Origin of the sequence: Acinetobacter sp. ACZLY 512 (assembly GCF_023614015.1) — a bacterium.
Taxonomy (GTDB): domain Bacteria; phylum Pseudomonadota; class Gammaproteobacteria; order Pseudomonadales; family Moraxellaceae; genus Acinetobacter; species Acinetobacter soli.
The window spans coordinates 1-57,671 of record NZ_JAKIVI010000010.1 but is presented as its reverse complement, the minus strand read 5'-3'; the positions used below and the strand labels follow the sequence as shown (position 1 = coordinate 57,671).

Here is a 57,671-nt window from a genome sequence, read left to right as displayed (position 1 = left end):
CCAGGGCTTTGAGGTGCAACCATGACAAAAACATTTCAATATCAACCATGGTTGCAGGCTGTCCTGACCATTGCACGTCATTATCGAATTGAATCTTCTGAAGAACGTATTCGGTTGCAACTCGATTGGAATCAAAACCACAATCCTGAAGAGGTATTGTCGTTGATGTGCAGACAAATGGGGTTGAGCTTACGTGTTGCCAAGTTTGATTTAGACTTGATCAATCCATGGCGTTTACCCGTGATTGCCGAATTTAAAGATGGCCAGATTGGTGTAATTGACAAGGCGGATGCGCAGGGTAATGTGAGCATTCAGCTCAGTGGTGATCATGGTCTATCACAAAGTTTTGCAATAGAAAGCCTAAAAGGACTGGTCAAAAATATCTATATATTACGACCAGAAGCATCGATTGCCGATGCGCGTGTTGATGAATACATTAAACCTTATGAGGCGAGCTGGTTCTGGTCAATTGTACTCAAAGACTGGAAGCGCTATATCGACATTATGTTTGCATCCTTAATTGCAAATATTTTGGCGCTTGCAACGGTTGTATTTTCGATGCAGGTGTACGATCGCGTCGTGCCTTCCCAGTCGATCCCAACACTTTGGGTGCTGGCTGGCGGTGTATTTATTGCTGCAATCTTTGAGTTTATTTTACGCGTCAGTCGTATCTACTTGTCGGATATTATTGGAAAGCGTGCAGATCTTAAAATTTCTGATCGTGTATTTGGTCATGCACTGCGTATTAAAAATAATGAACGCTCTAAATCGACAGGCACCTTTATTTCGCAAATTCGTGAATTAGAAGGTGTTCGAGAGCTAGTGACATCGACGACCATTACAGCGATTGCTGATTTACCGTTTTTTATCCTGTTTTTGGTGATCATGTGGATCATTGGCGGTCATGTTTTTTGGGTGGTTGTGGTTATTGTGCCGCTCATGATTTTGCCGGGTATTTTGGCACAAAAGCAGCTCGCTAAACTGGCTAAAGAAGGTATGCGAGAATCTGCGATTCGTAATGCTATTTTGGTTGAAGCCGTACAAGGCATTGAAGATATCAAACTGCTCCGTGCAGAATCACGCTTTCAAAATCAGTGGAACCACATGAACGAACTGTCTGCAGATTACAGTATGCAGCAGCGTAAAATTGTAGGTGTGCTATCTGCTTGGACACAAAAGCTACAAGGGCTGACTTACGCCTTGGTGATTTTGGTGGGTTGTTTTGCGGTCATGGATGGTGATATGACCACAGGTGCGCTAGTTGCGTGTTCGATTCTATCTTCGCGTATGCTGGGGCCTATTTCGAATATTACTGGAGTTTTAGGTCGTTTACAGCAAGCCAAAGTAGCCAAAAGCAGCCTTGATGAGCTTATGAAAAAATCCGTGGATCAACCAGATCGTGCTCATTTGGTGCATAAGCCAGTGATTCATGGCGATTATGAGTTGAGCAATGTGGTGTTTCAATATGATCCAGAAGACAACAAACCGAACCTTACGATTTCAAGACTAAAAATTAAGGCAGGTGAAAAAGTTGCCATTTTAGGCCGTAATGGCGCAGGTAAATCGACCTTGCTACAGCTTTTGTCTGGTATGCAATTTCCGGTCAATGGAAAAATTACCTTGGATGATCTTGAACTTTCAATGATTGATCCGGCAGATGTGCGTCGTGATATGGGGCTTTTAAACCAAAATGCCAACTTGTTTTACGGCACGATACGTGAAAACTTGACGCTAGGTGCTCCTTTGGCCAACGATGAAGATATCATCAAGGCATTACGTGTAACAGGTGCTTTGGCCTTTGTAGAAGAGAAAAAAGAAGGTCTCGATCATCTTATCTTAGAGGGTGGAATTGGTTTTTCGGGTGGTCAGCGTCAGGCATTGTTACTTTCACGTTTGCTCATTCGTCAACCCAACATTTTACTACTAGACGAGCCAACGGCTGCCATTGATGATGTTTCAGAAAAACAACTCATCGATCATCTAAAAGTATGGTTGGCGCATCGTACATTGGTGGTGGCAACTCACCGTAGAGCAGTACTTGAACTTGTTGACCGAATTATTGTGATTAACGATGGCAAGATCGTGATGGATGGTCCACGTGATCAAATCTTAAATCAATCAACTCAGGCTAAAGCAGTTGCGCCAGCACAGGGGATTAAATCATGAGCGATCAACAACAAGCAAAATCCCGCTCATTAAATGTTTCATATAAAGAGCCACCTTTACCTCGTGCCAGCTTCGTTATCTGGATTGTGGGGATTGCCTTACTGATTCTAATTGTCTGGGCGTGGTTGTTTAAGCTTGAAGAAGTATCAACGGGTACAGGAAAAGTTATTCCGTCATCGAAAGAGCAAGTCATTCAATCTCTAGACGGTGGTATCTTGACGAAGTTGGATGTCAAAGAAGGCGATATTGTTGAGAAAGGTCAGATACTTGCACTCCTAGATCCAACACGTTTTGAATCCAATGTTGGCGAGTCGCAATCACTTTTGGTTGCCGCTCAAGCCACTTCGGCACGTTTGCGTGCTGAGGTGAATGGAACACCGTTATCTTTTCCTGAGCAGGTGCTAAAGGAGCCAAAACTGGTCCAAGAGGAAACTGCACTTTATAACTCGCGTCGTTCGAATTTAGAAGAAACGGTTTCGGGTTTGCAACAAGCCTTGCGTTTAGTTCAACAAGAACTGGTGATGACCGAGCCATTAGTGGCTAAAGGTGCAGCCAGTGAGGTTGAGGTACTGCGTTTAAAGCGTGAAGCAAATGATTTACAAAATAAAATCAATGATGCGCGTAGCAGTTATTATGTAAAGGCACGTGAAGAGCTTTCAAAATCGAATACCGATGTTCAAACCCAGCAACAGGTGATTAAAGGGCGTACCGATACTTTATCTCGTACCGTATTTAAAGCACCGGTTCGCGGTGTAGTCAAAGAAATTTCAGTGACCACTTTGGGCGGTGTTATCCCTCAAAACGGTAAACTGATGACCATTGTGCCATTGGATGAAAAATTACTAATTGAAGCGCGTATCTTACCGCGTGATATCGCTTTTATTCGTCCGGGGCAAGAAGCATTGGTTAAAATTACCGCTTATGACTATTCGATTTACGGTGGTATGCAAGGCAAGGTGACGTTTATTTCACCAGATACGATTCGTGATGAAGTCAAGCAGGATCAGTTCTACTATCGTGTTTATATTCGTACCGATTCTGATAAACTTTACAATAAATCTGGTAAGGCATTTGGAATTACGCCAGGTATGGTGGCCACGGTTGATATCAAAACCGGACAAAAAACCATTATGGACTACTTGTTAAAACCATTTAACAAAGCGAAAGAAGCGCTGCGAGAGCGTTAAGTAAAAAAGCCCCGACACTGATCGGGGCTTTTTTCTATCGAAATTATATCTAGAAATTGCGTATAATTTCGGTCTTGTACAGTGTGTGATGGGTAATATGGCGTTTACGATTAGCGAAGTTGTTTCATATGAAGAGGAAATAAAAAAAAGTCGCTTTCAGGCAATCGCTATTCCTGTAGAGACCGAGCATCAGATCAAAGCATACTTGGATCAATATTACGATCACTCGACGGCACATCAATGCTGGGCATGGAAGATCGGTAATCAATTACGTTTTAATGATGACGGAGAACCTTCCGGTACGGCAGGTCGTCCGATTCTGGCGACAATTGAAGGAAATGAGCTGACGAATATTCTGGTAATCGTCAACCGTTGGTTTGGTGGCATCAAGCTCGGTACAGGTGGGCTGGTACGTGCTTATGGTGGCTGTGCGGGGCAATGCCTGTCACGTGCAGAGAAAAAACCGCTTATCCATAAAGAATCTATTCACTTTAATTGCCATTTCAATGAATGGTCGATTCTTGAATATGAACTAAAACAACATCAAACCGTGTATACCAGCTACTTTACAGCTGAGGGTGTAATCGTAGAGGCTGATGTCGAAATTGATCAGATTGAGCCATTATCGCTCAAGATTAATCATGTCACTCGGGGGCGAGAGAAATTAAAGAGAATACAACCGCAAGATGAACAATGATCCTTTACTCAAATATCGAGAGCAGCACAAACATCGTTTGAATTACATGCCATGGCTGTACTGGACTTTAAAACCCAAACATCGGGAATGGGCTGATGAATGGCAACGTGACTATCAGGCTTATCTGATGGATATGGAAACGGTTGAAATTGGTCAAAACTGCTTTATATCGCCTCTTGCACATATTTTTGCCGAGCCGGGCCGAAAAATTATCATCGGCGATAACAGTTTTATTGCAGCCGATTGTGTATTGCATGGTCCATTGCATATTGGATCTGAAGTTGCCATTAACCATCATTGCATATTAGATGGTGGAAGGGTCGGCATTACCTTGGGTGATCAAGTGCGTCTTGCGGCGTATTGTCATTTATATGCCTTTGATCATGGTATGAGTTTTGATCAACCCATTTATCAACAGCCAGTAAGATCACAGGGCATTTGTATTGAAAAGGATGTCTGGCTTGGAGCGCATGTAGGGGTGAAAGATGGCGTGACAATTGGTGCGCATGCAGTTGTAGGTATGAACAGTATGGTGACTAAAAATATCGACTCGCAGCATGTTGTTGCAGGAAATCCTGCTCGATTTATTCGATTACGACAATAAAAAAGACCCTATGAACTAGGGCCTTTTTTTCTCATGTAAAATTTAAGTTATTAAACAGGAGAAAGAGTGCTGTTAATCAATTCGTCAAGTGCATTAAAGCCTTGTAAGCCTGTGCCTACAGATGCAACTGTACCTGAAACTAAATCTACTGCATCAGTTACAGTTTCAACTACTGCACCCAATACTGGTGTTGAAGCAGTAGAAGCAACCAATGGGTTAAGGTCGTCAGCAAGATCGGCAACAACACCCGCAACATCAACAACAACTGTGCCTAGTGTTTCCGCTGGTGCATTAAGAAGATCGCTGACCAATTGAACTGGATCAACGTCAGCAACATACTGGCCCACGTCACCAACGGTATCTACAACGTTGTCTACAGAATCTAGAACACCCGCAATTACACCCCCAAGTACAGGCACTTGAGTCACGTAGTTTGTAACAACGTCAGTGCTGTCAAGAACATCACCTACAGTTGTAGATACGTCAGTTACCAGATTACCCGCTACAGACGTTGTATCAGAAAGTAAATCGGTTACAGCACCCAGTAAATCACCTTCAACAAGGTTGCCATACAGATTTTCAGCAGTTGTAGAAACATTTTCTAAAGTTGAAGTCACAAGATTAGAAACAGATTCAACCACTTCACCGACTACAGGAATGTCTTGAGCAGCATCGACCAGTGTTGTTGAAATTGAATCAAGCGTAGAAGCTGTGTCAGTCACTAAGTTAGTCACTAAACCAGTGGTGTCTGTAACAAGATCGCCAACAGTTTCAGCAAGATCGCCAGAAGTAATGTTTGCAGCGGTATTATGAAGTGTATCGAATAAATTATCAGTTGTAGATGTAACAAGGCCAGTGACTGAACCTACAACATCACCCAAAACAGGAACATGGTCTAAAACGTCAACCACAGGTGTAACGACTGAGTCGACCACAACATCAGTAATTGTTTCAGCTGCTGTTACAACAGCATCAACAATTTTGCCCACAGCTTGAGTCAGTCCTTGAAATACAGTTGTTAAAACACTGCTAAGTTTCCCAGTAAATAATGAAAACATGATAACCCTCTTTTTTATTTAGCATAAGAATAATTTGCATAACCTTTTTAATGAAAAAAGTGATAAATCTCAATAAATAAATTAAAAATGTCGGCTATTTTATGATTGTAAATTCTGCTTAAATTCTTATTTTTGATAGCTTTTCTATATTTTAGTTAAATTATGTGAATCTTATCACAAACATACCTTGATGGGCTTAAAGTAATATTAAAAGGATTATATATTCTAGACATCTAAAAAAATAACTGAAATAAATCCTATTCTGAAATAAATATGATAAGTTAAAAACATGTCAAAAAATCTCTAGGCACAAAGACCTTAAAGAAGAGAGGCAAGTATGAGTCGCGTAATCGCATGTATTGATTCTTCACCTTGCATCAATGCAATTGCAGAAGCAGCTGCGTGGGTAGCAAGAGAAACCAAACGGGAATTGGTGCTTTTACAAGTATTAGATTATTATCCTGCAAGCTACCATTTAGGTGAAATTAGTGGCGTCATCGGATTTGAAAGTAACGCGATGTTGCTCAAAGAGCTTGCAGAACTTGAACAAAAACAAAGTGAATTAGCAATCGATTATAGTAATAACCTACTCAAACATATCTCGGAAATGATTCTAGATAAGTATGGGTTGGAAAGTACAAAGATTCAGGAGAAAGGTGATTTCTTAGAGCAAAGTTTTAGTGTGCTCAGAGAAACAGACTTTGTCGTGATTGGTAAAGTCGGTGAGCGTGCCGCTGAAAAAAATAAGCCTATAGGAAGTAATGTAGAGAATTTTATTCGTGGAGCGAACTGTACCGTAATGACGGTGGGTGAGAACTTTAAAATTCCGACTCGGTTTATCTTTGCCTACGAGTATTCACCAACATGCTTAAATATCATGCAACGAATCTCCCAAAGTGATTTACTCAAAACTTTACAATGCCATTTATTGTATGTAGGGGATCATCCCGAAGTACTCAAAGACCCCGAAGAGTACCTTCGAACAGCAGGACTTGATGTGGTAACCGTGTACCGTTATGGCGATGTGGCTGAAAATATTCTTGAGTATCAGCAAGAGCTTGGTATTCAGATGATTGTACTGGGTGCATTTAGTCACAGTAAATTACATCAGTTCTTTTTGGGAAGTATTGCCACTTCAATTTTCAGAAATGCAAGTGTGCCGTTGCTGGTTGCCAAATAATGTAACAATAGTTATCCGCAAATGTTGTGGATAACTATATGGAAAAACATAAATATTGTATTTAAATATTTGATTTAAATACAGAAAATACTTAAGTCTGTTTTTTGATCGCTATTTGACAATCGCGATTGCGAAACCATCATGTCCTTTCGAACCCACAGTTTGAAGCGCTGTAGACGACAAAAGTCGCGGATGATTCTGCATGAGTTCAAAAGTAGAGCGGATACCTTCGATACTTGGACGCTGGTTTTCAGCATCGATAAGTGCGCCAGCGCGAATCACATTGTCTAAAACAATCACCGTGCCCGAATGCGACAAGTTAAGGCTTAACTCTAAATATTCAGGATAACTTTGTTTATCTGCATCTATAAAAATAAAATCGAAAGGTTCGAAAGTGCTGGCGTCTATTGCCGCTAAAATTTCTGCTGCACGGCCCACCTTTAACTCAATTGGTACGGCTAGATTCGCCTGATCAATATTTTGCTGTGCCAGTGCAGCGTGATTGTCTCGCCCTTCAATAGTCATGAGATAACCGTCTTCTGGAAGCACCCGTGCCAACCATAAAGTACTATACGCTGCAAATGTGCCAAGTTCCAAAACGCGTTTGCATTTATTCATCTGAATGAGCATTTGCAATAACATGCCTTGATTGGGAGCAACAGCCAAGTGATCTGGAAAACCCTGAGCTGAGGTATTGTTCAGGGCAAATTTAAGATTTGCATCTTCTGGAATTAATTTTGATTCAATATAGTGATCAATGTCGTTCCACTGCTGTTGCATTGCAAGTATACCTTTAGTCCTAAGAGAGGGAAGTGTATTTAAAAACCTGACAATTCTATGAGATTTGGCAAGGAAATCAAAAAATAAAATAAAAAAAGAGATCAAATCGATCTCTATTGGGTGCCACTCGTATCAATCAATTAAAAATTACACATCGAACTGTTTCTGCTGTGGTCAGGCCCCCATGTACGATAGCCTTGCGTATCGATATGAATTTGTCCAGTACTGTACAAGCCTAGCCCCATATTCAAGCTTTGCCCGTGTTGTGACCAAAATTGACAGAGTTTAAATTTGGTATTTTCGATAAAAGCATAATCTTGCGGCTGAGGAATTTCCGGCCCAATTCTAAAATCAATTGCTGAATTGAATAGATGGCGAGAGGAATTTGCGCCACCTGCACACTGATTAAGTGGTAAATCGCGGTAAACCGATGTGACTTCAAAGTCTGTCAAAATTTTGGCAGCCACCAGATATTTCAAGACACGAAGTGTAGGAAGGGCGTTATTCCATAATTCACGATTAGGTACGGCATATTCTGAGCGACCGCATTTTTGCCAGTCACGTGCTGTACGGAGTAATTCGTAATTTGGCACAATATTGGCAACATCGTTGCGAGTTAAAAACGCCTGATAATCTTGAACTTGCGCACGATTTGTCGGGTTTTCGAGCCAGTATAAGTATGAACTTGGGGTTATTTTAGGACGAACAGGGCGTTCAATTGAAATTGTTTCTTGAGGAATGTGTATACGATGACCACGAGGAATGTCATGAATTGTCGCTTTTTTTTGAGAGGTTGTGGTACAACCAACCATCATGACCGGAATCAGGCTGAATGCAAACAAACCTTTCAAAACCTTAGACATAACAAAATCAACAACTTATTTTAAAGTCGTTATTTTAATCTAAAATGGTCTTAGAATTATGAAATTTTTGCAATCAAATGTTGATTTGAGGTATAAAAAAGGATCAGACAGTGCTGATCCTTAATTGATTATTTCTCTAAATATTGAAGCTTATCTGCTTTGCCATTCCATTCTTCGCGATCTGCAGGCTGATCACCAATTTGGGTAATGTTTGGCCATTTTTGTGCTAATTCTGCATTAAGTTCAATAAAGACTTCCTGACCTTCAGGTAATTCATCTTCAGAGAAAATAGCGTTTGCAGGACATTCTGGCTCGCAAAGCGCACAGTCGATACACTCATCTGGATTGATGACAAGAAAGTTTGGACCTTCATAGAAACAGTCAACTGGGCAGACTTCTACGCAATCTTGATATTTACATTTAATACAGTTTTCAGTGACAACAAAGGTCATGGCGACAGCTACCTAAAATATGGTTTTCGTTAAAACTTGCCTATTTTAGGCAAAAAACTCGCAATCGAACAATTCCTTTTATTGATATTTGTTATTTAAATCCATGAAATGGATTTAAATAACTGATTTATAGTATTTTATTGCTTGTTTTGTTGCACACTTTTTATTAGCTGTACTCCTATTTATACCTGTAAAAACAAATATTTAAATGATATCGATTCTTAATCAAGCTTTGTCGGTCAGTTGTTTGTCCTGATTTATTTTTTAGCTCCGGTTTAGCGTTGCCTTTGGTCAACTCAATCTGAATAGCCTTGCTGTGGATAATGCAGGATATCCTGATGAAGTTCTTCAGACAATAACTGAATGAAAGGTTCTGTGGTGTGATGTGTTAAAAGGTAAGGATTAAACTCATCAATATGGTGCTGTTCAAAAAAGGCCTTCATTTTTTTATTAATCGGCGCAAATTTCATGCTCCAGCGTTGAAATAGTGAATGATCGATATATTTCGACGCTAAAATTTCACAGTTTTGATGACGTGGATCTTTGATAATTTTGGTGTAGAAAATATCATGTACTGTCTTTTCTTCGCCTTCAAGGCACTGCACAAAATAACCATTACCATAATACAGCACACCCGTAATACCATTGCGTGAATTGTATTGAACAGCCTCAGTTAAAATTTCCATCAGGTCATTTTTGATTTGATGATGTTCACTATTGGTTTTGCTCACGTATAGTAGCTGAATTGCTGGCATAGTCTCACCTTAATGATTTTTAGAATTGTTGCCGCTTTTATAATTGATTGCCAAAATAACTATAACAGATTATGACGTACTTGTATGGTTGTGAGCTTATACACTCACGTTTTTTAACATTTGTATAGGCTCATTTTACAAGCAGAGATAAAAAAGGGCATCCATAGCAGACACCCTGATTGGCTCACATTATAACGATGAGTGATCTAACTGTTCTTTCAAATGATAGAGAGCTTCTAAAGCCTGTCGAGGTGTTAAGCTATCCACATCGAGCTGCTGAAGATGTTCGAGCACAGGAGATGGTTTTTTAACCTCGATCATCTGTTCATCGGCTACAGTATGTTCAACCGCAGCAAATAAATCAGTTTGAACCGCTGTTTGTGCGTGATCAAGCTGCTGTTTTTCTAAAATTTTAAGGCGCTTTTGTGCTTCTTTAATTACACTTGCAGGAATACCCGCCAGTTTTGCAACTTGTAGACCATGACTTTGACTCGCTGGGCCGTGCTGAACCTTATGCAGTAAAATCAGATTTCCATTAATTTCCTTTGCTGTTACATGATAGTTATCAATACCATGTTCATGGCCTAGCTCGGTGAGTTCAAAGTAATGCGTTGCAAATAAACATAAACATTTAATGCGTTTGGTTAGATCGAGCACACATGCCCAAGCCAAGGATAAGCCATCATAGGTACTGGTACCACGCCCAACTTCATCCATGAGTACCAAAGATTGATGGGTGGCATGATGCAAAATTTGCGAGGTTTCGGTCATTTCGACCATAAAAGTAGATTTACCTGTCGATAAGTCATCGGCTGAACCAATTCGGGTAAAAATACGATCAATTGGGCCAAGTTTTGCAGTCTGTGCTGGCACGAAACTACCACAGTAAGCCAGTAAACTAATCAACGCTGTCTGACGCATAAATGTGGATTTACCGCCCATATTGGGGCCAGTAATAATCGCCATGCGATGCTGCGTATCTAAAAAGGTATCGTTAGGGGTGTATGGACTCTTATTGAGTGCTTCCACCACCGGATGGCGACCAGCCGTAATTTTAATGCCGGTTTCTGGCCCAAAACTTGGGCGGTTCCAATGCAGTAAACGTGCCTGATGGGCAAAGTTGCTTAACACATCGATTTGCGCAATTGCGGCACTCATCATCTGTAAATTGGCAATGTTATGACGCAGTGTGTCTAGGAGTTGTTCGAATAAAAGTTTTTCTCGTGCCAGCGCACGCGATTCACTCGATAGCACTTTATCTTCAAAACTTTTTAGCTCAGGCGTGATGTAGCGCTCTGCATTTTTTAAAGTCTGACGACGGATATAATGACTTGGCGCTTGTTCTGCTTGCGCTCTTGTCAATTCAATGTAGTAACCACTTACCCGGTTGTAGCCAATTTTAAGGGTAGGTATACCGCTCAATTCACGTTCTTTAATTTCAAGATCAATCAGGAATTGTCCAGCGTGATCTCGAATTTGACGCAACTCATCGAGTTCTGCGTCGTAACCTTCTGCAATGACATTTCCATCACGCAACAAGACTGGTGGATTTTCTACAATCGCGGCATTAAGTAATTGATGCAGTGCTTTGAAATCACCTAACTGTTGGTCAAGATCATGCAACAATGCCGATTTTTGTTGTTGAAAAACTGGCTGTAAAGCATGTCTTAGAAAAGGAATTTGACCACAGGCTTGGCGTAACTGTACCAAATCGCGAGGGCGGGCACTGCCTAGCGCGACACGGCTAAGGACGCGTTCAATGTCTCCAATTTCTTTAAGCACCAGTTGAAGTGGTGTTTCATGATAACCATTAAGCAGATGTTGAATGGCGTCGAGCCGTGCATCAAGAATAGCAGTATCACGAATGGGTTGCATGAGCGTGCGGCTGAGTAGACGTCCGCCCATTGCGGTTTGACAGTCATTGATAAGCTGAAAAAGTGATGTCCCATGTTCAAACAACGGATCGACAATTTCTAGGTTACGGCGAGTAATGGGATCTAGCGCAATAAAGTCGGTGCTTTGTTCGAGCTGGATCGAACGAATATGAGGCAACGCCGTTTTTTGTGTTTCTTTGGCATAATGAATCAGCGCTGCTGCTGATGCTTTTGCAAGTGGTAAATGATCGAGTCCAAATCCAGCGAGCGTGCCAACAGCGAGTTGATCGCACAGGGTTTTTTCGGCGTTATTTAAATTGAAATCAACATTTGGGCGTTTGGTGATTGGGCATTCAATTTGCTTTTTAATTTGTTCAAGGATATTTTGATCGACCAAATCCTCATCAACTACAATTTCACTTGGCATCAAGCGAGCAAGCTCAATGGCCAGTTGTTCAGCTTGAAACGCGTGTTCTTGTACCTTAAAAATCCCTGCACTTAAGTCCAGAAGTGCCAAACCGATCTTATTTTGATGAATGCAAACCGAGACCAGATTTGAAGATTGATAACTTCCGAGCAATGCGTCGTCGGTAATGGTTCCTGGTGTGATGATACGAACTACTTTTCGTTCAACCGGGCCTTTACCTGTGACTTCACCAACTTGTTCGCAGATTGCCACCGTTTGGCCAGCTTTAACCAACCGCGCCAAGTAGCCTTCAGCAGCATGGTAGGGCACACCCGCCATTGGAATCGGTTCGCCGTTGCTTTTTCCACGATGGGTCAGGGTAATGCCGAGCAGTTTTGCAGCTTTACGGGCATCTTCAAAAAAGAGTTCATAAAAGTCACCCATGCGATAAAACAACAGCGCATGTTGATGTTCCATCTTCACCTTAAAGTATTGTTGCATCATCGGTGTTAGTGTGGAGAGGTCAGGTGTTGAACTGTCTAATTTCAATTGTGTAAAGCCTTTTATTTCAGGTTTTTAAATCGGTTGGGGGATGCCATCATTAGGTTAAAGCCAAATACAGATAAAACCTTTGAGCCACGCGCATAAGATTTGTCTTGATATCTTGTTTACTGGCCAAATTTTAGCAAATCTACAGTCAGCATCTTAACAAATTGAGAAGAATTAACAAAAAGGAATACCGGAATGAATGGTGAAATAAAGACCAAAAACATAAGAGTGCTATAAACCTATGCCTTTTTTTATTGAGAAAAGATTTCGATTCTATTTTTACTTTTTAAGCTTTTGGGGTGAATGAATTCAATTGTGTAAACGCCAGCATGTCATATCACATCATGCTGGCAATTTAGTCGGGTTCGCTTATTTGTTAAATCCAAATCCTTGCTTGATCAAGTTAGGGAGTACATCGGGAAAATAAATGTGCTTGTAATAACCACTTACACTAGCGCTCCATGTATCACCATCGGTACGACCAGTATCTTTCCAATGCTCGACTATTTCTTGGTTGTACTTCGAGATTTTTTCTTCTAGACCATCTGTCTTATAGGTTTCGTCATGACGGAAGGTTTCTAATGGAAGACGTGGTTTGTGATGTGACGGAACATCTACATGACCAATCACTACACCCGCGACAGGATAGGTATATTTGGGTAGCTTTAACAGCTTGATCATGGCATCGGAATCACGACGAATCCCACCAATAGGCACAATTCCAAGGCCTTCCGAGCGTGCAGCAGCCATCACAGAGCCTAATGCAATTCCTACATCAGTCGCGCCAGCGACAACACTTTCCACGCTTTCATGTGCAATTTGCTGATCTCCGATTAATTCCAATCCGACATGACTCTTATACATATCTAGCACAAAGACCAGAAACACGGGTGCTTGGGCAATCCAAGGTTGCCCACCTGCAATCTTAGAGATTTCAGCACGTCTTGCTTCGTCGCGAATCACCACTATGGAAACTTGCTGTGAGTTGACTGATGTTGGTGCACGATAAGCCGTGCTAATGATCCGTTCTAGAGTTGCATCATCAATTGCCTCATCTGTAAAACTACGTTCACTCTTATGATCATTCAACAAATCAATCACGTTACTCATGAGATCTCCTGTATTTGGGAAATAATAGTCATCTAAAACTGACAATAATTTAAGCTAACAATATGTGAAATAAAGACATTTTGTAGCTTGGTATAGCCAAAATTTTACCATAGCGCAATATGATGTATGTTTCAGTGGAGTTTCATATACGGGATTGAAACTTTATACAAAAACAACTCACCATCTAACTCAGCGGTTTCAATTAGAGATACCTACAGATATAAATCATACAAATTTCAAAATCTTGATTAAATTTTTTTGATTTTTAAATTCATTTGAAAGAAAAAACTTGCTCCGGTAGAACGATTGTTCTACCATGATTTTATGAACACAAAAAACACCAATACCCGGGAGAAGATCCTGGAAACTGCCGAGCAGCTGATTTATCAAAAGGGTATTCATGCCACGGGTATGGACCTTTTGGTTAAAACCTCAGGCGTGGCAAGAAAAAGTATTTATCGTTATTTCGCGACCAAAGATGACGTAGCTGCGGCAGCCTTAAATGCGCGTGATGAACGCTGGATGTATTGGTTTCGAACCGAATGTGACAAAGGGGAAACTCCCGCTGAGCGTATTTTAAATATGTTTAGCGCACTCAAAAACTGGTTTCAGTCTGAGGGTTTTCGTGGTTGTGCATTTATTAATACTGCTGGAGAAACTGGTGATCCAGAAGACCCTGTGCGGCATATTGCAAAGCTGCATAAACAGAAACTTCTGGATTATATCTTTGAGCTCACTAGCCAAATGAATGTTGAGCAACCCATGGTCTTGGCCAAGCAGTTGCTTATCTTGATCGAAGGAGCAATTACCACCTCGCATGTGATGGGTGATATGAGTTCTGCCGATAGCGCAAAAGATGTCGCGCAATTGTTGTTAAATCAGGCCAGTCAATCGGTCTAAAGCTTAAAACAGTGGATTATTTTTTATCTAAATTTTCTGGAGGATATCCCGTGTCCCAAGAACAGAATCGACCACCACTGCCGCCTTTCACACGTGAAACGGCAATTGAAAAAGTGCGGCTTGCAGAAGATGGTTGGAATAGTCGAGATGCCGATAAAGTATCACTGGCATATACCCTAGACACAAAATGGCGTAATCGTGCAGAGTTTGCGACAAACCGAGAAGAGGCAAAAGCATTTCTTTCTCGTAAATGGAAAAAGGAACTTGAATATCGTTTGATCAAAGAACTATGGGCATTTACCGACAACCGTATTGCGGTTCGCTATGCGTATGAATGGCACGACGATTCTGGCAATTGGTTTCGTTCATATGGTAATGAAAATTGGGAATTTGAGGAAAACGGTTTGATGCATCGTCGTTTTGCTTGTATCAATGATATGCCAATTCAAGCGAGCGAACGTAAATTCCACTGGCCGCTCGGTCGCCGACCAGATGATCATCCGGGATTGTCAGATTTAGGGCTTTAAATATTTCTCGTTTGCCTCGGTTAATTTCTCCCAATTGATTAATCGAGGTTTTTTTATAGGTGTCCAGATTTAATATAAAGCTCAGCACCTGCGTCTGAAGCGATAAGTGTATGTGTTGCGTCGGCTGGAAATCGAATCCAAGTTCCTTCTGGATAATGATCATCATCATTCAGCAGTTCACCTTGAATCACCAAAATTTCTAGACCACTGAAAGACTGTTGCTGGAGTACATCTTGTGCAGAAAGTTTTTCTAAATACGTATTTTCTGTCAAGGAACTGAAAAGTGGACAAATCGTGCGACCTTCAACGACGATCCAATTGTCGGGATTATTGGTATCGATCACCAGTTTTTCGGTTTCGTTTTCGCCCATTTGCATCAGTTTGACAAAAATCAACGCACCTTCGTTGCTAGAAGGAATATGCTTTGAATTATGTGGATTACGGATATACCAACCCCTTGGATAATGCTGTTCTCCATTTTCGGTAAATGTGCCAGATAGGATAAATAGCTCTTCACCCAATGGATGCGAATGTTCTGGAAATACCGTTTTTGGCGCATACTTAACTAAACTCGTCGCACGTGCTTTTTCATCACCAATTCGATCAAGCATCATACGTTCGACTTCACCATTTGGCGATGGAAGCCATGCGTAATCATCTGGTTTAATAATGACCTTTTTGGAAAAATCGGCATTAATCATTTTCATGAGACATTTTTCCCTTTTATATCTTTCTTAATCAACCATATCATGCAACATTTGTTTGAACTGTTGTTGTAAAGATCAACAGAATAATAAGTTTACATCAATCGATTATTTGACGTTTATTCCTGTTCCATCAACCCATTGATAGTGTAAATGAAACTGCCAGTCAAGTTGATCGTCCTTTCGTAATTCAATCAAGCTCGAATAATCTGGCATATCATGAGCATTGACTTGATTACTCAATTACATTCTAAAGACTCAAAAAAGAGCAAAAAACATTAACTTTAGGTTAATGAATTTGCATTTTGCTTGATTGATTCAAGCGCAAAAAAAGCATTTTATAAGAACAGATCAAGACATGACCATTAAGGAAAATTACATGGAAGGTTCTGTTCAGCATAAAGAACGCCTATGGACAAAGCGTCGTCACAGTAAACAACTCAAACTGGAAATGGCACAGCAATATACTGACGGTGTCGTGATTCCAACCCAAGATATCATTAAGGTACTTGAAACCTTGATCACACCGGGCGACCGAGTGGTGCTTGAAGGCAATAATCAAAAACAGGCCGATTTTTTATCTCGTTCACTTGCACAAACCAGTCCACAAGTGTTGCATGATTTACATATGATCATGCCAAGTGTGGGACGTCCAGAGCATCTGTATTTATTTGAAAAAGGCATAGCACGAAAGCTCGATTTTTCTTTTGCAGGTACACAAAGCCTTCGTATTAGCCAGTTACTTGAAGATGGTCTACTCGAGATCGGCGCCATTCACACCTACATCGAGCTTTATTCGCGTTTACTGGTCGATCTAATTCCCAATGTGGTGCTGTCGGCAGGCTTTATGGCGGATCGTCAGGGCAATATTTATACCGGACCGAGTACCGAAGATTCACCTGCATTAATTGAACCTGCTGCATTTAGTGATGGAATTGTGATTGTACAGGTCAATGAACTGGTCGATGATGTACAAGATTTACCGCGTGTGGATATTCCAGCCTCTTGGGTAGATTTTGTGGTGGTGGCTGATCAGCCTTTTTATATTGAACCGCTATTTACCCGTGATCCCAAACATATCAAACCCGTACATGTACTGATGGCGATGATGGCCATCCGCGGAATTTATGAAAAGCATCAGGTTCAGTCATTGAATCACGGTATTGGATTTAATACGGCTGCGATTGAATTGATTTTACCTACCTATGGCGAGTCTTTGGGCCTCAAAGGCAAGATTTGCCGAAACTGGACTTTGAACCCACATCCAACTCTTATTCCAGCCATTGAAAGCGGTTGGGTTGAAAGTGTGCACTGTTTCGGTACCGAATTGGGAATGGAAAAATATGTAGCTGCGCGTCCAGACGTATTTTTTACCGGTCGAGATGGCTCACTACGCTCTAACCGGATGATGTGCCAACTGGCAGGGCAGTATGCGGTTGATCTATTTATAGGGGCAACCTTACAAGTGGATGGTGATGGCCATTCATCGACCGTAACCAAAGGCCGTTTAGCAGGTTTTGGTGGTGCACCCAACATGGGTCATGATCCGCGAGGTCGTCGTCATGATACACCAGCATGGCTGGATATGCGCCAGGAAGGTCATTCGGATACCGATACTTACCTTGCGCGAGGTAAAAAGCTGGTGGTTCAAATGGTCGAGACCTATCAATAAGGTGGAAAACCTACATTTGTAAACACACTTGATGCTGTCGAGGTGGCCAAAAAAGCGGGTATGCCGCTGGCTCCTGTCATGATTTATGGTGATGACGTCACGCATCTATTAACCGAGGAAGGTATCGCCTACTTATATAAGGCACGTAGTCAGGAAGAGCGTCGTGCCATGATTGCAGCAGTTGCTGGCGTGACCGAAATTGGCTTACAGCAAGATCCCAAAAAGACCCAGCAACTTCGTGCAGAAGGACTGGTCGTTTTTCCAGAAGATCTAGGGATCAAGCGTACCGATGCGACACGTGAATTGCTGGCCGCGAAGAATATTGCAGATTTGGTGACTTGGTCAGATGGTTTGTATCAGCCCCCAGCGAAATTTAGGAGCTGGTAATGAATGCCATATTAAACAAAACACCCGCACTTACACGGGCAGAACAAATTGCAAATCTAGCAGTACAAGCACTAACCGATGAAGTCAATCTGACACCTAAGCCGGCATTGGTGGATCGTCGCGGTAGTGGCGCTCATCACGATTTGACACTTCAATTGATGGAGCAGTCTGCAAATAGCCTTTACCCGATGTTTAAAGCCATGGCAGAAGCAGCCCAAGCGCATGGTCACGTTTCACAAGCACTGCGCGAACAGATAGGGCAGCTTGGACGTGATGGCGAGCAGCATATGCTCAAGATAACAAACGGTGTAAATACGCACCGTGGTGCAATTTGGTCGATGGGCCTCATGGTCACCGCAGCCGCACTGGAGCTGTCGCAGCAGCATGCGCATGATGTAGAGCATCTTTGCCAGATTGCAGCACAGATTGCGTGCTTAACAGATCGTTTTGTGCCAGCTCAGGCTGTGTTGAGTCATGGTCAGAAGATCCAGAAAAAATTTGGCATTCAAGGTGCAAAACATCAGGCACAACAGGCATTTCCTGTGCTCACCACCTACGGATTGACCGAGCTAAATCGTAGTCGGGCACATCACATTGAAGAAAACAAAGCCCGGATTAATGCCTTACTGGCCATGATGGCACACTTAGACGACACCTGTGTGATTCACCGTGCAGGACTGGATGGTTTGAGTTGTGTCCAAACCGGCGCGCTAAATATTTTGGCATTAGGTGGCTGTTCGAGCCAACAAGGATACCGTGCGCTGCTTGATTATGAACAAGCGCTGATGATGATTCGCGCATCGGCAGGAGGTGCCGCAGATTTACTGGCTTCGCTGTTGTTTCTCGATCAAGTCGAGCAGATCAACTGGAATGAAACGCAAGGATTACAAGCATGGAAATATTAAATTTTGAATTTTCAGCCAGCGAGGCGGCAGCGAAATCCGCATTGGTGGGGTGTGTCGGATCGGGAGATCTTGAAATCTTGATGGAACCCAGTTCGTCGAATGTCACCACCATTCAGGTGATCACCTCAGTCGATGGTAGTGAGCAGCGCTGGAAAAATTTATTTGAACGTATTTTTTCAGAGTCGAAGCAATGTGCAGTCAACATCGAAATCCATGACTTTGGTGCCACACCGGGCGTTGTCCGTTTAAGACTCGAGCAGGCTTTTGAAGAGGTGCAACATGGCTGATATTGATTATTTACTGAAAAAACACAGTTTCATTGAGCTTGATGCTCGCCACCGTGCCAAAAGCCTACTCGATGCAACATCTCAAAAAGAACTGCTCGATCCTTTTGCACGTGTCATGTCGCCGTGGTTAATCAAACAAAATATCGTGCCGCAAGCCGATGACGGCGTTGTAGTGATCAAGGGGACGCTTGAAGGTCGGCCAGCGGTGATCATTTCAATTGAAGGTGTGTTTCAGGGAGGAAGTCTTGGTGAAGTTGGAGGCGCTAAAATTGCAGGCGCTTTAGAGCTTGCCGTCGAAGACAACCGCAATCACATTCCTACCGTCGCGATTTTATTGCTCGAAACGGGGGGTGTTCGGTTACAAGAAGCCAACCTTGGATTGGCAGCAATTGCAGAAATTCAGGCTGCAATCGTTGCGTTACGTCAGTATCAACCTGTCATCGGGGTGGTTGCCGGAAGTGTTGGTTGCTTTGGTGGCATGTCAATTGCTGCAGGTTTATGCAGTTACCTGATCATGACACAAGAAGGGCGCCTAGGACTAAATGGTCCGCAAGTCATTGAGCAAGAAGCGGGTTTACAAGAGTATAACGCAAAAGATCGTCCGTTTATTTGGAGTATCTGTGGGGGTGAACAGCGCTTTAAAACTGGCCTGATCGATGCCTATATCGATGACAACCGCGAGCAAATTAAGGCACAGATCATCGAATTTATTCAGCAAGGATCACCACAACGACCGCGTTGCATGCAAGCAGAACACTACTTAGAAAAGCTTCAGCACCTAGATACCACGCAGCAGATCAGTCCGGCAGAAGTACAGGCATTGTATCAGGGAGAAAAAGCATGAATATGGATGTTAATGCAATCAAACAGGCTACTCGGGGGAAACTATGGTTCGATCGACTGACCCAGAGTTTTGAGCGAATCGAAAGCGGAATTGAATCGTTGCAGATTGCCGAAGGCAAGATCAATAACCAGATCGTTCGGGTATTTTGCATAACGGCGGACACTCAAAATCGTTTTCCACGCGCGCGTAATGGAGAAGTGGGACTACTTGAAGGTTGGGGACTTGCCCATGCAGTAAACCAGTTGATCAAACAAGATCAAGATGCATCTAAAAAGCGTGGCATTCTTTGCTTGGTAGATGTACCGAGTCAGGCATATGGCAGACGCGAAGAAAGTTTAGGAATTCATCAGGCCTTGGCCGCAGCCGTAGACAGCTATGCACGTGCTCGTCTTGCAGGACATGCAGTAGTGAGCCTGTTGGTAGGTAAATCAATGTCTGGTGCTTTTTTGGCGCATGGTTATCAGGCCAATCGGATACTAGCGCTCAAAGATTCTGGCGTTATGGTACATGCTATGGGCAAAGAATCTGCTGCGCGCGTGACCTTGCGTACGGTTGAAGAACTTGAGCAACTGGCTCAGCGTATTCCACCCATGGCTTATGATATCGAAAGCTATGCCTCTTTAGGATTATTATCGGGTCTACTTGAGGTGGAATCGGCTGAAGATCCAACCCAACATGACTTAGAGTCTGTGACTCAGTCAATCGCAGGAGCTTTTGAGGATATTCAGCAGCAGGGGCGCTGTGATTTATCGCATCGCTTGCAAGCTCAAAATCGTCAAGCCTCTTTGCGTGTTCGTGAGTTAATGAAGGCGCAGTGGTCATGATGAATTCGATACAGCCACATGATTTACTCTGGGGTATAACACGGCAAATGCTGGGTCATGATATACCTCAATGGGTGATTGCGGCTGTATCACATGGCCATCCTGTAGTGGTTCGACGTGATGTGATGATCAATCAGATGATTCCCGTTGGAATTCGAGGAAGATCACGCGGGGAGCGCTTTGCTACACATTTGAATTACAATGCAATTACAAAATGTGTGCAACCGGAACAATTGGCACACGTTGATTTAAATCTATTTCCACATTTAAAAGATCGGCTTGAGCAAATAAATATCCTGATGCACCAATCAGGTTGGGCTTGGGGATATACCGGGAGCGTCGGTTTTGAGCTGGCAACCGGATTGAAAACCGTTACGCCGCAAAGTGATATTGATCTGATTATCCGTACACCTGAAGCAATGTGTAAGAAACAAGCAACATGGTTACTAGAGCATTTAGATCAATTGGCTTTGAAAATAGATGTGCAATTACAAACACCGCGGGGTGGCGTTGCCTTAAAGGAATGGGCAAGGGCGACTGGCAAAGTACTGCTCAAGCAATCGAATGCTGCGGTATTGATTGAAAACCCTTGGTAGTAAGGAAGAATCGATATGAGCACAATTTGGGTATTTCCGGGACAAGGCGCGCAGCATCCGAATATGTTGCACGACCTGCCTCAGCATCATCTTGTGCAACATTATATTCAGCAAGCTTCTGATGTATTAGATCAAGATGTGCTGTTGCTTGATCAGCCAGATGCACTGAAATCGACCTATGCCGTACAGATTTGTTTATATATTGCCGGCGTGGTGAGTGCGGCACTTTTACAAGAACATGCGGGCCAGCCCCAATTTGTTGCTGGACTTTCAATTGGAGCTTGGGCCGCAGCCACGACTGCCAAGGTGATAACATTTGAAGATGGATTAAAACTGGTTGCGAAGCGCGGACAACTCATGCAGGAAGCATATCCTTCTGGATATGGTATGACGGCCATTTTGGGTGCAGATCAAGCGCGTGTCGAGATGTGGGTAAACGCCGTAAAATCAACACACGCTGAAGTTTATATTGCCAATATTAATACTGAAACCCAAATTGTAATTTCGGGTGAAATAAACGCCATGCAAGCAGTGGGTTCACTTGCTCAGCAAAATGGCGCTGTATGTAAAAAAGTCGAAATCAGTGTGCCATCGCATTGTGAATTACTTACACAACAGGCACAGCAACTGGCGACGATGATGGAGGGGATTCGTACACAACAACCCAGCATTAAATATTTAAGTGGTACAAGCGCCAGAGTATTGCCTACGGATCGGCAGATCGTAGACGATATCGTGTTTAATATGTGCCGGATGATTCGTTGGGACAATACCGTGCGCGCTGCATGGGAGCGAGGCGCCCGATTGCACATTGAAGCATTGCCAGGAAATGTCTTAACTGGCTTGGCAAAAAAAACGTTCAAAGAAGGAACCGTGTTGTCCTTTCAGAATACACAGTTGGAAAGTCTGATGACGGCGATGCACATCCAGCAAGGATACATTTGAAGTTATCAAAAAATGAAGAAACTCAATGGATAGAGGACGTTAAAAATGATTATTTATGGAACAGCGATTTTAGCCATTTGTCACTTACTCGGCGATTATCTGGGTAATACGCTTGGAATGCTACTTGGAGTAAAAGCCAATGTCGGTGGTGTAGCCATTTCAATGATCTTACTTATTCTGATGAAGGAGTTGTTGGCAAAAAAAGGCTATCTACCTCAAGTGACACAATTTGGTGTGTTGTACTGGTCTGGTATGTATATTCCGATTGTTGTGGCGATGTCCGCGGGACAAAATGTGGTGGCTGCACTATCAGGCGGTGTGCTCGGGATTATTGTTTCAGTGGCTTCATTGGTCGGAACCGTATTGGTGATTCGTTATCTCAATAGTATTAGTGGCGACTATGAAACATATGAATGGACAATCGAAAGAGTCGAAAAAACAGCATAAAAAGAACTGAATAAAGAAAAGGAGCTTCAACATGGATACATTAATTGCAGTACTCACCAAGAATGCGCTGGTGACCGCCTTGGCGATCACAGGTTTGATGATGTTTGTCTCACATCTTTTATCTAAATATCTGACCAAAGGTAAATTACAAAGTTCAGCGATTGCAATTACTTTAGGGTTGGTGGTCGCATATTTTGCTGGCGTGTATACACATGGCACCAAAGATATTTCTGATATTGCAATTTTTTCAGGATTTGCACTATTGGGTGGTGCCATGATTCGTGATCTTGCTATTGCTTCAACTGCGTTTGAAGTAGATGTAAAAGAAGTCAAAAAAGCCGGCAAGATCGGTTTAATCGCACTTATGCTTGGATGCGTTGTACCTTTTGCAATTGGTGTAATTGTGGCATGGTGTTTAGGTTATAAAGATCCTGTTTCAATGACCACGATCGGTGCGGGTGCGATGACTTATATTGTCGGGCCAATTACGGGCACTGCAATAGGGGCAAGCTCTGATGTGATTGCGCTTTCAATTGCGATTGGCTTAATTAAATCGGTGTTTTTCATGGTGGGGACACCGTTACTGGCAAAATTCATGTATTTGAAAAGCCCACGTTCAGCAATGGTATTTGGTGGCTTGGCCGGAACAACCAGTGGTACAGCAGCAGGTTTAGCAGGTACAGATGTCAGATTGGTTCCATATGGTGCATTGGTCGCAACCTTTTATACAGGACTCGGATGCTTACTCGGTCCGTCAGTTTTTTTCCTGACAGTCAATGCAATTTTTGGTTGATGCACTTAAAAAGAAACTTCGGCAAGTGGTTTTTATTGACCAGTTGCCGACAATTTATGAATGTAAGTATTGTTTTGCAAACATGCGACATTCTGCAATTAAAGCCAGCAGATTTGGATCACGCTCCTTACTTTTTAAAAAAACCAAACCAATTTCTTGTTTAATCTGTTTTGCACCTTTTAATGGAATGAGTTTCACTGAGCTTTCGTGAATCGTCGAGATTCGACCAGGTAAAAGGGCAAGTCCAACGCCAGTACTGACCATACTAATCAGAGTAAAAATATCACTCACTTCCAAAAACACTTTAGGGTCAATCCCTGCATTTTCGAAAACTTCATCGCTATCACTGCGTGTAGCAAATCCTTTTGACAAAGTTAAAAAGGTTTCATCTTTTAAGCTAGCCAAATCCACTTCATGCATATTGGCAAGCGCTGAGTTTTTATTGACGGCTAAGAAAATTTTATCCTCAAACATCGGTAAACTTTCAAAATCTGGATCGTCTGTGGTGGCGTTCAAGGCCACGATAATTGCATCGAGTTCAGTCGATTTCAGTTTTTTAACCAAATCTAGATTCGAACTTAAGAGTAATTGAATATCGAGTTCGCCTCGACGCAGCTTCAGACGACTAATCACATTTGGAATCGTATTTACGGTGAGCGAATATAACGAACCGAGGTGCAGAACCTTCGCTGCAAAGCCAGCCGCTTCACGGGTTTTATTCACAGTCGTGATCATGTCTTGGACTAGTTTTTGTGCATTTTCTTGCAAGACATAAGCACTTTTGAGAGGAATTAGGCTTCGGCCTTCATGTTTAAACAAAGGACAACGTAGCGCACTTTCCAAAGAGTGTAATGCCTTATGCACACTGACATTGCTGATCTGCATTTCAGCTGCAGTTTTTGTTAAATTTCCACAGCGCATAAAAGCTAAAAAAATCTGAATCTTTTTAAGCGTTAGCTCATCATCAATATCCATAATGTATGCATATGTCCTTATGATTTATCCAAATACTCAAAACTTGAGTATCTCTTTGTGAGTGTAGTACAAATGTGGATATTTTGGCGAAGTTGTTTTTTCATTAGCTTGAGCAGAAGTGTTTGTTTGGTGATTTATCTTTAAAATCTTAAAATTTAGATTTATCAGTTGTTTAAAATGCTTTAAGCTAGTTACAATACCTCATAAATGATGAAAATGTGATGCCACAAACATAAGTGATGTTGTACATTTCACGCTTTATTCACATACACATACAGTATTTTAAAAATATAGAAAAAACATAAGGTGAATTTCATGAAATCTTTGAGTAAAACATTAGCCATTTCAACTGTTGTATGTTCTAGTATTTTTGGCGCCATTGCAGCGCACGCTGAAACGCAAGCACCGAAAGCCGTAGAGCAGATCGATATTAATAAATATACCGGAAAATGGTATGAGATCGCGCATTTGCCAGTCTATTTCCAGCGCAAATGTGCCAGTGATACTTCTGCAACCTATGCACTCAATGCAGATAGGACTGTTGCAGTCATTAATAGCTGTCGCACCCAATCTGGCGAGATGATTCGTTCGGAAGGTGTTGCATATCCTCAAAATGCAGGTAACAGCAAACTTAAAGTAAGTTTCTTACCAAAAGGTCTACGCTGGATTCCTTTTACCAAAGGCGACTATTGGGTACTTCGGATTGATCCGGATTATCAAACGGTTTTAGTCGGTGGCCCATCACACAAATACTTATGGATTTTGTCACGTAACCCACAATTAGATACAACTACCTACCAATCTTATTTACAAACCGCGCGCGATTATGGCTATGATGTAACCAAGTTGGTCAAAACTCCACAAAAATAATGAGTCATGCATAGGTCAAGCCGAGTCACTGACTCGGTTCGACTCTTAAGAGAAATGCTTCACATAAACTTCATATCGCATCTCCTACAATGACACCATAGAGAGAAATGCTGCAGATCAGGAAGAATCAATGTCTAAATTTTTTCTACGATGGATCGATAGCTGGTCGACGACAGACAACGCACAAGAAACAATCACGTCTAATTTAAGTCAACGTCATCAAACTCAATGGCTTAGAATTATTCCGTTTATTGTTTTGCATGTGGCATGTCTGGCGGCTTTCTGGGTCGGTGTGTCATGGTTTGCCATCTTATTTATGGTGTTTTTCTATTTTATTCGTATGTTTGCCATTACGGCATTCTTTCACCGTTATTTGTCGCATAAAACCTTTCAAACCTCGCGTCCGGTTCAATTTCTGTTTGCTTTAATTGGGACCATGAGTGCACAGCGCGGGCCTCTTTGGTGGGCGGCGCACCATCGTTATCATCATCGTTTCACCGACACCGACCAAGATCCACATTCATCGACCAAAGGCTTTTGGTATAGCCATGTGGGCTGGTTTTTAAATGAAGAAAATTTTGGTACGCGTAAAAACATCATTAAAGATTGGCTCAAGTTTCCAGAACTCATCTGGTTAGATCGCTTTAGTTTACCTGTCGTGGTGTTTACTGCGATTGGTATCTATGCATTGGGTGAAGCACTGGCAGTCTATGCGCCTCAACTTGGTACCAATGGCCTACAGCTCTTGGTCTGGGGCTTTGTGATTTCAACAGTACTGCTCACGCATGCGACCTTGTGTATCAACTCCATGGCACACCGCTATGGTTCACGTGATTTTAATACAGACGATGAAAGCCGCAATAATTTGTTCTTGTCCTTGATTACTCTAGGTGAAGGTTGGCATAACAATCATCACTATTATGCAGGAAGTACACGCCAAGGCTTCTTTTGGTGGCAAATAGATATTACCTATTACCTGCTTAAAATCATGTCTTGGATGGGGCTGGTGTGGGGCATTAAAGACGTCCCAGAGCGTGTTTATGCAGCGCGTCAACATGTCTCGTCTCGTGAATTTAAACAACTAAATATAGAAAAAATTGAGAGTGAAGAAGTTCGATGAAAATCGCCATTATTGGGTCTGGTATTTCCGGCATGTACGCCGCATGGAAGCTTTCAAAACATCACGACGTCACGATCTTCGAAAAAAATGCGTATTTTGGCGGTCATACCGATACTCATGACTTGTTTGTCGATGGCCGCCATGTGGCAGTTGATAGTGGATTTATCGTTTTTAATGCCCACAATTATCCATTGTTTTGTGCGATGCTGAACGAACTCGGCGTAAGCGCTCAAGACAGTGACATGAGCTTTTCAGTAAACAATCTGGTGAGTGGTTTACAATACAATCCTTCTAAAAAATGGTCGTTATTTACCCGGCCACAGAATTTTGCAAATTCGCGTTTTAGGAGCATGATCTCGGATTTACTTCGTTTTTATGAAGCCAACAAGGCGTTAAACATAGATGAAGTCGATTCTGAAATGACGATTGAGGCATATCTCGATCAGCATGGTTATTCAGACGCATTTCGTGAAGAGCATTTATATCCGATGTGCGGTGCGCTATGGTCGAGTCCGGTTGAGCAAGTCGGTGAGATTCCGTATAAATTCGTGGTCAGTTTTTTTCAGCATCATCGAATGCTACAGCTTAAAGACCGTCCACAATGGAAAACAGTGAAGGGTGGCTCTGCAACGTATATTCGAGCCATTCAAGCGCAGTGCAGCAATATTGCTTGGCAGCATACGGCTGTACAGCAGGTAAAGCGTTTTGACGATCATGTCGAAATTCATACAGATGATCAGGTCATGAATTTTGACTGGGTCATCTTTGCGGCGCATGCAGATGACTGTTTACCGTTGCTGCATGACGCAACGCCGCTCGAGCAAGATATTCTGGGTAGTTTTAGTTATCAAGACAATACCATGGTAGTGCATCGAGACCTTTCGATTATGCCGAAATCGCGCAGTCAGTGGGCCAGTTGGCATGTCCACGTGACGCCTGAGCATTCAAAAGAATCAGGTGCCAAAGTGCACTATGGTTTTACTTACTGGATGAACAGTCTACAAAATTTGTCATGTTCATCTCAGATTTTTTCTACACTCAATCCGAACATGCCGATTAATCTGAAACAGGTTTTCGTGACACGGCACTACCGTCATCCGGTATTTGACCGACCTGCGATTGATGCACAGTTACGCTGGTCAGAAATTAGCGGGGTCAATCGAACGTCTTTTTGTGGTGCCTACTGGGGCTGGGGCTTTCATGAAGATGGTGCCCGAAGTGCTCAGCGTGTTGTCGATCAAATTCAGGTTGATGCTTAATCGCACAAGGAGTTACAGATGCTCTGGACCTCACTTGCACGTGCGCCTGCAAAAATTCGCCACCGCCGTTATTCACCAAAATCACATGCTTTTGAATCTGAGTTGACCTACCTATGGTTCAATCCAGATCAAATTGAACACGACGCTCAAACATGTAAATTATGGTCAGTACGGCGTTGGAATATTTTGAGCATAAAGCCTGATGATTTCTTGACGATGTATAGCGGTAGTATTCGAGAACGAGTCAAAAAAGCAATTTTGGAACATGCCAATTTCGTTGCTCGGGCCGACTGGGAAATTCGAGTATTGGCTTTACCCCGTTATTTCGGATTTCGCTTTAATTCGGTGGTGTTTTATTACGTTTTTAATCGTGATCAACAGCTTCAGTTTATTTTGAGTGAAATTACCAATACGCCTTGGAATGAGCGTCAAGTTTACGTGCATGATTGCCGCGAGCAAGACGCACAGATTCAGCATTTTAAGAGCTATCAGTTTAAGTTTGATAAGGCATTTCACGTGTCGCCGTTTATGCCTATGGCACTGGCATATCAGTGGAAATTCAGCCATTCAAATATACAAAATGTGATTCATATGCAGCTTTATGAACAGCAACAACTGATCTTCGATGCCACGATGAATTTCACCTTAGACCCCATCACGTTTCCTTCACAGCAATATCGATATGCTCTTCGTTATAGTGTGGAGCCTTTTAAAATGTTAGCTTCGATTTATTTACAAGCCTTCCAGTTGTGGCGCAAGAAAGTTCCATTTTATCGTCACCCAAAAAAGAATAAGGATATATAACCCATGATTAAGACATTTCTTTACGGTGAACAAGATACATTACCGCTGATTTTAAGAGGGCTTCTTAAAATACAGCACGGTCAGATTACTTTTCGCGGTGTTTGGAACGGAACTGTGGGTGAGCCCTCAGATCTTCATGCCACCATTGAGGTGCATAATCCGGCACTGATTGAACTGATATTTAAAAATGGCGTACTTGGTGCCGCCGAAGGTTATATTCGCGGTGACTGGACCACCGACCACTTGGTTGAGCTCATTCAGATTTTATCGCGTAACCGACATGTACTCGATAAAATCAATCAAAATGTGGTGGCACAAGCAAGCCAAAGCTTATTAAAACTCTGGTACAAATCACGACAAAATTCAATCACGGGTAGTCGTAAAAATATTGCCGAGCATTATGATCTAAGCAACGACTTCTTTAAGCTATTTCTCGATGACTCGATGATGTACTCAAGTGCGGTATTTACCGATGAGCACATGACGCTTGAAGCGGCATCTGATTTGAAAAAAGAGCAGATTTGCCAAAAACTCCAGCTTAAACCGCTCGATCATCTGGTCGAAATTGGAAGCGGTTGGGGGGGCTTTGCAATTTACGCCGCTCAAAATTATGGCTGTAAAGTCACCACGATTACCATTTCACAAGCGCAATATGATGAAGCAGTAGCACGCGTTGAGGCAGCTGGTTTAAGCCATCGAGTTGATGTGCAGCTTAAAGATTATCGTCTTCTTGAAGGCAAATTCGACAAACTGGTTTCAATTGAAATGATTGAGGCGGTGGGCGAGCAGTACCTGCCAACTTATTTTAACCAGTGCCGCAATCTTCTTAAACCGCATGGTCTGGCCCTAATTCAAGCAATTACCATTGAAGATGCACGCTATGAAAAAGCCATTAATACAGTTGATTTCATTAAGCGGTATATCTTCCCGGGCAGTTTTATTCCGTCTATCAGCGTCATGACTTTGGCAGCATCAACCCAAAAACTGCGTCTGAAACAGCTCGATGATATTGGTTTAAGCTATGCCCAAACCATTCATCATTGGCGAGCACGCTTTTTAGCAGCTAAAGCAGACGTACTGGCACTTGGTTTCGATGAAAGCTTCATTCGTATGTGGGATTTTTACCTCTGTTACTGCGAAGGGGGCTTCAGAGAAGGCGTCATTAGCGATGTGCATATGCTATTTGAAGCCAGTCCATATTGAGATCGATCTGGAAATGAAGGAGATCAGTGATGCTATGGAATCTGGTTATTCTAGATGTTGCGATCATGTTGGTATGCTGGCTGGTTGCAACCTTCAATCGTCGCGTGGGAATTGTTGATGTCGCATGGAGTTTTTGTATTGCGATCAATATCTTACTTTCAGCTTGGTTGATTGATACCGCACCACTTGCCATTCGTTTATTTATTGGTGTGTTAAGCGGTGCATGGTTTTTACGCCTGTTTCAGCATTTGTTTCGGCGTTATCTTGCCGAGACTGAAGAAGACACACGCTATGCCAATATGCGCAGAGCCATGGGCAAGTTCCAGCATGTCGGCTTCTTACTTTTTTTCTTGTTTCAGGCAGGTTTAGTACTGCTATTTTTCGCTCCAATGTGGGTTTTGCTCAATCAGCCTACTTCCGCCTGGTCAGGCTTTATGTTGCCCGCGATGTTGGTTGCCGCGCTTGTCATGCTGGTTGCTTTTGCCGGAGAAAGCATCGCAGATCAGCAGCTTTACCGTTTCAAGCAAGACAAGGCCAATCGTGGCAAAACAATGGATCAGGGTTTATGGCGATACTCTCGGCATCCCAACTACTTTTTTGAATGGTTGCACTGGTTTGCTTACCCGATTTTAGGCTTGGCAGTGGGTGTATATGTGCTATGGATTTATCCGCTGCTGATGTGGTTATTTTTGTATTACATCACAGGTATTCCGTTTAGTGAGCAACAAGCGTTAAAGAACCGTGGTCAAAATTATCGTGACTATCAGCAACGAACTTCAATGTTTATTCCTAGAAAACCAAAACAATAGGTCAATATATGGATTTTATCATTCAACAATCGCTCAAACTGGTCGAGAGTGGCCTTGTACCCGATCAGGCCATTCGTGCGGCTATTCGTGCGCTCAGTAAAAAACGTCTGATTCAGGAAGGTCGTTATGATCCTGAACAGGCCGCCCAGCGTTATATGGATGTGCTGAATACCCTCAAGCACAGTGAAATTGCCATTGAAACCGACAAAGCCAATGAGCAGCACTACGAACTACCGACCGAATTTTTTCAGGCCGCATTGGGCAAACGTTTAAAATACAGCGCATGTTACTTCCCAACTACCAAAACCACCCTAGACGAAGCCGAAGAGTTTGCTTTACAGATATACTGTGAACGCGCTCAGCTTAAGGATGGTCAGCAGATTTTAGAGCTGGGCTGTGGCTGGGGTTCTTTTACACTCTGGATGGCAGAGCGTTACCCAAATGCCTCAATCAAGGGCGTGTCTAATTCGGCCACACAACGTCAACACATCTTGGCTCAAGCGAAACAGCGTGGACTCAATAATATTGAAATCCTGACCTGTGATGTGAATGTACTTGAACTTGAAAAAGGGCAGTTTGATCGCGTGGTATCGGTCGAAATGTTTGAGCATGTGCGCAATTACCAGCGTTTATTTGAAAAAATTCAAACATGGCTGAAAGATGATGGCTTATTATGGTGTCATATTTTCTGTCACCGATTCTTGCATTACCCATTTGAAATTAAGAACGAATATGACTGGATGTCGAAATACTTCTTTACTGGTGGTCTGATGCCGTCGGTCTCGACATTCTTACATTTTCAGGATCATTTAGAGCTCAGCCAGCAGTGGCAGTGGTCAGGTGAGCATTATGAGCGTACTGCCAATGCATGGCTTGAAAACATGGATGCGCATGAAACTGAACTCAAACCGTTGTTTGAAAAAATTTATGCACAAGATGCAGATGCATGGTGGCAGCGCTGGCGCATATTCTTTATGGCCTGTGCCGAGCTGTTTGGATTTGACCAAGGTCAAGAGTGGGTCGTTGGGCATTACTTATTTAAAAAGAAGGCGGCCTAACCCACACATTGGCTGTTATTGAGTTGTAAATATGTTGAAGTTCTACCGCAACGACCATTCCAATCATCCTGTGGCTGATGTGTTTAATCGATACTATTGGCTACAAATTGTTTTGATTGCAATGTCGATTGTGGTGGGCTTGGCATGCAGCGCATGGGTCATTAAAGGCTCTTTATTAAAAACTGCCCTTGAGCAGGAGATGGAGCATTACTGGATTCGCGTTCAGCGTAACCCGAATGCGAATTTACCCGATACCAAAAACTTGTATGGCTATCGATGGCTCACCAATAACCCACCGCCGCGTTTTAAATCTTATACCTTCAAGCCTGGTGTAAACCGGATGTTTATTGATGGTAAAGATCGTATGACAGTTTATGGTGAGAAAAATGGTCAGCATGTCTTGCTGGTTTTTGGTGAAAGCAACGTCAATAAATTGATCTGGCTATTTGGTCTTGCACCACTCATGTTTAGCTTATCTGTTTTATACAGCTTTTTGTGGTGGTCAAACCGGCGGGCAAAGCGCTATTTTTCTCCTATTACACGATTGGCCAATGCGCTTGAACAAATCGATTGGGCGCATCAAACCGAGCAATCGCCATTTGCCCAAATCAGTACCAATGGTAATTTAGAAGCAGAATATCTTAAGCAGGCGCTAGAAAAGTACCATCAAGTTTTGACCGAATTTATCCGCCGAGAGCGCGAATTTACAGGGGATGTAAGCCACGAGCTGCGCACACCGCTGACGATCTTAAAGGGCAATTTACAGTTATGTCAAGTTAAGTTTGGCCAAGACAAATCCTTGCTGCGTATGCACAATACCATTGAGGACATGCAGCTTTTGGTCGATACACTTTTGGCAATAGCGCGAAATACCACCAGTAATCTAAATACTGAACATCATTATTTGTCTAAAATCGTCGATGATCTGGTGATGGATCTGGCCGATATGAGTCAGGTCAAAGGCATTGATATTGAAATTCAGTACGAAGAAGCCGAGCAAAAGCGCTGGCTATATCCTTCCATGACCAAAATGGTGCTCAGTAATATCTTGCGTAACGCTTTAAATTATTCGCAAGGTACCCAGATCGATATAATCTTGCAAAAAAACAGCCTTATTATTGCCGATAATGGAATTGGATTGGATTTACCTAACGATGCCAAAGTGCAAGAGCTCAATGAATCTCAGTTGAAGCTCGATGTAAAAGGGCATGGAATTGGTTTACAACTGGTGCAAAAACTGTGTAAACAGCTCAACTGGCGAGTAGAGCTGTTCGACCGTCAATATTATCTTTTAACCCATCCAGAGTTAATGCTACAAAATACTACAGGTTTGATTGTTGTGGTTTATCTTTGTTAAGAGGCGCTTTGTTCAATTGCTATCTTTAAACCCACTCCCGAAACGGTGTGTAATAGTTTTTGTTCAAAGGGTTTATCAATCATTTTTCTTAGATTATAAATATGGCTTCTGAGTGCATCGCTCTCAGGCTCTTCTTCACCCCATAATTCCATAATCAGTTCTTGCTTGGTCACTACTTTAGGTGACTGACGCATTAATGTTTTGAGTAATTTAAACTGAATCGGTGGCAGTTCTATTGAATGACCGTTTCGTATGACGCGCTGAGTAGATGTGTCTAATACAAGATCGTGTATTTTGATTTGGCTATTAGACACCTCGCCAGAAGCACGCTTAATGAGGGCACGAATGCGGGCAACCAGTTCGTTGAAGTCAAATGGCTTGATCAAGTAGTCGTCTGCACCAGCAGAAAACCCCTGAAGTTTATCTTCAACAGTATCACGCGCTGTGAGCATGAGTACAGGTAAATCCAGTCCTTGATCGTTTCGTACCCAGTCACAAAGCTGGTAGCCTGTACCGTCTGGTAAGTTCACATCTAATAAAAGCAAATGAAAAGGCTGTGACTTTAAGAAGTTTTTGGCAGCGTCAAGGTTACGCGCATGGTCAACCACGTAACCATGCGCCTCTAAAAACTCACAAACCGTTGCAGCCAGCTCAAAATGATCTTCGACCATGAGTATAAAATGATGGCTCATAAGATGAAGCGAATCCATTAATTGAGAAGTTGTTGTTTTAACTTAGCATTAAATGGCGCTGCACCAAACCAAATTTTAAAATAATCATTGGCATGCGGATCGGTAATTGAACCAAGCGGTTTATTGTTTAAAACCAGATCCAGTTTCTGATTTTGCATTTGATAGCCAATGCTATACAAATCTCCCGATTTTACTGGCCGATAGAGCGCGGTAATCTGGTTCAAAGGGGATTTACTGCTAAAGCCAGAAATATTTTTTTCCAGAAAATGTGTGGCCGCTTTTTTAAATGCCCATTCTGGAATATCACGGGTATAGTAGAAGTCAAGACGGATATCCTGCGTATTCCATGCCTTGGCACAATCTTGCGCATAGTAGCTGACTTTACCGACATTTTTGAGCGTCACCACAATTGGTGCTGTACTGCATTTTTTTAATTCGCTGGCCGATGCTGTTTGTGTCATCCATAATGATGACACACCCAACACACTACCAATTACGATTTTTTGAATGGTAGTACCCATTTGTAAGCTCCTCCAAATACAGGTAATGAACGGAATAAGCCGTTAGCAGGGTCCCAGAAATCTTGCTGGAAAATAATCTGTTGTTGCGGATTTACTTTAATTTCGCTGATACCGTAGGAGTCCATAGTTTTGGTACTACCGAACATCTTGAAGTCATAGGCCATGTGCCAGTGAATATATGCGGAGTCTTCATGATGGGTCGCGCTGATGAGTTTTACGGTCACGTTGCTCACGCGTTTGTTCATACCTTCAAAATGCTTCACCAATTCTTGCTTATTGGAAAACTGAGATAAAGTATCGTTGATGTAAAGCTGATCGGCATATAGATTACTGGCATTTTTCACAAATGACGGTGTACCGAGGGTATTAAAGGCACCCACAAATCGCTGGCCGATGTCCATAGCTTTTTGATCATCCATCACTACACCATTCACTTGCTCACGCGCTTTAGTGTAATCACTGGTATATGCTGGCATGCTTTTACAGGCACTCAGACTCAAAATCGTAATGGCCGAGACGGCAAGTGTCGTGATTCTTTTCATCATTGGGTTCACCCTTGATTTATCTTTATCAATCAAAGGTAGGTGAAAAGGTGTGAACTGGGCGTGAAATTTATACGCCAGATCGTGATCAAACGTATAGCTTGCGTTATTAAATATTAAGTTAAAAAACGTTAAACATCATCATATGGTTCAACTGGCGTTTCTAGCGTGAGCTGATAAAACGCGGCATCGAGCCAGCGTCCAAATTTAAATCCCGCTTGGGTGATAATGCCCGAATAACGAAATCCGAGTTTTTCATGCAATTTAATACTGGCTACATTGGTTGCATCAATACATCCGACCATCACGTGTACATCAGCGGCTTTCGCTCGTTCGATCAGTGCTTGCATCAGCACGGTGCTCAAGCCTTGGCCACGAAAATCTTTATGAATATAAACGCTGTGTTCGACTGTATATTTATAAGCCGGAAATGCCCGAAATGTGCCAAAGCTTGCAAAGCCCATCAATTGACCTTGCGCATTGACTGCGCCGATGACAGGAAATTGATGTGTACGTTTGGTTTTAAACCATTGCACCATACTTTCTTGCGTGCGGGGTTTGTAGTCGTACAATGCAGTTGAATGCACAATCGCATCATTGAGAATATCCAGAATCTCAGTTGAATGTTGTTGTTCCGTACAATCCACAATACGTAATGCTTCAACAGATGGCTTCGACATCAAAAATTATCCTTATTGACAGGCACGATAGCGCTTTATTGCAGAACAAATCGCGCTAGGAGAAAAAGCTGCAAAAGAGTAGCAGAAAATCAGCAAAATACCAAAATGAGATAAAGATGTAGTTATAAGGCGCAACAGGTTAAATCAACAAATCAAATAAACGGCTTTCATCGAATTGTTTTAAATTGTCATCACGCTATGAACCATTTTCAATTTAGTACAGAATACAAAAGAAAAGGAGTGAAAAAAATGGGTAAATTTGAATGAAAACAACAGTCAAATATGTAGTACTTAAAGGGGACGATTATCAGCTTGGAACCCCTTTGCATGAAGAGCAGCTCGATGCGCCAGCAGATTTTTTTGACAAAATCCCTGATCAATTAACATTAAATCAGCGCAATTTTCGTTTGAAGTATAAAGAGTTGAATCGCAAATATTCGCATTATGATGAAATTGAAGAGGCGCAGCACATTGTAGTGAAGCTGATCGCAATTTAAAAAAAAAGCTCAGAGCATACTCTGAGCTTTTTTATATTTAAAACATCACCAGCATGATGATGGCACCGAGTGCAATCCGGTACCAAGCAAATACGCGTAAAGTATGCTTCTCAACAAATCGAACCAGTGCTCTGACCACAAATAATGCAGAAATGAAAGCTGCAACAAATCCAAGCCCGATATTGAGCATATTGTCCGATGTTAAAATACTGGCATTACGCATGAGGTCATAGGTGGCTGCACCCAGCATGGTTGGCATGGCCAAGAAGAACGAAAATTCGGTCGCTGCTTTACGAGATAAACCTGAAAGCATACCACCAATAATCGTTGCACCTGAACGAGATGTGCCTGGAATCATGGCAATACACTGCACAAAACCCACAATGATGGCTTGCTTGAAAGTAATGCGTGTGGCTTCGGTAGTAGATGGCTTAAAGTCACGAGACTCAACCCAGAAAATAATGAGTCCACCTACAATCAGCGCCACCGCCACGACCATTGGGCTAAACAGCACCGATTTAATGAAATCGACGGCCAATACGCCAATAATTACCGCGGGGAAAAAAGCAATCAGAACGCTAAACGTAAAATGTCGTGCTTCTGCATCACCGCTAAAAAAGCCTTTCACCAAATCGATAATTTTTTTTCTGTACAGCCAGCACACCGCGAGAATGGCACCTAACTGGATCACGACTTCAAATGCTCGACCGCTATCGGAATGAAAGTCAATTAAATGACCAAATAAGATTAAATGTCCTGTACTCGAAATCGGTAAAAATTCTGTTAATCCTTCGATAAAACCTAAAAATAACGCTTTAAAAGCTTCAAGATTTCCCATGAAATATTGTACTCATCTCTAAAATCGTTGAGTGGAAGATGTTTTTTAGAATAAAAACGTACCTTATCTTAAAGTAAACAATTCCTTGATCAATAAAAAAGATAAAATAATTTGAATTTGATAATGAGAATTGTTTGTGTTTATTGTTTTTTTGTTTTATGATGATTTCCGAAGAGTTCGAGAAGGCTCTTCAATAAAACAATAATAATCATCACTACCAGAGGTAGTATTACAGCGTGATCCTCAAAACCCATAGCCAGTGCTATGGGTTTTTTTATTTTAATGTGGTTTAGATGCAGCCTGCATTTGCTGCTTCAGATACAAGTCGACATAATACTTCTCGACATAATCATCGGCATATTGATTTGCGACACAGCGTGTCTGTGTTTTTTCTACTTTTTTTACTGCTACTGTTGGATCTACTTGTTGCACAACCCACCATTCGCGATCAATTCTGCGTACAGAAAAAAGTTCTTTCTGGTATTTACGTTTAGCCATTAAAGATCCATAAACATGAACAAAGTGAGTGATTTCTACGTGACCCTGCGCATGAAGTCAAGTCGGCTTTGATGAGCTTGTATATTTTAAAATCATTAAACAAACGCCTAGAAAACAAAAAAGCTGACATCTGTTTAGATATCAGCTTTTTTGGATCATGCAATCAATTTACACAGGTAAAATGGCTATTGCACCGGACGATGATTTATTTCATTCAACTCTTTACGGCTGTAACCGCGAGACACCAAAACCTTTTTAATTCCTTTGATGATATCTTCATCAGTTGCTTTTGCCAAAGCAGCAACGAGCTGCTCGTTTGTTTTGCAAGAACAATCGTTTTCAACACAAGCAATTTGGTTTTTATGCTCGTTATTGATCTCATCTGATGAGAACAGTTTATGCCAAAAACTCATAGAGCCTTCATAATCAACTTAACATAGCTCGAAATATAGCCAAATTAAATAAAAATACAAGATGACCAAAGTGATAAAAGCAACAATCAAACTCTAAATTTTCCGATGGTAAATTTAAAATTTAACGAAATTATGACAAGGCTAGGGGCTTGATCTTTGATTTAATTTGATTTTTAACTATAAAAAATGATTAAAGAAGAATAGGTTACATCTATAACCTATTCATTATTCTTTACAATGCAATAAATTGTTTAAATTCTTTCGAGTAATACACCCGATTCAACATGATGGGTAAACGGGAATTGATCAAACAAAGCGAAGCGGCTAATTCGATGTGTTTGAGTCAGGGTTTTTAAGTTGTCGTATAAGGTATCCGGGTTACACGAGATATATAAAATACGCTCAAAACCTTGCAGAAGTTTAAGAGTATCATCATCAATTCCGGCGCGTGGTGGATCGACAAAAACCGTATCAAATTGATAGCCATCAAGCTCGATTTGCGCTTCTTGAAGGCGTCTGAAACTACGTTCACCGCGATAGGCTTCAGTAAACTCTTCGGCCGAAAGTCGGGCAATTTGGATGTTATTAATCTGGTTTTGTGCAATGTTCCACTGCGCAGCATAAACAGAACTTTTTGCAAGCTCAGTGGCCAACACACGATTGAAATGTAATGAAAGCGGCAAGGTAAAATTACCGTTTCCGCAATAGAGTTCAAGCAAATCCTGATTTTCACCCTGAATGGTATCGCAGGCCCAAGTGAGCATCTTTTGACAAACAATGGCATTTGGCTGGGTGAAGCTGCTTTCGATTTGTTTGTATTTAAAAGTGCGGCCATGAACCTGTAATTGCTCTACCACATAGTCATCACCGATAATGACTTTCTGACCACGGCTACGTCCCATGATCTTGATATTGAGTTGATCTGCCAGTGCTTTGGCCGCAGCTTCCCAGTCAGCGTCTAGTTTACGATGATAAATCAGCGTAACCAGCATTTCACCACTCAGTGTCGCCAAAAAATCGACTTCAAAAATACGCTGTGATAGCACAGCATTCGCCTTGAGCTCTGCCAGTAAAACAGGCATGAGTGCATTAATGCTTTGATCAGCAATTGGAAACGTATCAACACGTACCACAGCTTTATTTTTGCCTTTGTCTGCGCGTTCAAACATGGCATAGAACAAATCATTTTCAGTATGCCAGATACGAAACTCGGCACGCATACGAAAATTTTGCTCTGGCGAGTCAAATACTTCCAATGTTGGCGCATTAAATTCCTGAAATTGGCGGGTGATTCGTTCAATTTTATCTTGAAGCTGTTGCTGATACGTTTGAGACATAAATATGAAAAATAACAAGAATCGTCAAAGCGCAAATAGTAGCAAAAAAAGCAACTATCAGGGAGAAAACTTATCATGGCTTTAAGCACAGCCATAATTTAAGCACAGCCATAATATTTTTAATGCGCTCAATGTAAAAAAGCACGCCATGTTTCTCACTTGGCGTGCTTTTAGTGAAAAGACCTTTATTTTGAAATAATCATCTATTCCGAAATGGTCATCAAGCTGGCATTACCTCCAGCAGCAGCCGTGTTAATACTGATTGCATGTTCAATCAATAGTCGCTCAAGTGGGATACGGACACTTGAATCTTGCATATGCGTAATACCTACAATAGCTCCTTGACGTGCTGCAACTTGTGTTTGCAATTTTTCCAGTTGATCGGCAGTACCATGATGCAAGACAGCATCGAAATCCCCATGCTCGACATGACCAATTTCAATAATTGCCTGACGAATCGCCTGAGGCAATTTTGAAGCATAACTTTGCATAAAACTGTGACCTTCCAAAATGGCCACTTCGCTTTGTACTGCAAAAATCGCGAGCATTTGATGCACGACATCGACATGATTCGTTGCAACCGTCAAAACACGCTTGCGCGGTAGCATCATATAGCGGTTGATTTCGCCAGTCGGGCCTTGCAGATCAAACGCGTGACCTACGCTAACTGTATCAATTGCAGGGAAGTTCGCTTCAGGTAAATGCTGTTTAGCCCAACTCAGCAGCTCATTAAACAGTTTTGGACGTTCAGCGCGAATATGATGGTCTGGCTGCACACCAAAAGGCACATTTAAGCTTTTTTCTGAACAGCTATTCATCAAGCGGTATACATAAAGCGGACCACCGGCTTTAGGCCCAGTACCCGATAAGCCTTCTCCGCCAAAAGGTTGTACCCCCACCACAGCACCTACGATATTACGGTTGATGTATAGGTTGCCGACTTCTGCATGTTCCACCACGGTATTGATTGTTTCATCAATTCGAGTGTGCAGTCCCATGGTTAAACCATAGCCCTTGGCGTTGATCCGCTCAAGTAAAGCCTGAATTTCGCCATGCTTATAGGTAATAACGTGTAATACCGGACCAAATACTTCGCGTTCTAAATCATCGAGATTTGGAAGTTCAATTAGGGTTGGCAGTACGAACGTTCCGTTTTGTAGCACCAATTGGCTTTTGGCATCTTGATTTAAAGCAAGCTGATGAACCGGATAGCCTTTACTGCGCATTTTTTGGATATGCTGATCGATGGTTTGTTTGGCTTCGCCATCAATCACAGGGCCAATATCCGTTTTCAAAATAAACGGATTACCCACCAAAAGTTGTTGCATCGCACCTTTGAGCATGTCAATTAACACTTTAGCGTTGTCTTCTTGCACACATAAAATACGAAGTGCAGAGCAGCGCTGGCCGGCGCTGTCAAATGCCGAGTTGACGACATCTAGCACCACCTGTTCGGTTAAGGCCGATGAATCGACAATCATCGCATTTTGACCGCCCGTTTCCGCAATCAGCGGAATAGGCTCGCCAGTCGGTGAAACGCGTTTGGCAACTGTCTTTTGCAAAATTTTCGCGACTTCGGTCGAACCGGTAAACATGATGCCCTGAACACGATCATCTGAACTAAGCTTAGCACCAACCGTTTCACCACGCCCTGGCAATAGTTGCAGTACAGCACGTGGAACACCCGCTTCATGCAAGATGCGCACTGCTTCAGCAGCAATTAAAGGCGTTTGCTCGGCAGGTTTTGCAATGACACAGTTACCAGCCACCAAGGCAGCTGCAATCTGACCTGAAAAAATTGCTAAAGGGAAGTTCCAAGGGCTAATACAGAGCACTGTGCCAAGTGGGCGAATCGTTGTAGATTCATTGATGCTCTCGATCTGAGTCGCGTAGTAACGTAGAAAATCGACGGCTTCACGTACCTCGGCAATCGCATTGGCATACGTTTTACCGGCTTCACGACATAAAAGGATCATGAGCGCCTGCATGCGGTCTTCCATTAAGTCTGCTGCACGCTTTAATGCTGCTGCGCGTTCACTTTTATGGGTGCCTGACCAACCGATTTGTGCTTGTATTGCTGCCTGTAAAGCAATCTCAACATGTGTTTCAGTTGCTTCTTGTACATAACCGACCAAGTCTGCATGAACAGCAGGGTTTAAAATGGCCTGTGATGTAACGTCAAACTCAAGCGATGCATCTGCAAGCAAGGGCTGACTGTTCCACACCTGATGCTGCAATGCCTGTGCCGTTTCATTTAAGGCGATCAGGCTGCTGTCATCGGCAAGATCAAAGCCTTTCGAATTCTGACGTGCATCGCCATATAATGCATATGGCAGTGCAATAGCAGGATGTTTGAGACCAATGTGTTGTTCACGTTTGGCAGTGGCATGAATTTCATCAAATGGTGATTGAATCAATGCTTCGATTTTTAGGTTTTGATCGGCAATACGGTTAACAAAAGAGGTATTGGCACCATTCTCGAGCAAGCGGCGTACCAAGTAGGCGAGTAAGGTTTCATGGTTACCCACTGGTGCATAAATACGACATGGAATACCGAGTTTATTGTCGCTACGCGAACCTACGACTTGCTCGTATAACGGCTCTCCCATGCCATGTAAACATTGGAACTCATACTGACCTGCATAATACTTGCTCGGGTCTGCCAGATGGTAAATGGTGGCTAATGACTGTGCATTGTGTGTTGCAAATTGCGGATAAATATAGGCTGGTGCGTCCAGCAATTTTTTGGCACACGCAATGTAAGATAAATCGGTGTGAACCTTACGTGTGAATACAGGGTAGTCGCTCATCCCGTCGATTTGCGCTTTTTTGATTTCGCTGTCCCAATAAGCACCTTTTACCAAACGAATCATCAGACGTTTCTGGCTACGTTTGGCCAGATCAATCACGTAATCGACCACGTAGAAACAACGTTTTTGGTAAGCCTGAATGACAAACCCAATACCTTTCCAGCCTGCAAGTTCTGGCTCAAAGCACAATCGTTCTAAAAGTTCGAGTGAGATTTCAAGACGATCGGCTTCTTCTGCATCAATGTTGAGTCCAATGTCATAGCGTTTCGCCAGTTGTGCCAGTTCAAAGACTTTTCCATAAAGCTCATCATGTACACGTGCAATTTGAGCACGTTGATAACGAGGGTGCAGTGCAGATAACTTAATCGAAATTCCTGGACCATCATACACGCCCTTACCTTGAGCGGCTTTGCCGATCGCATGAATGGCTTGTGTGTAATCGTTAAAATAACGTGCAGCATCATGATCGGTGAGAGCAGCTTCGCCCAGCATGTCGTATGAATAGCGAAAGCCTTTGTGTTCAAGCGGTTTAGCATGATTCAGCGCTTCTTCAATGGTTTCACCTGTCACGAACTGTTCGCCCATCATGCGCATCGCCACGTCAACTGCTTTACGGATGACACCACGACCACTACGAGCAATGATCGAGGTGAGCAAGCCCGATAAACTTCCTTGTTTAGGCGTTTCCATCAGCTTACCGGTCAGCATTAAGCCCCAAGCTGCTGCATTGACAAACATCAGGCTACTTTGACCCACATGGTCTTTCCAGTTGCCTTGATTGATTTTGTCACGAATCAGTAAGTCGCGTGTTGCTTTATCAGGAATACGTAAAAGTGCTTCTGCCAAGCACATGAGTGCAATTCCTTCTTGCGAGGACAGCGAAAATTCCTGCAATAAACCCTGCACAATGCCTGCCTTACCAGCAGAACTCTTACGCTCACGTAATGAGTTGGCCAGATTAAACGCAACTTCATGAATCTGATGATTCAATTCATCTGAAATTGTCGCGGCATTCAATAAGGTTTCGACGACTTCTGGTTCTGCACGGCGCCAAGCACTGTTAATTCGTTCTTCCAGCTCGGTTTTTTGTTTAAATTCCGTGATGTAACCAAAGTTAGGTTGTGCTTCATGCATTTTCGGGTTGCTGTCCATCATGTTCATGTCAAATTCCAATGACGATCTCTTAAGGATATTGTCTAAAGAGGTTTAGATAATTTATGATTACAGAATAATTACCGAATAACTCGCTATATTCTTGGCATTTTTTAGGGAAAAATTTTGTATGGATGGGGCAATTTCAACATTAGATCGGGTTGATCTGAAAATTCTCGATATTCTTCAAAAAGATGGTCGAATTTCAAACATAAAACTCGCAGAAGAAGTCAGTCTGTCACCTACTGCGGTCATGGCGCGTGTACAGAAACTAACCAAGGAGAATTATATTCTGGGCTATCAAGCCAAACTCAATCCAGAAAAGCTCAATGCGAGTTTTTTAGTATTTGTGGAAGTATTACTCGATAAAACCACATCGAATGGACTCGACGAATTTATTGAGGCTGTATCGGAATATCCTGAAATTATTGAATGCCATATGACCAGCGGCGGTTTTGATTTCTTAATGAAAATTCGCAGTGCCAATATGGAAGAGTACCGAAAGTTTGCTGGGCAAACGTTGTGGCAATTGCCTGGAGTCAAGGAAACGCGAAGTTATCCGGTCATGCAAGTGGTCAAAGAAACCTCTCGAATTAAGCTCAATAAGCGCACTACAAAAAAAGGGGCATAACGCCCCTTTTTTTAGATCATATGATGCATTATTTCGAGCTATGGTAAAGACGATCGGCTTCTTCAAAACGATCCGTAACTTCACGTGTTGGTGGTTTGCCCATGAGGCTCACAACCACAATGGTAATTGCAGCCAAGACAAAACCAGGAATAATCTCGTAAATACCCGTTGACGCAAATAGGTTTTTCCAGCCAATCACCACCACTGCGCCTACAATCATACCTGCAACCGCAGCATTTAAAGTCATGCGTTTCCAGAATAACGAGAAAATAATTAACGGACCAAACGCGGCACCAAAGCCAGCCCAAGCGTACGCTACAAGGCCCAAAACTTTACTTTCCGGGTTGCTTGCCAACCAGATTGCAAATACAGAAATCGCCAGAACCATCAAGCGACCAACCCAGACCAATTCTTTTTGAGAGGCATTTTTGCGAAAGAATGGCTTATAAAAATCTTCGGTTAAGGTACTCGAGCAGACCAGAAGCTGACAGCTCAACGTACTCATCACAGCAGAAAGAATACCTGCCATCACAATACCGGCTACCCACGGATTAAACAAAATCTGTGCAAGCTCCATAAATACCAATTCAGAGTTTTTACTCACATTTCCGGCAAGCTCAGGATGACCTTGGAAGAACGCAATACCAAAAAATCCTGCTCCGACAGCGCCACCTAAGCACAGAATCATCCAAGACATACCAATTCTACGTGCAGCTGGAATTGATTTGACCGAGTCTGCTGCCATAAAACGAACGAGGATATGCGGCTGCCCAAAATAGCCTAAGCCCCATGCCATTGCTGAAATCATGGCAATAAAACTCACACCAGAGAACATGTTCATGGCTTGTGGACGAGCTGTTTCAATGAGCTGCGTAAATTGCTGCTGACCGTCTCCAATCGCTAAATACGCAAAAATAGGCGTGAGCAATAAAGCAAATAGCATCATGGCAGCTTGAAACGTATCGGTCCAGCTAATGGCAAGGAAGCCACCAATACACACGTAACTGATCGTGGCAATCGCACTGATCCAGAGCGCCATGGTGTAATCCATACCAAAAATCGTTTCGAACAAGCGTGCGCCTGCAACCATGCCTGAAGCACAGTAAATCGAGAAGAAAATCAGAATGATCAGCGCAGAAGATACGCGAAGTAATTTTTTCGTATCATTGAATCGATTGGTAAAATAATCGGGGAGAGTGAGTGCGTTAAATTGCACCTCAGTATGCACGCGTAAACGGCCTGCGACAAACAACCAGTTTAACCATGCGCCGATAATCAGACCAATTGCGATCCATGCTTCGGAAAGACCCGATAAGTAAATCGCACCTGGTAAGCCCATGAGTAACCAACCACTCATGTCTGATGCACCAGCCGACAATGCTGTAACAAAACTTCCTAAGCTGCGTCCGCCCAGAATGTAGTCTGAAAAATTAGTTGTGGCTCTATACGCATAGAGACCAATACAGACCATTGCCACGATGTAAAATACAAACGTGATCACGGTTGGATTGATAGAATTCATGAATGGGACCTATCCTTATGTACTTTTACGTGTGTAATTCAACCAGTCCAAATAATAATTTGGTTGCCTAAAAATAAGGCTGAGATATAAACACGGATGCCAAAATAATAACTGTTAACTTTAAGTATACGTTATGTAATTTTATGTAAAAATATCTTGTGTGTAGAGATTAATTAATAACCTATAAAATTCAATGTATTATTTATCGAAAATAAAAATAAAAAGCCATTTGATGGATTTAAATACAAAAAATGATGATATTTAAATCGAAAGGATGAAAATCAAAGCAGTTTTGTAATTTTGTGTATCTTAAAAAGTGAGCAATTGTGTAAGCATTGAACAAATTGAAGGTGATGTGTGGATAAAAAGCACCCAAAATGGTCAAATTATTTACTTTTTAACGTCTCGGATAGTGTTTTTACACCCTCAGATGCTGTCATTTTGAGCAACTGATACTGCTTTGGAACGCGATGATAATCGGCTTTTGGATCGATATAATACGCTTCACATGAGCCAGATATTTCGTGGATTAAACCCGCGACTGGATAAACGCTTAAGGTTGAACCAATCACAATAAATATATCGGCTTGACGAATTTGATGGATTGCATCTTGATAAGCAGGTACAGATTCACCAAACCAGACCACATGTGGCCGAAGTGGATAGCCATCTTTACAGTTATCCCGATCTAGTTTTAATTCGCTGCCCCGAATAGGATATAGCTCTTGGGTGATTTGTGCATCTGGACCACTGGTTTTGGCAAATCGAATATTGCCGTGCAAATGTAAAACACGGCTAGAGCCAGCACGCTCGTGCAGATCATCAATATTTTGAGTAATCACATTCACATCAAATTGATGCTCTAGAGCGGCAATCGCCAGATGTGCCGAGTTAGGCGTCGCGTTCAAAATGTTTTTACGCCGTTCATTATAAAAACGCTGTACAAGTTCAGGATCTTTTTGCCAAGCTTCTGGCGTTGCCACATCTTCAATTTTGTAATTTTCCCACAGTCCATCACTATCTCGAAATGTATGAATACCACTTTCGGCGCTCATACCGGCACCAGAAAAAACCACTAATTTTTTCATGATGTTCTCCTTGATATAAAAAATCCGCCCGAAGGCGGATTTGAAATTTATTTGTCGTGATGCAAATATTCTGGTTCTTTCGGTAATTTAAAACTACAGAAGAAACAGATGGCAAGCATCACCATCACATAAATGAAGAATTCGTTTTCAATACCTGCCTGTTTAAATTGCAGGGCAACCGCTGGCGCTGAACCACCAAAAATGGCATTTCCGACAGCATAAGAAAACCCAACGCCCAATGCCCGTACATGTGGTGGAAACATTTCTGCCTTAATTAAACCACTAATAGAAGTGTATAGGCTCAGAATCATCATCAGAAAAACCAGTAAAGCCGTCACGATTACCGGTGAATCACTAAACTGACGCATTCCAATGACCATAACTGGATAAATAAATACAATGCTCAATCCACTAAAAAGCAGCATGGATGCACGACGACCAATCCGGTCAGAGAGTGCTCCAAACAGTGGTTGAGCAATCATATAAATAAACAGTGCACAGGTCATCATATAGCCAACAGTTCGGCCTTCAATACCCAAGCTGGTGATATAGGTTTTTGAATATACGGTTAAGACATAAAAGGTTAAGGAACCTGCCGAGGTATAACCCACCACTAGTAAAAAGGTAAACCAGTGCTTTTTAAACAGCTCGCGCAACGAACCCGATTCTTTTTTGTCGCTGTCTTCATGCGACAAGGTTTCTTCAAGTTTACTTCGTGCTAAAAGTGAAATAATTGCTGCGATGCCGCCAATCACAAACGGAATTCTCCAGCCACCATCCATGAGTTGTTGTTCGGTCATAAAGGCCAGCATGATCACACCGAGCAAGCTTGCCAAGAGCTGGCCGCCTGAAAGGGTCACATATTGAAACGACGCATAAAAACCGCGTTGGCCTTTAAGCGCAATTTCACTCATATAGGTAGCAACAGCACCGTATTCACCACCAACCGATAAACCTTGTAGCAAGCGTACCATTAATAATAAAAAGGGCGCTGCAATACCAACCTGATCATAGGTCGGGAGTGCGGCAAATAAGAAGGAGCTGACCGCCATCAGGCTAATTGAAATCACCATCGACTGTTTTCGGCCGTGTTTGTCGGCAATTCGACCAAATAACCAGCTACCAATTGGGCGCATAAAAAAGCTGGCTGCAAAAACGCCCCAAACATAAATACCTTGAGCGGTTGAACTCATGTCGGGTGCAGTCAATGCTCGCTGAAAATACATGGCAAAAACGGCGTAGATATAAAAGTCAAACCATTCAACTAAATTCCCTGAAGATGCTCCGACAATTCCCATAACGCGTTTGCGTTTTTCTTCTTTGCTATATACCACTTCACTCATTTAATAAATATCCTTATGGTCGGTCTAGTTATGGTCATCATATATTTTTTGACGTGATCAGATACCTTTGTACCTGTTGTCTAACAAAAGCATCAAACTACAGCAGGACGGGACTGTCTAGGGTAAAAAATCAGAATTCTATTTATTTATACAGAGTTTTAAATAATACTTTTCACGTTAATTTTATTAAGTTTTTGAATTTATTCTGTAAATCCTAAAAATGCCAACATCATTTATTGTCTTTTTTATAAGCATGAAAATATTAACATAATTCTATGTTTTTATTGATAAAAGCGATTGAGACGAAGTTTTTCTCAAACTAGTGTACTTTCTTCAAAAAATGCCCAATCTCGGTTCTAAATTTTTTTGGCTCCGTAATGAGCGGTGTATGACCAGACTTTTCAAAATAAATAGGCTGAGCATTTTTTAACTGATGAGCAATTAATGTCTGACCTTGTTCTGGATAAAGTGTCGACTGTTTTCCAATGAAAAATGTGGTGGGGCATTCAAGTGCCTGTAAAGCGGTTCGATAATCTTCGGTATGATTCAAATAATTTTGTACATACCATCTGAGGTAATCTAAGCGCTGAATCGGGAGTACATGTTTTTGAAGTTTTGGGTATTGCAGAGCCAGCTTGAATATTTTGGGTATAAATGAGTTGCTGCTTTGAAACTCGATAAACTTCAGCCATGTTTCAACCAGCTCCTGTTGGTGAGTCAGCGGAAGTTCCTCTAAATATTGAACGGATGCATGTGATTGTAAAAGTGCGTTAATCAAATGAAGAAAACGTCTAAATTCGGTATAACGTTCACCAAAAAGACCAAACTGCCACGTGCTATCGACACGTATTTTTGGAGTTTGATCGATATGTAAATAACCTTTTAATTTCTGTCCTAAATGGCCGTATTGCATACCATGCATTGCGGTGGTTGCACCCATCGAGTATCCGATAAGGGTAAACTGTGTCAGTTTGAGCTCGTCAATCAAGTGTTCAACATCACGCCAGTGGCTAGAAATAGAATCTAGCTCTTGCGGTATCGCACAATGTTGTGATCGACCAAAACCACGCCATTCAGGAATAATAAACTCAAAGCCTTTGGTATATGAAAGTAAAAAGGGAAGCCATTGCCAGCTCAACATACCTAAACCAGAAAGTACCAACACTGGCTCGCCTGATCCAAAACGTCTGACAAATAATTGCTCTTGATCCGGCATAGTATAAAAAGGCATGGCTGATCCTATTGGTTAATTAGTGCATTTAATTCAGGAATGACTTCATCGAGCCATTTGATCCATTCTTGCTCCATGGTAATGCCCAATTCTAAAATTTTTCGATGAATAAACAATACCCGGTTTTCTGATGTGTTGTGTTTAAAATCTTTATCGTAGATGGTTTGGTAGAGCTTCAGTTTTTCTTGATGAATTGCCAAGTGTCGCTCGAGTTCAGGCAAGATTTGATTGCCACCCAGTTGAGCTTCTGCACGTAAACGAACCATCAAATCATCACGGAGTTGAGAGGGCTCACTTTGCTGGAGCAACCAGCTTGAAAGTTCTATTCGACCGAGTTGTTCCACCTGATAGGTTTTTTTACGCGTGTGACTTGAGGCTTCATCAATGGTTGAAATCCAGCCTTTAGCCAGCATCGCACTGAGTTCACGATAAATCTGTTGATGACTGGCGTTCCAGAAAAATCCCATCGAGCGATCAAAACGTCGGGCGAGTTCAAATCCGGAACTGGGTTTCTCCAATAAGCTGGTCAGTAAAACATGCGAAAGCGACATAGCCATCCTAAAACTCGATGTGACCCTTCAGATTATGCAATAAGTTGCATAGAAAGCAAATTTTGTTTATAAGTTTATGCAACATATTGCATAAAGCGCGCTTATGCCAGCCAGGGAGATTATATGTCAACGCACTATCCGCATTTATTGGCACCATTAGATTTAGGATTTACTACATTAAAAAATCGTATCTTAATGGGATCGATGCATATTGGACTTGAAGAAGCACCGGGTGGATATGCGCGTATGGCTGCATTTTATGCAGAGCGTGCTCAAGGTGAAGTGGGGCTTATTGTGACGGGTGGTATCTCGCCAAATGATGCAGGCCGAACTTTTGCACATGCTTCAAAACTAGATACGCTTGAAGAAGCGGAAAAACATAAAGTTATCACACAAGCTGTGCATGACGCTGGCGGTAAAATTGCCATGCAGATTTTACATACCGGTCGTTATTCTTATCAGCAAGAAATTGTCGCGCCGTCCGCCATTCAGGCACCCATTAACCCGATCAAGCCGCAACAACTTAGTTCGGCTGAGGTCTGGCAGACAATATCCGACTTTGTCAATTGTGCCAAGCTCGCACAATATGCGGGTTATGATGGCGTAGAAATTATGGGATCAGAAGGTTATCTCATCAATGAGTTTATTGCTGCTCGAACCAACCATCGAGATGATGAGTGGGGCGGTCAGTACGAAAACCGCATTCGCTTTCCAATTGAAATTGTAAAGCGTACTCGTGAAGAGGTTGGTGAAAATTTTATTATTATTTACCGACTGTCGATGCTTGATCTGGTCGAGGGCGGCTCAACCTTAGATGAAGTCATTCATTTAGCCAAAGAAATTGAAAAAGCCGGTGCAACAATTATCAATACTGGAATTGGCTGGCATGAGGCACGTATTCCCACCATTGCCACTAAAGTGCCGCGGGCAGCATTTACATGGGTGACCGAAAAAATTCGACCTCACGTGAAAGTGCCACTGATTACATCAAACCGTATTAATACCCCTGAAATGGCAGAGTACGTACTGACAAGTGGACATGCCGATATCGTCTCAATGGCACGCCCGATGCTGGCCGATCCAGAATTTGCTTTAAAAGCTCGCGAGGGACGTAGTGATGAAATCAATACCTGTATTGGTTGCAATCAAGCCTGTCTGGATCATATCTTTAATGGTAAAGTGGCCTCATGTTTGGTTAATCCACGCGCATGCCATGAAACCGAACTCAATTTTAAAGCAGCGGCTACACCGAAAAAAATCGCTGTCGTTGGCGCAGGGCCGGCCGGTTTAAGTTTTGCCACCTATGCTGCCAGTCGTGGTCATAAAATCAAATTATATGAAGCCGCTGAGCAAATTGGCGGGCAATTTAATATTGCCAAAACCATTCCAGGTAAAGAAGAGTTTTACGAAACCCTGCGTTACTTTAATCGCCAGATTGAACTGCAACCGAACATTGAGCTGGTTTTAAACTACAAAATCGATTATGACGAATTAGCCAAGTCAGACTTCGATGATATTGTTATTGCAACTGGCGTTACACCACGTCATCTCAATCTTGAAGGTATCCAGCATCCGAAAGTGTTAAGTTACCTCGATGTACTCAAAGCCCGTCAGCCAGTCGGTCAAAAAGTTGCGATTATCGGTGCGGGTGGTATTGGCTTTGATACCGCAGAGTTTCTTACCCATGAAGGCGAAAGCGGCAGTATTCACCCTAAGAAGTTTTATGACGAATGGGGAATCGATACCTCCTATAGCCAAGTCGGTGGCTTAAAAACTGCGGCGGTTGAGCACAGTGCACGTGAAATATATTTGCTACAACGTAAAGCCAGTTCGGTCGGAGCAACACTGGGCAAAACCACAGGATGGATTCATCGTACAGGTTTAAAAAATCGTAATGTGAAAATGATTGCCGGTGTACAGTATGAAAAAATTGATGATCAGGGTTTACATATTCAGGTCGGTGAAAAGACCACAGTACTTGATGTCGATCATGTCATTATCTGTGCGGGACAAGAATCGTTTACGGCGATGTATGAACCACTCAAGCAGCTTGGCAAAAATGTACATTTGATTGGTGGCGCCAAAGAAGCGGGTGAGTTAGATGCCAAACGTGCTATCCGTCATGGTGCAGAACTTGCGGCTATGATTTAAGTTTTTGTTCATCCTTAAGGTTTAGGCTATCGATTGGTCTAGGCCTTTTAAAATATCGGTTCGCTAATTTTTCGAATGTTGTTCTAAATTCCCATAAAGTTGATACATTTCATGAAAAAGATAAATGTGCTAAAAAAACTAACAGATACGCTCGATCGTTTGACAGGAGCGGATTATCCCCAAATCTATCTGCATCCTGAGAGCGGTCTTCATCAGCACATGCAAAAGCTCACCCAATTAAATGCTAAGTATCGCCCGACACCTTGGCTCTTTAACGAGCATCTTCAGCTTCTTTATTTTGATTTGGTTAAAAAACGCTTTATCCGCCAGCAATATGATCATATCGATTATTTAAAGATGCAAGACGGCGGGGAAACGGCAATTACATGGGTCGGTTCGCACTTACCCGCAGACACGCCGACGATTGTCATCTTGCATACCATTACCGGTTCTCCGTCAAGTATGCGTGAGTTGGTTCGTGACTTACACCGCTTTACTGGCTGGCGGATTGCACTTTGTGTGCGCCGTGGACATGCCGATTTAAACTTTTCTATACCGCAATTTAACTTGTTTGGCTCAACTGCAGACTTAAAAGAACAACTTGATTTTATTCGTCTTAAGCTCCCCCAATCAGATTTGTATGCTGTTGGATCATCGGCTGGATCGGGTCTACTGGTGCGTTACTTGGGTGAAGTTGCAGATCAGTCATGTTTTAAAGCCGCATTTGCATTTTGTCCAGGTTACAACATTGAAACGGGTTTTGATAAAGTTCATCCGGTTTATAGTCGATATATGGCAAAAAAAATAATCAATCGCTTTGTTAAGAAACACCTGCAAGGTTGGTCACATATCGATAATTTAAAAGAACTCCTGACATCTAAAAATTTAACCGAGTTTCATCTTCGCTACTATCAGCTTGCTGGTTTTTCAAACTATCAAGACTATACGTTGGCCACCAATCCCATGCACGTTTTTAAGCAAATCAAAGTGCCATTGATGGTACTTAATTCGCAAGATGATCCAGTGTGTCATATCGACAACTTTGCACCTTATCTGCCTGAAATTCAGGCTATGCAGAACATTGCCGTGGTGACCACCAAGAAGGGAAGTCATTGTGCGTTTTATGAGGGGTGGCGCACACAATCATGGGCCACCAAGCTCATGGCAGATTTTTTTCTAAGTCAGAAGTAAGTCTTTTTGCTTAAGCGAATATCAGCGCTCGGTTAAATGCTCAACCAAGTAATCGATAAACACACGAACAGCGGGCAGTAATCCACGACGTGAAGGATATACCGCATGAAAGACACCATGCGGTGCTTTCCATTCAGGTAAGACGCGAACCAATTCACCCGATTTAACATAGTCGCTGGCAATGGTATCGGGAAGTAGCGCGATACCGCAGTTTTGTGCGGTAATATTGGCAAGTACAGAAAGGTTAGATGCCATCACCACCGGATTGACTTTGATTTTCTGTAGTTCATTGCTTTGGCTGTACAAGCTAAACTGCTGATCTAAATGCTCATCCGATAAACTCAAAATCCGATGATGATGCAAATCTTCAGGCGCTTTAACAGAGCCGTATTCGTTTAAGTACGCCTGACTGGCAAAAAGATGTTGCTCGATGATGGAGAATTGACGTAACACCAGACTCGGATCATCATCAAGATTTGAGCGAACGCGAAGCGCAATATCTATGCCTTCATTGACAATATCAACACGTCGATTACTAATGATCAGTTGAACTCGAATTTCAGGATACTGTTTTAAAAAATTCGGCAGCAGTTTCGACATCTGATTTTGTGCAATATCGACAGGAACACTCACTTTAATCACGCCACGAGGCTGGATACTCAAGTGATCTACCAGATCATGTGCGGCTTGAGCGGCATTCATCATCACTTGTGCATGCCGATAAATATTCATCCCGATATCGGTCACTGCAAAGTGTCGAGAGCTACGCTGAATTAAGCGGACGCCTAAATTCTCCTCAAGATTGTATACGCGGCGACTTAATTTTGACTTTGGAATATCTGTGGCACGCTCGGCAGCACTGAAACCACCGTGTTCAACCACAAGAGCAAAGCAATAAAAATCGTCTAAATCTGTGAGCATGATGCATGTCCATATTTCTAAAAATAGGGGTTTTTAAATTTTTTCAAAGTATACCCAATATTTTTCTGAGGATATGTGATTACTCAGTAAATCATGCAATTTAGGCCAAAATAGACGAATTTGGATCAAGTAAATAGGCTTGCACTTTTTTATACTCTTCTAAACGCGCAAAATCACGGGCTGTAGGGTGACTAATTCGTTTTAAATCCATGTTGTCTTTTAGATCGGCTAGTTTGACTGCTTTGGCCAATGGGTTATTTACAATTCGCTTTGCGGCTGTAAACCGGCTCTCGCCGGGTTTTTTGGTGAGCGCAATGACTGCATCAATAATATCTTGGCTAAAACCCAATGAAATTAGATCGACAATTGTGGTGTCGGTGTCTTCAAGTAAGTCGTGCATCACTGCAACAATTTTCTGTTCTAAAGTATCCAAATGAAGCATAAGTCGTAATGGATGCAAGATATAAGGTTGTCCAGCTTTGTCTACTTGTCCCGCGTGTTTTTTTGCTGCAAGTCCGATTGCTTTTTCCAAAGTTGACATGAATGCTCCAGTATTGAATGACATGACATTAGTAACAGCACTGCGCTTAGTACTCACTTAAGCACGCTACACTGGCAAGATCAATCCGACATCAGTCGATTTAAAACGATTAGATGCAAACAAATATTTCTTTTACACTATGTGGACCTTTTAGAGAATGAAATATGACTTATCAATTAATTCTTCAACCAGATGCATCAGTGAATATCGATTGCCCGATATGCAAACACCCAGTTATTGACTGGTCGCAAGAACAATATGTTCAGCCCTGCGAACATACTCTCTTTGTCGCGATGGATTTAGGATTCGAGTTTGTTTCCGATCGGTTTGAAGCGCAAATGCAACAACCTGTAGATGAATTACATGAAGATCCAGATATGAATATTTTTCATGCAATTACTTCAACTACATATCCTGTTCAAGTGATTGTCAAAGCTGATTTAGGTGTGCAATCGCTTTCACGCTACGTAGGATTTAGCGATCAACTTTAAAACGAAGAATTTAGAGAAACTGAGATTCAAATTCTCTGACTTCATGTTCGAGCCATTGAGTAAATTTTACAATCAATGCGTTTTTATGTTGCTCAGACGAAACAAAGTAATATGAACGAGTACCAACAAGTTCCACACGAGACACTCGTATCAAGTCACCCTGTTCAAGCTCTTTTTCAAGTAACAAAGGCGGTATTAATGCAACGCCTAAATGATGCATCGCAGCGACAGCCAGCATTGAGAAAAGTTCATGGCGTTGCCCGTCCATTGCATAAGGATAGGCATAATCTGCTTGAGCAAACCATTCATTCCAGATGTAGGGGCGAGTGGTCTGCTGAAGTAAAGGGAGCTGACTGATTTGTTCTGCAGTCAAATCCAAACTTTCATTCCCGCCTGACACACACTCTGGAAAATATTTTTCAATCAGTGTTTTAGAGCAGACGGGGACTAACGCTTCTTCCATAAGAAACTGAATTTTGGCATCGGGCCAGTTTTCAATTTGTGCAGGAGTGCCGGCATAAATTGCAGCATCAAAAATATGCTCACTAAACAAAAAGGGTTTGGTACTGGTTTCTAAATGAATCGTAATCTCAGGATACAAACGATTAAATCGATGAAGTCGCGGCAGTAACCATCGTGTTGCGAAGGTTGGAACAACGCCCAGTTTTAGTGTTCCACCTAACCCCTTGTGTGCCATTAAATCCAATGTGGCATGTTCGATACCGAGTAAATGTGATTTGATCGTTTTTAAATAACTCTCACCTGCTTGTGTAAGCTCAACTCCATGACGCGCTCGTGCAAAAAGCGCCACAGCAAGAAAGTCTTCAAGTTGCTGAATTTGCCGAGAAACAGCACTTTGGGTAATCGATAATTCTTGGGCTGCTGCTGTATAACTACGATGTTTGGCGGCCGATTCAAAACATAATAATGCCTGTAAAGAAGGAATCATTCGTCGCATATTATGTATCCTAGATCATTCTTTTAAATATTGAAAAATGGCTTCTTAAATAAATCCATCTGAAACTCGAAAAGCACTTTTATTCTAAACCAGAAAATTGAAAAGCAAAAAATAAGATATGAGAAAAATGCATGACTACATGCGAAATTATCGTTTGTGGTACTCGTTAACACAGCCTAAGATGAAGAAATAACAGTTCAATCATTAGGCTAGGAAAGCAATGAATCATATGGTCGATCATACAAAAAAAACAGCACGCGTCCACTTCAATTGGGATGATCCTTTCTTAATTGAGCAACAGCTCACGAATGAAGAGCGCATGATTCGCGATGCTGCACATGCCTATTGTCAAGATAAACTCATGCCTCGAGTGTTAGAACAGTTTCGTCACGAAAAAACAGATCCAGCTATTTTTCGTGAAATGGGTGAGTTAGGTCTTTTGGGCCCAACCATTGATGAGCAGTATGGTGGTGCCGGTCTGAATTATGTCAGCTATGGATTAATTGCAAGAGAAATCGAACGTGTAGATTCGGGTTATCGATCTATGGCAAGTGTACAAAGTTCATTGGTGATGGTGCCAATTTCCGAATTTGGATCTGAAGCACAAAAACAAAAGTATTTACCGAAGCTCGCTACAGGTGAATATATTGGATGCTTTGGTTTAACAGAGCCAGATCACGGTTCAGACCCTGGAAGTATGATCACACGTGCAAAAAAAGTTGATGGAGGCTATCGTCTTTCGGGTGCAAAAATGTGGATCACGAACAGCCCAATCGCCGATGTATTTGTGGTTTGGGCCAAAGAAGTATCGAGTGAAGGCAATATTGGCGAAATTCGCGGATTTATTTTAGAAAAAGGGTGGCAAGGTTTATCGGCACCAGCCATACATGGCAAGGTTGGACTACGTGCCTCTATCACCGGTGAAATTGTGATGGATAATGTTTTTGTACCTGAAGAAAATGCTTTTCCAGATATTAGAGGTTTAAAAGGTCCATTTACCTGCTTAAACAGTGCCCGTTACGGCATTGCTTGGGGTGCGATGGGTGCGGCAGAATTCTGCTGGCACACTGCACGTCAATATACACTGGATCGTAAACAGTTCGGTCGACCGCTGGCTGCCACCCAGCTTATACAAAAAAAATTGGCCGACATGCAAACCGAAATTGCATTAGGTTTACAGGCCGCACTTCGATTTGGCCGAATGAAAGATGAAGGATTGGCGGCAGTCGAAGGGACTTCACTCATCAAGCGCAACAACTGTGGCAAGGCGCTCGATATTGCACGTTTAGCTCGCGATATGATGGGGGGCAACGGAATCAGTGATGAATTTGGGGTTGCCCGCCATCTGGTGAATCTTGAAGTAGTCAATACCTATGAAGGTACGCATGATGTACATGCTCTTATTTTGGGGCGTGCTCAGACTGGTCTTGCAGCATTTTAGCTTTTTAAAAAACTCAGCTTCTAAAGAGATCATAACCATTCGAAATCACACGGCTTAAAATGCTCACTAAGCCGTGTGTTCATTTATTTTTTCGACTTCGAGAATACGTTCTACATATTATGAGGCAATAAAAAGTAAATCTGATCTAAATTAATTCAATGAATCGGGTATAATTGACTGTTATATGATCGATATTGAGCTAAATCATATAATTTTGATTAAAAAATAAACTATTGTTTGTTTTTTTTAAAATAATACTTGCGTTGGTTGGTTTTTTGCTTAGAATACGCAGCATCCCGACGCGATACACGAAAGCAACTTAGCTTACAGGGTTAAGTTGAAAGAAAGTGTTTTGCGTTGAATTTGTCTCTGACGAAGAGCAAATCGATCATTAAGAGAATAGAAGAACAACTTGTGTGGATTTTTACTGGTTGATTAATCGATATATATTATCATTGATTGATTGGTTTAAATTACTCGAAGTTTATTTGAGCGAAATTTAAGTCAGGAAATTGATGAGCCAGAATTGGTGTCTTGTTCTTTAAGAAAGGCACAAAATGATTTTAACTGAAGAGTTTGATCATGGCTCAGATTGAACGCTGGCGGCAGGCTTAACACATGCAAGTCGAGCGGAGTGATGGTGCTTGCACTATCACTTAGCGGC

The 57,671-nt window shown here is 42.1% G+C and carries 56 protein-coding genes, 1 rRNA gene and 1 pseudogene (1 of these 58 running past the window's edge); 32 read left to right on the top strand and 26 right to left on the bottom strand.

Annotated elements, in window-relative coordinates:
* The 5 genes from L2096_RS11765 to L2096_RS11745 all read left to right on the top strand — a co-directional run.
* Positions 1-25: the 3' end of a TolC family outer membrane protein gene (locus L2096_RS11765; protein ID WP_119026534.1), read on the top strand. It extends 1,502 nt beyond the left edge of the window; 25 of the gene's 1,527 nt are visible here — the last part of the coding sequence; its start codon lies off the left edge, out of view; it ends in the stop codon at positions 23-25.
* The gene (locus L2096_RS11760; RefSeq protein ID WP_076032359.1) at positions 22-2,166 is read left to right on the top strand and encodes a type I secretion system permease/ATPase; all 2,145 of its coding nucleotides are present in this window, start codon (positions 22-24) and stop codon (positions 2,164-2,166) included. Before L2096_RS11765 ends, L2096_RS11760 begins: the two co-directional genes overlap by 4 nt.
* The gene (locus L2096_RS11755; RefSeq protein ID WP_025094710.1) at positions 2,163-3,353 is read left to right on the top strand and encodes a beta-barrel domain-containing protein; all 1,191 of its coding nucleotides are present in this window, start codon (positions 2,163-2,165) and stop codon (positions 3,351-3,353) included. Before L2096_RS11760 ends, L2096_RS11755 begins: the two co-directional genes overlap by 4 nt.
* A gap of 97 nt (positions 3,354-3,450) precedes the next feature.
* Entirely contained in the window at positions 3,451-4,050 is a 600-nt protein-coding gene (locus tag L2096_RS11750) for an IMPACT family protein (protein ID WP_250365469.1), read from the top strand.
* On the top strand, positions 4,040-4,654 hold the full coding sequence (locus tag L2096_RS11745) for an acyltransferase (RefSeq protein ID WP_004947772.1): 615 nt from the start codon (positions 4,040-4,042) through the stop codon (positions 4,652-4,654). Before L2096_RS11750 ends, L2096_RS11745 begins: the two co-directional genes overlap by 11 nt.
* A gap of 50 nt (positions 4,655-4,704) precedes the next feature.
* Here the strand turns inward: L2096_RS11745 and L2096_RS11740 are convergent, their stop codons facing one another.
* Positions 4,705-5,712 (bottom strand): hypothetical protein, encoded by a 1,008-nt coding sequence (locus L2096_RS11740; RefSeq protein WP_004938084.1) that lies wholly within the window; start codon positions 5,710-5,712, stop codon positions 4,705-4,707.
* A gap of 337 nt (positions 5,713-6,049) precedes the next feature.
* On the opposite strand from L2096_RS11740, the gene L2096_RS11735 reads away from it, so the two are divergent.
* Entirely contained in the window at positions 6,050-6,892 is an 843-nt protein-coding gene (locus L2096_RS11735) for a universal stress protein (RefSeq protein WP_004938081.1), read from the top strand.
* A 111-nt stretch (positions 6,893-7,003) separates the two neighbouring features.
* Here L2096_RS11735 and L2096_RS11730 read toward each other — a convergent pair whose 3' ends face one another.
* From L2096_RS11730 to L2096_RS11705, 6 genes are all read right to left on the bottom strand, one after another.
* On the bottom strand, positions 7,004-7,672 hold the full coding sequence (locus tag L2096_RS11730; protein WP_055415011.1) for an O-methyltransferase: 669 nt from the start codon (positions 7,670-7,672) through the stop codon (positions 7,004-7,006).
* A 140-nt stretch (positions 7,673-7,812) separates the two neighbouring features.
* Positions 7,813-8,535: a D-Ala-D-Ala carboxypeptidase family metallohydrolase gene (locus tag L2096_RS11725; RefSeq protein WP_025094707.1), complete on the bottom strand. Its 723-nt coding sequence runs from the start codon at positions 8,533-8,535 to the stop codon at positions 7,813-7,815.
* A gap of 128 nt (positions 8,536-8,663) precedes the next feature.
* The gene (gene fdxA / locus L2096_RS11720; protein ID WP_004938070.1) at positions 8,664-8,987 is read right to left on the bottom strand and encodes a ferredoxin FdxA; all 324 of its coding nucleotides are present in this window, start codon (positions 8,985-8,987) and stop codon (positions 8,664-8,666) included.
* 296 nt (positions 8,988-9,283) lie between these two features.
* Positions 9,284-9,742 carry a BLUF domain-containing protein gene (locus tag L2096_RS11715; protein WP_025094706.1) on the bottom strand — a complete coding sequence of 153 codons (459 nt, stop codon included), beginning with the start codon at positions 9,740-9,742 and terminating at the stop codon, positions 9,284-9,286.
* A 189-nt stretch (positions 9,743-9,931) separates the two neighbouring features.
* Entirely contained in the window at positions 9,932-12,526 is a 2,595-nt protein-coding gene (gene mutS, locus L2096_RS11710) for a DNA mismatch repair protein MutS (protein ID WP_250365523.1), read from the bottom strand.
* Positions 12,527-12,940: 414 nt separating this feature from the next.
* Complete coding sequence (locus tag L2096_RS11705; RefSeq protein WP_004938058.1) at positions 12,941-13,681, bottom strand: NADPH-dependent oxidoreductase; 741 nt, start codon at positions 13,679-13,681, stop codon at positions 12,941-12,943.
* Positions 13,682-14,005: 324 nt separating this feature from the next.
* Between L2096_RS11705 and L2096_RS11700 the strand changes: the two genes are divergently transcribed.
* Positions 14,006-14,581 carry a TetR/AcrR family transcriptional regulator gene (locus tag L2096_RS11700; RefSeq protein WP_250365468.1) on the top strand — a complete coding sequence of 192 codons (576 nt, stop codon included), beginning with the start codon at positions 14,006-14,008 and terminating at the stop codon, positions 14,579-14,581.
* 50 nt (positions 14,582-14,631) lie between these two features.
* Complete coding sequence (locus tag L2096_RS11695; protein ID WP_055415007.1) at positions 14,632-15,108, top strand: nuclear transport factor 2 family protein; 477 nt, start codon at positions 14,632-14,634, stop codon at positions 15,106-15,108.
* 53 nt (positions 15,109-15,161) lie between these two features.
* Here L2096_RS11695 and L2096_RS11690 read toward each other — a convergent pair whose 3' ends face one another.
* On the bottom strand, positions 15,162-15,815 hold the full coding sequence (locus tag L2096_RS11690) for a cupin domain-containing protein (protein WP_004938051.1): 654 nt from the start codon (positions 15,813-15,815) through the stop codon (positions 15,162-15,164).
* A 376-nt stretch (positions 15,816-16,191) separates the two neighbouring features.
* On the opposite strand from L2096_RS11690, the pseudogene mdcA reads away from it, so the two are divergent.
* The 9 genes and pseudogenes from mdcA to madM all read left to right on the top strand — a co-directional run bounded on the left by mdcA (position 16,192) and on the right by madM (position 23,512).
* A pseudogene (gene mdcA, locus L2096_RS11685) lies at positions 16,192-17,871 on the top strand (malonate decarboxylase subunit alpha).
* Positions 17,871-18,776 carry a triphosphoribosyl-dephospho-CoA synthase gene (locus tag L2096_RS11680; protein WP_250365467.1) on the top strand — a complete coding sequence of 302 codons (906 nt, stop codon included), beginning with the start codon at positions 17,871-17,873 and terminating at the stop codon, positions 18,774-18,776. The pseudogene mdcA and the gene L2096_RS11680 overlap by 1 nt, the downstream one beginning before the upstream one ends.
* Positions 18,764-19,063 (top strand): malonate decarboxylase subunit delta, encoded by a 300-nt coding sequence (locus tag L2096_RS11675; protein WP_004938041.1) that lies wholly within the window; start codon positions 18,764-18,766, stop codon positions 19,061-19,063. The genes L2096_RS11680 and L2096_RS11675 overlap by 13 nt, the downstream gene beginning before the upstream one ends.
* Positions 19,056-19,907: a biotin-independent malonate decarboxylase subunit beta gene (locus L2096_RS11670; protein WP_250365466.1), complete on the top strand. Its 852-nt coding sequence runs from the start codon at positions 19,056-19,058 to the stop codon at positions 19,905-19,907. The genes L2096_RS11675 and L2096_RS11670 overlap by 8 nt, the downstream gene beginning before the upstream one ends.
* Positions 19,904-20,731, top strand: a complete 828-nt coding sequence (gene mdcE / locus L2096_RS11665) for a biotin-independent malonate decarboxylase subunit gamma (RefSeq protein ID WP_250365465.1) — start codon at positions 19,904-19,906, stop codon at positions 20,729-20,731. Before L2096_RS11670 ends, mdcE begins: the two co-directional genes overlap by 4 nt.
* Positions 20,728-21,327 carry a malonate decarboxylase holo-ACP synthase gene (locus L2096_RS11660; RefSeq protein ID WP_250365464.1) on the top strand — a complete coding sequence of 200 codons (600 nt, stop codon included), beginning with the start codon at positions 20,728-20,730 and terminating at the stop codon, positions 21,325-21,327. The genes mdcE and L2096_RS11660 overlap by 4 nt, the downstream gene beginning before the upstream one ends.
* A 15-nt stretch (positions 21,328-21,342) precedes the next feature.
* Entirely contained in the window at positions 21,343-22,272 is a 930-nt protein-coding gene (gene mdcH, locus L2096_RS11655; RefSeq protein WP_076032372.1) for a malonate decarboxylase subunit epsilon, read from the top strand.
* Positions 22,273-22,317: 45 nt separating this feature from the next.
* A complete protein-coding gene (madL, locus tag L2096_RS11650) occupies positions 22,318-22,719 on the top strand; it encodes a malonate transporter subunit MadL (RefSeq protein ID WP_250365463.1) in 402 nt (133 codons plus the stop codon).
* Between the two features lie 31 nt (positions 22,720-22,750).
* Positions 22,751-23,512, top strand: coding sequence for a malonate transporter subunit MadM (madM, locus tag L2096_RS11645; protein ID WP_250365462.1), 762 nt, complete (start codon positions 22,751-22,753; stop codon positions 23,510-23,512).
* A gap of 54 nt (positions 23,513-23,566) precedes the next feature.
* Here the strand turns inward: madM and L2096_RS11640 are convergent, their stop codons facing one another.
* Positions 23,567-24,487 (bottom strand): LysR family transcriptional regulator, encoded by a 921-nt coding sequence (locus L2096_RS11640; protein WP_055414999.1) that lies wholly within the window; start codon positions 24,485-24,487, stop codon positions 23,567-23,569.
* Positions 24,488-24,802: 315 nt separating this feature from the next.
* On the opposite strand from L2096_RS11640, the gene L2096_RS11635 reads away from it, so the two are divergent.
* The 8 genes from L2096_RS11635 (at position 24,803) to L2096_RS11600 (ending at position 32,967) form a co-directional block, all read left to right on the top strand.
* Positions 24,803-25,357, top strand: coding sequence for a lipocalin family protein (locus L2096_RS11635; RefSeq protein ID WP_119689835.1), 555 nt, complete (start codon positions 24,803-24,805; stop codon positions 25,355-25,357).
* Positions 25,358-25,487: 130 nt separating this feature from the next.
* On the top strand, positions 25,488-26,477 hold the full coding sequence (locus tag L2096_RS11630) for an acyl-CoA desaturase (protein ID WP_004947717.1): 990 nt from the start codon (positions 25,488-25,490) through the stop codon (positions 26,475-26,477).
* Positions 26,474-27,736 carry an NAD(P)/FAD-dependent oxidoreductase gene (locus tag L2096_RS11625; protein ID WP_250365461.1) on the top strand — a complete coding sequence of 421 codons (1,263 nt, stop codon included), beginning with the start codon at positions 26,474-26,476 and terminating at the stop codon, positions 27,734-27,736. Before L2096_RS11630 ends, L2096_RS11625 begins: the two co-directional genes overlap by 4 nt.
* A gap of 18 nt (positions 27,737-27,754) precedes the next feature.
* Positions 27,755-28,540, top strand: coding sequence for a DUF1365 domain-containing protein (locus L2096_RS11620; protein ID WP_048766058.1), 786 nt, complete (start codon positions 27,755-27,757; stop codon positions 28,538-28,540).
* Positions 28,541-28,543: 3 nt separating this feature from the next.
* Entirely contained in the window at positions 28,544-29,743 is a 1,200-nt protein-coding gene (locus tag L2096_RS11615) for an SAM-dependent methyltransferase (protein ID WP_025094690.1), read from the top strand.
* A gap of 29 nt (positions 29,744-29,772) precedes the next feature.
* Entirely contained in the window at positions 29,773-30,552 is a 780-nt protein-coding gene (locus L2096_RS11610; RefSeq protein ID WP_104124947.1) for a DUF1295 domain-containing protein, read from the top strand.
* Positions 30,553-30,560: 8 nt separating this feature from the next.
* A complete protein-coding gene (locus L2096_RS11605) occupies positions 30,561-31,610 on the top strand; it encodes an SAM-dependent methyltransferase (protein ID WP_119026044.1) in 1,050 nt (349 codons plus the stop codon).
* Positions 31,611-31,641: 31 nt separating this feature from the next.
* On the top strand, positions 31,642-32,967 hold the full coding sequence (locus L2096_RS11600) for a sensor histidine kinase (RefSeq protein ID WP_048766054.1): 1,326 nt from the start codon (positions 31,642-31,644) through the stop codon (positions 32,965-32,967).
* On the opposite strand, the gene L2096_RS11595 is transcribed toward L2096_RS11600, so the two are convergent.
* The 4 genes from L2096_RS11595 to L2096_RS11580 all read right to left on the bottom strand — a co-directional run bounded on the left by L2096_RS11595 (position 32,964) and on the right by L2096_RS11580 (position 35,402).
* A complete protein-coding gene (locus tag L2096_RS11595) occupies positions 32,964-33,659 on the bottom strand; it encodes a response regulator transcription factor (protein WP_025094687.1) in 696 nt (231 codons plus the stop codon). The two genes, L2096_RS11600 and L2096_RS11595, sit on opposite strands and share 4 nt — an antisense overlap.
* 17 nt (positions 33,660-33,676) lie before the next feature.
* Positions 33,677-34,180, bottom strand: coding sequence for a chalcone isomerase family protein (locus L2096_RS11590; protein ID WP_004937992.1), 504 nt, complete (start codon positions 34,178-34,180; stop codon positions 33,677-33,679).
* Entirely contained in the window at positions 34,153-34,722 is a 570-nt protein-coding gene (locus tag L2096_RS11585; RefSeq protein WP_025094686.1) for a nuclear transport factor 2 family protein, read from the bottom strand. Before L2096_RS11585 ends, L2096_RS11590 begins: the two co-directional genes overlap by 28 nt.
* Positions 34,723-34,853: 131 nt before the next feature.
* Positions 34,854-35,402 carry a GNAT family N-acetyltransferase gene (locus L2096_RS11580; RefSeq protein WP_216198816.1) on the bottom strand — a complete coding sequence of 183 codons (549 nt, stop codon included), beginning with the start codon at positions 35,400-35,402 and terminating at the stop codon, positions 34,854-34,856.
* Between the two features lie 263 nt (positions 35,403-35,665).
* Between L2096_RS11580 and L2096_RS11575 the strand changes: the two genes are divergently transcribed.
* Positions 35,666-35,899 (top strand): hypothetical protein, encoded by a 234-nt coding sequence (locus L2096_RS11575; RefSeq protein WP_004937983.1) that lies wholly within the window; start codon positions 35,666-35,668, stop codon positions 35,897-35,899.
* Between the two features lie 37 nt (positions 35,900-35,936).
* Here the strand turns inward: L2096_RS11575 and L2096_RS11570 are convergent, their stop codons facing one another.
* The 5 genes from L2096_RS11570 to putA all read right to left on the bottom strand — a co-directional run bounded on the left by L2096_RS11570 (position 35,937) and on the right by putA (position 42,956).
* A complete protein-coding gene (locus tag L2096_RS11570; protein WP_004937982.1) occupies positions 35,937-36,737 on the bottom strand; it encodes an undecaprenyl-diphosphate phosphatase in 801 nt (266 codons plus the stop codon).
* 279 nt (positions 36,738-37,016) lie between these two features.
* Entirely contained in the window at positions 37,017-37,235 is a 219-nt protein-coding gene (locus L2096_RS11565; protein WP_004937977.1) for a hypothetical protein, read from the bottom strand.
* Between the two features lie 185 nt (positions 37,236-37,420).
* Entirely contained in the window at positions 37,421-37,648 is a 228-nt protein-coding gene (locus tag L2096_RS11560) for a hypothetical protein (RefSeq protein ID WP_004937974.1), read from the bottom strand.
* 251 nt (positions 37,649-37,899) lie between these two features.
* Entirely contained in the window at positions 37,900-38,985 is a 1,086-nt protein-coding gene (gene trmA, locus L2096_RS11555) for a tRNA (uridine(54)-C5)-methyltransferase TrmA (RefSeq protein WP_250365460.1), read from the bottom strand.
* Between the two features lie 203 nt (positions 38,986-39,188).
* Positions 39,189-42,956 (bottom strand): trifunctional transcriptional regulator/proline dehydrogenase/L-glutamate gamma-semialdehyde dehydrogenase, encoded by a 3,768-nt coding sequence (putA, locus tag L2096_RS11550; RefSeq protein ID WP_151746782.1) that lies wholly within the window; start codon positions 42,954-42,956, stop codon positions 39,189-39,191.
* Between the two features lie 121 nt (positions 42,957-43,077).
* On the opposite strand from putA, the gene L2096_RS11545 reads away from it, so the two are divergent.
* Positions 43,078-43,578 (top strand): Lrp/AsnC ligand binding domain-containing protein, encoded by a 501-nt coding sequence (locus L2096_RS11545; RefSeq protein WP_004937965.1) that lies wholly within the window; start codon positions 43,078-43,080, stop codon positions 43,576-43,578.
* A gap of 28 nt (positions 43,579-43,606) precedes the next feature.
* On the opposite strand, the gene putP is transcribed toward L2096_RS11545, so the two are convergent.
* The 5 genes from putP to L2096_RS11520 form a co-directional block, all read right to left on the bottom strand.
* Positions 43,607-45,100, bottom strand: a complete 1,494-nt coding sequence (gene putP / locus L2096_RS11540; protein ID WP_151746781.1) for a sodium/proline symporter PutP — start codon at positions 45,098-45,100, stop codon at positions 43,607-43,609.
* A 386-nt stretch (positions 45,101-45,486) separates the two neighbouring features.
* A complete protein-coding gene (locus L2096_RS11535) occupies positions 45,487-46,188 on the bottom strand; it encodes an SIR2 family NAD-dependent protein deacylase (RefSeq protein WP_250365459.1) in 702 nt (233 codons plus the stop codon).
* Between the two features lie 47 nt (positions 46,189-46,235).
* A complete protein-coding gene (locus L2096_RS11530; RefSeq protein WP_025094681.1) occupies positions 46,236-47,522 on the bottom strand; it encodes an MFS transporter in 1,287 nt (428 codons plus the stop codon).
* Positions 47,523-47,850: 328 nt separating this feature from the next.
* Positions 47,851-48,762 carry an alpha/beta fold hydrolase gene (locus L2096_RS11525; protein WP_048764254.1) on the bottom strand — a complete coding sequence of 304 codons (912 nt, stop codon included), beginning with the start codon at positions 48,760-48,762 and terminating at the stop codon, positions 47,851-47,853.
* 8 nt (positions 48,763-48,770) lie between these two features.
* Entirely contained in the window at positions 48,771-49,313 is a 543-nt protein-coding gene (locus L2096_RS11520; protein WP_004947673.1) for a PadR family transcriptional regulator, read from the bottom strand.
* Between the two features lie 123 nt (positions 49,314-49,436).
* On the opposite strand from L2096_RS11520, the gene L2096_RS11515 reads away from it, so the two are divergent.
* Both L2096_RS11515 and L2096_RS11510 read left to right on the top strand, forming a co-directional pair.
* Positions 49,437-51,464: an oxidoreductase gene (locus L2096_RS11515; protein WP_151815958.1), complete on the top strand. Its 2,028-nt coding sequence runs from the start codon at positions 49,437-49,439 to the stop codon at positions 51,462-51,464.
* A 111-nt stretch (positions 51,465-51,575) separates the two neighbouring features.
* The gene (locus L2096_RS11510) at positions 51,576-52,655 is read left to right on the top strand and encodes a YheT family hydrolase (RefSeq protein WP_004937948.1); all 1,080 of its coding nucleotides are present in this window, start codon (positions 51,576-51,578) and stop codon (positions 52,653-52,655) included.
* Between the two features lie 21 nt (positions 52,656-52,676).
* Here L2096_RS11510 and L2096_RS11505 read toward each other — a convergent pair whose 3' ends face one another.
* The gene (locus tag L2096_RS11505; protein ID WP_004937946.1) at positions 52,677-53,576 is read right to left on the bottom strand and encodes a LysR family transcriptional regulator; all 900 of its coding nucleotides are present in this window, start codon (positions 53,574-53,576) and stop codon (positions 52,677-52,679) included.
* A 100-nt stretch (positions 53,577-53,676) separates the two neighbouring features.
* On the bottom strand, positions 53,677-54,117 hold the full coding sequence (locus L2096_RS11500; protein WP_004937943.1) for an HD domain-containing protein: 441 nt from the start codon (positions 54,115-54,117) through the stop codon (positions 53,677-53,679).
* Positions 54,118-54,281: 164 nt separating this feature from the next.
* On the opposite strand from L2096_RS11500, the gene L2096_RS11495 reads away from it, so the two are divergent.
* The gene (locus L2096_RS11495) at positions 54,282-54,608 is read left to right on the top strand and encodes a hypothetical protein (RefSeq protein ID WP_004937939.1); all 327 of its coding nucleotides are present in this window, start codon (positions 54,282-54,284) and stop codon (positions 54,606-54,608) included.
* Positions 54,609-54,618: 10 nt separating this feature from the next.
* Here L2096_RS11495 and L2096_RS11490 read toward each other — a convergent pair whose 3' ends face one another.
* Entirely contained in the window at positions 54,619-55,566 is a 948-nt protein-coding gene (locus L2096_RS11490) for a LysR substrate-binding domain-containing protein (RefSeq protein ID WP_250365458.1), read from the bottom strand.
* Between the two features lie 220 nt (positions 55,567-55,786).
* On the opposite strand from L2096_RS11490, the gene L2096_RS11485 reads away from it, so the two are divergent.
* Positions 55,787-57,007 carry an acyl-CoA dehydrogenase gene (locus tag L2096_RS11485; RefSeq protein ID WP_151840084.1) on the top strand — a complete coding sequence of 407 codons (1,221 nt, stop codon included), beginning with the start codon at positions 55,787-55,789 and terminating at the stop codon, positions 57,005-57,007.
* 564 nt (positions 57,008-57,571) lie between these two features.
* A 16S ribosomal RNA gene (locus tag L2096_RS11480) occupies positions 57,572-57,671 on the top strand; the annotation flags it as partial.

Excerpts from the sequence above, each read along its gene's own strand:
- L2096_RS11760 (WP_076032359.1), top strand. The coding sequence starts at position 22 with ATGACAAAAACATTTCAATATCAACCATGGTTGCAGGCTGTCCTGACC.
- L2096_RS11755 (WP_025094710.1), top strand. The coding sequence starts at position 2,163 with ATGAGCGATCAACAACAAGCAAAATCCCGCTCATTAAATGTTTCATAT.
- L2096_RS11750 (WP_250365469.1), top strand. The coding sequence starts at position 3,451 with ATGGCGTTTACGATTAGCGAAGTTGTTTCATATGAAGAGGAAATAAAA.
- L2096_RS11745 (WP_004947772.1), top strand. The coding sequence starts at position 4,040 with ATGAACAATGATCCTTTACTCAAATATCGAGAGCAGCACAAACATCGT.
- L2096_RS11740 (WP_004938084.1), bottom strand. The coding sequence starts at position 5,712 with ATGTTTTCATTATTTACTGGGAAACTTAGCAGTGTTTTAACAACTGTA.
- L2096_RS11735 (WP_004938081.1), top strand. The coding sequence starts at position 6,050 with ATGAGTCGCGTAATCGCATGTATTGATTCTTCACCTTGCATCAATGCA.
- L2096_RS11730 (WP_055415011.1), bottom strand. The coding sequence starts at position 7,672 with ATGCAACAGCAGTGGAACGACATTGATCACTATATTGAATCAAAATTA.
- L2096_RS11725 (WP_025094707.1), bottom strand. The coding sequence starts at position 8,535 with ATGTCTAAGGTTTTGAAAGGTTTGTTTGCATTCAGCCTGATTCCGGTC.
- fdxA (WP_004938070.1), bottom strand. The coding sequence starts at position 8,987 with ATGACCTTTGTTGTCACTGAAAACTGTATTAAATGTAAATATCAAGAT.
- L2096_RS11715 (WP_025094706.1), bottom strand. The coding sequence starts at position 9,742 with ATGCCAGCAATTCAGCTACTATACGTGAGCAAAACCAATAGTGAACAT.
- mutS (WP_250365523.1), bottom strand. The coding sequence starts at position 12,526 with ATGATGCAACAATACTTTAAGGTGAAGATGGAACATCAACATGCGCTG.
- L2096_RS11705 (WP_004938058.1), bottom strand. The coding sequence starts at position 13,681 with ATGAGTAACGTGATTGATTTGTTGAATGATCATAAGAGTGAACGTAGT.
- L2096_RS11700 (WP_250365468.1), top strand. The coding sequence starts at position 14,006 with ATGAACACAAAAAACACCAATACCCGGGAGAAGATCCTGGAAACTGCC.
- L2096_RS11690 (WP_004938051.1), bottom strand. The coding sequence starts at position 15,815 with ATGAAAATGATTAATGCCGATTTTTCCAAAAAGGTCATTATTAAACCA.
- L2096_RS11680 (WP_250365467.1), top strand. The coding sequence starts at position 17,871 with ATGAATGCCATATTAAACAAAACACCCGCACTTACACGGGCAGAACAA.
- L2096_RS11675 (WP_004938041.1), top strand. The coding sequence starts at position 18,764 with ATGGAAATATTAAATTTTGAATTTTCAGCCAGCGAGGCGGCAGCGAAA.
- L2096_RS11670 (WP_250365466.1), top strand. The coding sequence starts at position 19,056 with ATGGCTGATATTGATTATTTACTGAAAAAACACAGTTTCATTGAGCTT.
- mdcE (WP_250365465.1), top strand. The coding sequence starts at position 19,904 with ATGAATATGGATGTTAATGCAATCAAACAGGCTACTCGGGGGAAACTA.
- L2096_RS11660 (WP_250365464.1), top strand. The coding sequence starts at position 20,728 with ATGATGAATTCGATACAGCCACATGATTTACTCTGGGGTATAACACGG.
- mdcH (WP_076032372.1), top strand. The coding sequence starts at position 21,343 with ATGAGCACAATTTGGGTATTTCCGGGACAAGGCGCGCAGCATCCGAAT.
- madL (WP_250365463.1), top strand. The coding sequence starts at position 22,318 with ATGATTATTTATGGAACAGCGATTTTAGCCATTTGTCACTTACTCGGC.
- madM (WP_250365462.1), top strand. The coding sequence starts at position 22,751 with ATGGATACATTAATTGCAGTACTCACCAAGAATGCGCTGGTGACCGCC.
- L2096_RS11640 (WP_055414999.1), bottom strand. The coding sequence starts at position 24,487 with ATGGATATTGATGATGAGCTAACGCTTAAAAAGATTCAGATTTTTTTA.
- L2096_RS11635 (WP_119689835.1), top strand. The coding sequence starts at position 24,803 with ATGAAATCTTTGAGTAAAACATTAGCCATTTCAACTGTTGTATGTTCT.
- L2096_RS11630 (WP_004947717.1), top strand. The coding sequence starts at position 25,488 with ATGTCTAAATTTTTTCTACGATGGATCGATAGCTGGTCGACGACAGAC.
- L2096_RS11625 (WP_250365461.1), top strand. The coding sequence starts at position 26,474 with ATGAAAATCGCCATTATTGGGTCTGGTATTTCCGGCATGTACGCCGCA.
- L2096_RS11620 (WP_048766058.1), top strand. The coding sequence starts at position 27,755 with ATGCTCTGGACCTCACTTGCACGTGCGCCTGCAAAAATTCGCCACCGC.
- L2096_RS11615 (WP_025094690.1), top strand. The coding sequence starts at position 28,544 with ATGATTAAGACATTTCTTTACGGTGAACAAGATACATTACCGCTGATT.
- L2096_RS11610 (WP_104124947.1), top strand. The coding sequence starts at position 29,773 with ATGCTATGGAATCTGGTTATTCTAGATGTTGCGATCATGTTGGTATGC.
- L2096_RS11605 (WP_119026044.1), top strand. The coding sequence starts at position 30,561 with ATGGATTTTATCATTCAACAATCGCTCAAACTGGTCGAGAGTGGCCTT.
- L2096_RS11600 (WP_048766054.1), top strand. The coding sequence starts at position 31,642 with ATGTTGAAGTTCTACCGCAACGACCATTCCAATCATCCTGTGGCTGAT.
- L2096_RS11595 (WP_025094687.1), bottom strand. The coding sequence starts at position 33,659 with ATGAGCCATCATTTTATACTCATGGTCGAAGATCATTTTGAGCTGGCT.
- L2096_RS11590 (WP_004937992.1), bottom strand. The coding sequence starts at position 34,180 with ATGGGTACTACCATTCAAAAAATCGTAATTGGTAGTGTGTTGGGTGTG.
- L2096_RS11585 (WP_025094686.1), bottom strand. The coding sequence starts at position 34,722 with ATGAAAAGAATCACGACACTTGCCGTCTCGGCCATTACGATTTTGAGT.
- L2096_RS11580 (WP_216198816.1), bottom strand. The coding sequence starts at position 35,402 with ATGTCGAAGCCATCTGTTGAAGCATTACGTATTGTGGATTGTACGGAA.
- L2096_RS11575 (WP_004937983.1), top strand. The coding sequence starts at position 35,666 with ATGAAAACAACAGTCAAATATGTAGTACTTAAAGGGGACGATTATCAG.
- L2096_RS11570 (WP_004937982.1), bottom strand. The coding sequence starts at position 36,737 with ATGGGAAATCTTGAAGCTTTTAAAGCGTTATTTTTAGGTTTTATCGAA.
- L2096_RS11565 (WP_004937977.1), bottom strand. The coding sequence starts at position 37,235 with ATGGCTAAACGTAAATACCAGAAAGAACTTTTTTCTGTACGCAGAATT.
- L2096_RS11560 (WP_004937974.1), bottom strand. The coding sequence starts at position 37,648 with ATGAGTTTTTGGCATAAACTGTTCTCATCAGATGAGATCAATAACGAG.
- trmA (WP_250365460.1), bottom strand. The coding sequence starts at position 38,985 with ATGTCTCAAACGTATCAGCAACAGCTTCAAGATAAAATTGAACGAATC.
- putA (WP_151746782.1), bottom strand. The coding sequence starts at position 42,956 with ATGAACATGATGGACAGCAACCCGAAAATGCATGAAGCACAACCTAAC.
- L2096_RS11545 (WP_004937965.1), top strand. The coding sequence starts at position 43,078 with ATGGATGGGGCAATTTCAACATTAGATCGGGTTGATCTGAAAATTCTC.
- putP (WP_151746781.1), bottom strand. The coding sequence starts at position 45,100 with ATGAATTCTATCAATCCAACCGTGATCACGTTTGTATTTTACATCGTG.
- L2096_RS11535 (WP_250365459.1), bottom strand. The coding sequence starts at position 46,188 with ATGAAAAAATTAGTGGTTTTTTCTGGTGCCGGTATGAGCGCCGAAAGT.
- L2096_RS11525 (WP_048764254.1), bottom strand. The coding sequence starts at position 48,762 with ATGCCTTTTTATACTATGCCGGATCAAGAGCAATTATTTGTCAGACGT.
- L2096_RS11520 (WP_004947673.1), bottom strand. The coding sequence starts at position 49,313 with ATGTCGCTTTCGCATGTTTTACTGACCAGCTTATTGGAGAAACCCAGT.
- L2096_RS11515 (WP_151815958.1), top strand. The coding sequence starts at position 49,437 with ATGTCAACGCACTATCCGCATTTATTGGCACCATTAGATTTAGGATTT.
- L2096_RS11510 (WP_004937948.1), top strand. The coding sequence starts at position 51,576 with ATGAAAAAGATAAATGTGCTAAAAAAACTAACAGATACGCTCGATCGT.
- L2096_RS11505 (WP_004937946.1), bottom strand. The coding sequence starts at position 53,576 with ATGCTCACAGATTTAGACGATTTTTATTGCTTTGCTCTTGTGGTTGAA.
- L2096_RS11500 (WP_004937943.1), bottom strand. The coding sequence starts at position 54,117 with ATGTCAACTTTGGAAAAAGCAATCGGACTTGCAGCAAAAAAACACGCG.
- L2096_RS11495 (WP_004937939.1), top strand. The coding sequence starts at position 54,282 with ATGACTTATCAATTAATTCTTCAACCAGATGCATCAGTGAATATCGAT.
- L2096_RS11490 (WP_250365458.1), bottom strand. The coding sequence starts at position 55,566 with ATGCGACGAATGATTCCTTCTTTACAGGCATTATTATGTTTTGAATCG.
- L2096_RS11485 (WP_151840084.1), top strand. The coding sequence starts at position 55,787 with ATGAATCATATGGTCGATCATACAAAAAAAACAGCACGCGTCCACTTC.